61 protein-coding genes (2 of these 61 cut by a window edge) are annotated in these 54,680 nt (G+C 61.7%); 21 read left to right on the top strand and 40 right to left on the bottom strand.

Going from position 1 to position 54,680, the window contains the following annotated elements; genetic code table 11:
- Positions 1–86 carry the 5' end (the start) of an aminopeptidase gene (locus AC1DJO_RS13250; RefSeq protein ID WP_477971003.1) on the bottom strand. The gene continues 1,165 nt to the left of window position 1, outside the view, so only the first 86 of its 1,251 coding nucleotides appear in the window; it begins with the start codon at positions 84–86; its stop codon lies off the left edge, out of view.
- A 98-nt stretch (positions 87–184) separates the two neighbouring features.
- Complete coding sequence (locus AC1DJO_RS13245) at positions 185–862, bottom strand: glutathione S-transferase family protein (RefSeq protein WP_477971001.1); 678 nt, start codon at positions 860–862, stop codon at positions 185–187.
- A gap of 74 nt (positions 863–936) precedes the next feature.
- Between AC1DJO_RS13245 and AC1DJO_RS13240 the strand changes: the two genes are divergently transcribed.
- Positions 937–1,380 carry a MarR family winged helix-turn-helix transcriptional regulator gene (locus AC1DJO_RS13240; protein ID WP_477970999.1) on the top strand — a complete coding sequence of 148 codons (444 nt, stop codon included), beginning with the start codon at positions 937–939 and terminating at the stop codon, positions 1,378–1,380.
- Here the strand turns inward: AC1DJO_RS13240 and ybaK are convergent.
- From ybaK to AC1DJO_RS13220, 4 genes are all read right to left on the bottom strand, one after another.
- Positions 1,377–1,850 (bottom strand): Cys-tRNA(Pro) deacylase, encoded by a 474-nt coding sequence (ybaK, locus tag AC1DJO_RS13235; RefSeq protein WP_477970997.1) that lies wholly within the window; start codon positions 1,848–1,850, stop codon positions 1,377–1,379. The genes AC1DJO_RS13240 and ybaK overlap by 4 nt on opposite strands.
- A gap of 2 nt (positions 1,851–1,852) precedes the next feature.
- Positions 1,853–2,203 (bottom strand): ArsC family reductase, encoded by a 351-nt coding sequence (locus AC1DJO_RS13230; protein ID WP_477970995.1) that lies wholly within the window; start codon positions 2,201–2,203, stop codon positions 1,853–1,855.
- A 2-nt stretch (positions 2,204–2,205) separates the two neighbouring features.
- Positions 2,206–3,264, bottom strand: a complete 1,059-nt coding sequence (locus AC1DJO_RS13225; protein WP_477970993.1) for a succinylglutamate desuccinylase/aspartoacylase family protein — start codon at positions 3,262–3,264, stop codon at positions 2,206–2,208.
- Positions 3,265–3,341: 77 nt separating this feature from the next.
- On the bottom strand, positions 3,342–3,815 hold the full coding sequence (locus AC1DJO_RS13220; RefSeq protein ID WP_477970991.1) for a 2'-5' RNA ligase family protein: 474 nt from the start codon (positions 3,813–3,815) through the stop codon (positions 3,342–3,344).
- A gap of 327 nt (positions 3,816–4,142) precedes the next feature.
- Between AC1DJO_RS13220 and AC1DJO_RS13215 the strand changes: the two genes are divergently transcribed.
- On the top strand, positions 4,143–4,706 hold the full coding sequence (locus AC1DJO_RS13215; protein ID WP_477970989.1) for a methylated-DNA--[protein]-cysteine S-methyltransferase: 564 nt from the start codon (positions 4,143–4,145) through the stop codon (positions 4,704–4,706).
- A gap of 16 nt (positions 4,707–4,722) precedes the next feature.
- On the opposite strand, the gene guaA is transcribed toward AC1DJO_RS13215, so the two are convergent.
- The 13 genes from guaA to AC1DJO_RS13150 form a co-directional block, all read right to left on the bottom strand.
- Positions 4,723–6,285, bottom strand: a complete 1,563-nt coding sequence (gene guaA, locus AC1DJO_RS13210) for a glutamine-hydrolyzing GMP synthase (RefSeq protein ID WP_477970987.1) — start codon at positions 6,283–6,285, stop codon at positions 4,723–4,725.
- Positions 6,286–6,379: 94 nt separating this feature from the next.
- Positions 6,380–7,018, bottom strand: a complete 639-nt coding sequence (locus AC1DJO_RS13205) for a 5'-methylthioadenosine/S-adenosylhomocysteine nucleosidase (protein ID WP_112385166.1) — start codon at positions 7,016–7,018, stop codon at positions 6,380–6,382.
- Positions 7,015–7,464, bottom strand: a complete 450-nt coding sequence (locus tag AC1DJO_RS13200) for a PaaI family thioesterase (RefSeq protein WP_112385167.1) — start codon at positions 7,462–7,464, stop codon at positions 7,015–7,017. Before AC1DJO_RS13200 ends, AC1DJO_RS13205 begins: the two co-directional genes overlap by 4 nt.
- Positions 7,465–7,532: 68 nt before the next feature.
- Positions 7,533–7,985: a TspO/MBR family protein gene (locus AC1DJO_RS13195; RefSeq protein WP_112514170.1), complete on the bottom strand. Its 453-nt coding sequence runs from the start codon at positions 7,983–7,985 to the stop codon at positions 7,533–7,535.
- 9 nt (positions 7,986–7,994) lie between these two features.
- On the bottom strand, positions 7,995–9,119 hold the full coding sequence (locus tag AC1DJO_RS13190; protein WP_477970984.1) for a DUF1513 domain-containing protein: 1,125 nt from the start codon (positions 9,117–9,119) through the stop codon (positions 7,995–7,997).
- 5 nt (positions 9,120–9,124) lie between these two features.
- A complete protein-coding gene (locus tag AC1DJO_RS13185) occupies positions 9,125–10,219 on the bottom strand; it encodes an imelysin family protein (protein ID WP_477970982.1) in 1,095 nt (364 codons plus the stop codon).
- On the bottom strand, positions 10,219–11,775 hold the full coding sequence (locus AC1DJO_RS13180; protein WP_477971266.1) for a di-heme oxidoreductase family protein: 1,557 nt from the start codon (positions 11,773–11,775) through the stop codon (positions 10,219–10,221). The genes AC1DJO_RS13185 and AC1DJO_RS13180 overlap by 1 nt, the downstream gene beginning before the upstream one ends.
- A 214-nt stretch (positions 11,776–11,989) precedes the next feature.
- Complete coding sequence (locus AC1DJO_RS13175; RefSeq protein ID WP_477970980.1) at positions 11,990–13,267, bottom strand: imelysin family protein; 1,278 nt, start codon at positions 13,265–13,267, stop codon at positions 11,990–11,992.
- A 176-nt stretch (positions 13,268–13,443) separates the two neighbouring features.
- Positions 13,444–14,733, bottom strand: coding sequence for an RsmB/NOP family class I SAM-dependent RNA methyltransferase (locus AC1DJO_RS13170; protein WP_477970978.1), 1,290 nt, complete (start codon positions 14,731–14,733; stop codon positions 13,444–13,446).
- Between the two features lie 140 nt (positions 14,734–14,873).
- Positions 14,874–15,242, bottom strand: a complete 369-nt coding sequence (locus tag AC1DJO_RS13165; RefSeq protein WP_112385173.1) for a septal ring lytic transglycosylase RlpA family protein — start codon at positions 15,240–15,242, stop codon at positions 14,874–14,876.
- 399 nt (positions 15,243–15,641) lie between these two features.
- Positions 15,642–16,514 (bottom strand): SDR family oxidoreductase, encoded by an 873-nt coding sequence (locus tag AC1DJO_RS13160; RefSeq protein ID WP_477970976.1) that lies wholly within the window; start codon positions 16,512–16,514, stop codon positions 15,642–15,644.
- On the bottom strand, positions 16,514–17,671 hold the full coding sequence (gene queG, locus AC1DJO_RS13155) for a tRNA epoxyqueuosine(34) reductase QueG (RefSeq protein WP_477970974.1): 1,158 nt from the start codon (positions 17,669–17,671) through the stop codon (positions 16,514–16,516). The genes AC1DJO_RS13160 and queG overlap by 1 nt, the downstream gene beginning before the upstream one ends.
- Before the next feature lie 12 nt (positions 17,672–17,683).
- A complete protein-coding gene (locus tag AC1DJO_RS13150; protein ID WP_112385176.1) occupies positions 17,684–18,376 on the bottom strand; it encodes a glutathione S-transferase family protein in 693 nt (230 codons plus the stop codon).
- A 269-nt stretch (positions 18,377–18,645) separates the two neighbouring features.
- Between AC1DJO_RS13150 and AC1DJO_RS13145 the strand changes: the two genes are divergently transcribed.
- On the top strand, positions 18,646–19,443 hold the full coding sequence (locus tag AC1DJO_RS13145) for an undecaprenyl-diphosphate phosphatase (protein ID WP_112538370.1): 798 nt from the start codon (positions 18,646–18,648) through the stop codon (positions 19,441–19,443).
- 122 nt (positions 19,444–19,565) lie between these two features.
- Here the strand turns inward: AC1DJO_RS13145 and AC1DJO_RS13140 are convergent, their stop codons facing one another.
- The 7 genes from AC1DJO_RS13140 to dnaN all read right to left on the bottom strand — a co-directional run bounded on the left by AC1DJO_RS13140 (position 19,566) and on the right by dnaN (position 24,516).
- The gene (locus AC1DJO_RS13140; RefSeq protein ID WP_148194260.1) at positions 19,566–19,862 is read right to left on the bottom strand and encodes a hypothetical protein; all 297 of its coding nucleotides are present in this window, start codon (positions 19,860–19,862) and stop codon (positions 19,566–19,568) included.
- Between the two features lie 141 nt (positions 19,863–20,003).
- Positions 20,004–20,984 carry a complex I NDUFA9 subunit family protein gene (locus AC1DJO_RS13135; RefSeq protein WP_477970972.1) on the bottom strand — a complete coding sequence of 327 codons (981 nt, stop codon included), beginning with the start codon at positions 20,982–20,984 and terminating at the stop codon, positions 20,004–20,006.
- 112 nt (positions 20,985–21,096) lie between these two features.
- Complete coding sequence (locus tag AC1DJO_RS13130) at positions 21,097–21,384, bottom strand: DUF1330 domain-containing protein (RefSeq protein ID WP_112514160.1); 288 nt, start codon at positions 21,382–21,384, stop codon at positions 21,097–21,099.
- A gap of 23 nt (positions 21,385–21,407) precedes the next feature.
- Positions 21,408–22,103 carry an orotidine-5'-phosphate decarboxylase gene (gene pyrF / locus AC1DJO_RS13125; protein WP_310293404.1) on the bottom strand — a complete coding sequence of 232 codons (696 nt, stop codon included), beginning with the start codon at positions 22,101–22,103 and terminating at the stop codon, positions 21,408–21,410.
- Positions 22,100–22,690 (bottom strand): histidine phosphatase family protein, encoded by a 591-nt coding sequence (locus AC1DJO_RS13120; RefSeq protein ID WP_477970970.1) that lies wholly within the window; start codon positions 22,688–22,690, stop codon positions 22,100–22,102. The genes pyrF and AC1DJO_RS13120 overlap by 4 nt, the downstream gene beginning before the upstream one ends.
- Positions 22,690–23,283: a phospholipid N-methyltransferase PmtA gene (gene pmtA, locus AC1DJO_RS13115; RefSeq protein WP_112538374.1), complete on the bottom strand. Its 594-nt coding sequence runs from the start codon at positions 23,281–23,283 to the stop codon at positions 22,690–22,692. The genes AC1DJO_RS13120 and pmtA overlap by 1 nt, the downstream gene beginning before the upstream one ends.
- A 114-nt stretch (positions 23,284–23,397) precedes the next feature.
- Positions 23,398–24,516: a DNA polymerase III subunit beta gene (gene dnaN, locus AC1DJO_RS13110; RefSeq protein ID WP_112385183.1), complete on the bottom strand. Its 1,119-nt coding sequence runs from the start codon at positions 24,514–24,516 to the stop codon at positions 23,398–23,400.
- A 95-nt stretch (positions 24,517–24,611) separates the two neighbouring features.
- Here dnaN and AC1DJO_RS13105 point away from each other — a divergent pair, with 95 nt between their 5' ends.
- The 10 genes from AC1DJO_RS13105 (at position 24,612) to AC1DJO_RS13060 (ending at position 33,760) form a co-directional block, all read left to right on the top strand.
- Positions 24,612–24,770, top strand: a complete 159-nt coding sequence (locus tag AC1DJO_RS13105) for a hypothetical protein (RefSeq protein ID WP_162698717.1) — start codon at positions 24,612–24,614, stop codon at positions 24,768–24,770.
- A complete protein-coding gene (gene rsmI, locus AC1DJO_RS13100) occupies positions 24,763–25,680 on the top strand; it encodes a 16S rRNA (cytidine(1402)-2'-O)-methyltransferase (protein ID WP_112538375.1) in 918 nt (305 codons plus the stop codon). Before AC1DJO_RS13105 ends, rsmI begins: the two co-directional genes overlap by 8 nt.
- Entirely contained in the window at positions 25,670–26,038 is a 369-nt protein-coding gene (locus AC1DJO_RS13095) for a YraN family protein (protein ID WP_112514158.1), read from the top strand. Before rsmI ends, AC1DJO_RS13095 begins: the two co-directional genes overlap by 11 nt.
- A 125-nt stretch (positions 26,039–26,163) precedes the next feature.
- The gene (gene ugpB, locus AC1DJO_RS13090; RefSeq protein ID WP_112385186.1) at positions 26,164–27,489 is read left to right on the top strand and encodes a sn-glycerol-3-phosphate ABC transporter substrate-binding protein UgpB; all 1,326 of its coding nucleotides are present in this window, start codon (positions 26,164–26,166) and stop codon (positions 27,487–27,489) included.
- Positions 27,490–27,552: 63 nt separating this feature from the next.
- The gene (gene ugpA, locus AC1DJO_RS13085) at positions 27,553–28,437 is read left to right on the top strand and encodes a sn-glycerol-3-phosphate ABC transporter permease UgpA (RefSeq protein ID WP_477970968.1); all 885 of its coding nucleotides are present in this window, start codon (positions 27,553–27,555) and stop codon (positions 28,435–28,437) included.
- A 10-nt stretch (positions 28,438–28,447) separates the two neighbouring features.
- On the top strand, positions 28,448–29,296 hold the full coding sequence (gene ugpE / locus AC1DJO_RS13080; RefSeq protein ID WP_477970966.1) for a sn-glycerol-3-phosphate ABC transporter permease UgpE: 849 nt from the start codon (positions 28,448–28,450) through the stop codon (positions 29,294–29,296).
- A 2-nt stretch (positions 29,297–29,298) separates the two neighbouring features.
- The gene (locus tag AC1DJO_RS13075) at positions 29,299–30,402 is read left to right on the top strand and encodes a sn-glycerol-3-phosphate import ATP-binding protein UgpC (RefSeq protein ID WP_477970964.1); all 1,104 of its coding nucleotides are present in this window, start codon (positions 29,299–29,301) and stop codon (positions 30,400–30,402) included.
- Positions 30,403–30,502: 100 nt separating this feature from the next.
- Positions 30,503–31,006, top strand: a complete 504-nt coding sequence (locus AC1DJO_RS13070) for a cupin domain-containing protein (RefSeq protein ID WP_112385190.1) — start codon at positions 30,503–30,505, stop codon at positions 31,004–31,006.
- Positions 31,007–31,102: 96 nt separating this feature from the next.
- Positions 31,103–32,050: a glutathione synthase gene (gshB, locus tag AC1DJO_RS13065; RefSeq protein WP_477970962.1), complete on the top strand. Its 948-nt coding sequence runs from the start codon at positions 31,103–31,105 to the stop codon at positions 32,048–32,050.
- A gap of 177 nt (positions 32,051–32,227) precedes the next feature.
- Positions 32,228–33,760, top strand: coding sequence for a YifB family Mg chelatase-like AAA ATPase (locus AC1DJO_RS13060; protein ID WP_477970960.1), 1,533 nt, complete (start codon positions 32,228–32,230; stop codon positions 33,758–33,760).
- Between the two features lie 146 nt (positions 33,761–33,906).
- Here AC1DJO_RS13060 and cysK read toward each other — a convergent pair whose 3' ends face one another.
- Both cysK and AC1DJO_RS13050 read right to left on the bottom strand, forming a co-directional pair.
- The gene (cysK, locus tag AC1DJO_RS13055; protein ID WP_477970958.1) at positions 33,907–34,869 is read right to left on the bottom strand and encodes a cysteine synthase A; all 963 of its coding nucleotides are present in this window, start codon (positions 34,867–34,869) and stop codon (positions 33,907–33,909) included.
- A 133-nt stretch (positions 34,870–35,002) separates the two neighbouring features.
- Entirely contained in the window at positions 35,003–35,620 is a 618-nt protein-coding gene (locus AC1DJO_RS13050) for a LysE family translocator (protein WP_477970956.1), read from the bottom strand.
- A gap of 83 nt (positions 35,621–35,703) precedes the next feature.
- Between AC1DJO_RS13050 and AC1DJO_RS13045 the strand changes: the two genes are divergently transcribed.
- Complete coding sequence (locus AC1DJO_RS13045) at positions 35,704–36,261, top strand: cysteine hydrolase family protein (RefSeq protein ID WP_477970954.1); 558 nt, start codon at positions 35,704–35,706, stop codon at positions 36,259–36,261.
- On the opposite strand, the gene AC1DJO_RS13040 is transcribed toward AC1DJO_RS13045, so the two are convergent.
- Entirely contained in the window at positions 36,251–37,147 is an 897-nt protein-coding gene (locus tag AC1DJO_RS13040) for a DMT family transporter (RefSeq protein WP_477970952.1), read from the bottom strand. The genes AC1DJO_RS13045 and AC1DJO_RS13040 overlap by 11 nt on opposite strands.
- 112 nt (positions 37,148–37,259) lie before the next feature.
- Here AC1DJO_RS13040 and AC1DJO_RS13035 point away from each other — a divergent pair, with 112 nt between their 5' ends.
- Positions 37,260–37,709, top strand: coding sequence for an Lrp/AsnC family transcriptional regulator (locus AC1DJO_RS13035; protein ID WP_477970950.1), 450 nt, complete (start codon positions 37,260–37,262; stop codon positions 37,707–37,709).
- On the opposite strand, the gene AC1DJO_RS13030 is transcribed toward AC1DJO_RS13035, so the two are convergent.
- Complete coding sequence (locus AC1DJO_RS13030) at positions 37,710–38,606, bottom strand: GNAT family N-acetyltransferase (RefSeq protein ID WP_477970948.1); 897 nt, start codon at positions 38,604–38,606, stop codon at positions 37,710–37,712.
- Complete coding sequence (gene dut, locus AC1DJO_RS13025) at positions 38,603–39,073, bottom strand: dUTP diphosphatase (RefSeq protein ID WP_112514148.1); 471 nt, start codon at positions 39,071–39,073, stop codon at positions 38,603–38,605. Before dut ends, AC1DJO_RS13030 begins: the two co-directional genes overlap by 4 nt.
- Before the next feature lie 91 nt (positions 39,074–39,164).
- Here dut and AC1DJO_RS13020 point away from each other — a divergent pair, with 91 nt between their 5' ends.
- The 4 genes from AC1DJO_RS13020 (at position 39,165) to AC1DJO_RS13005 (ending at position 43,546) form a co-directional block, all read left to right on the top strand.
- Entirely contained in the window at positions 39,165–40,745 is a 1,581-nt protein-coding gene (locus AC1DJO_RS13020; protein WP_477970946.1) for a peptide chain release factor 3, read from the top strand.
- An 87-nt stretch (positions 40,746–40,832) separates the two neighbouring features.
- Complete coding sequence (locus tag AC1DJO_RS13015; RefSeq protein WP_477970944.1) at positions 40,833–41,363, top strand: transporter suffix domain-containing protein; 531 nt, start codon at positions 40,833–40,835, stop codon at positions 41,361–41,363.
- A gap of 31 nt (positions 41,364–41,394) precedes the next feature.
- On the top strand, positions 41,395–42,504 hold the full coding sequence (locus AC1DJO_RS13010) for an HlyD family secretion protein (protein WP_477970942.1): 1,110 nt from the start codon (positions 41,395–41,397) through the stop codon (positions 42,502–42,504).
- 55 nt (positions 42,505–42,559) lie between these two features.
- Positions 42,560–43,546, top strand: coding sequence for a DUF2955 domain-containing protein (locus AC1DJO_RS13005; RefSeq protein WP_477970940.1), 987 nt, complete (start codon positions 42,560–42,562; stop codon positions 43,544–43,546).
- 10 nt (positions 43,547–43,556) lie between these two features.
- Here AC1DJO_RS13005 and betC read toward each other — a convergent pair whose 3' ends face one another.
- Positions 43,557–45,071 (bottom strand): choline-sulfatase, encoded by a 1,515-nt coding sequence (gene betC / locus AC1DJO_RS13000; RefSeq protein ID WP_477970938.1) that lies wholly within the window; start codon positions 45,069–45,071, stop codon positions 43,557–43,559.
- 147 nt (positions 45,072–45,218) lie between these two features.
- On the opposite strand from betC, the gene AC1DJO_RS12995 reads away from it, so the two are divergent.
- On the top strand, positions 45,219–46,121 hold the full coding sequence (locus tag AC1DJO_RS12995; protein WP_477970936.1) for a choline sulfate utilization transcriptional regulator: 903 nt from the start codon (positions 45,219–45,221) through the stop codon (positions 46,119–46,121).
- Between the two features lie 3 nt (positions 46,122–46,124).
- Here the strand turns inward: AC1DJO_RS12995 and otsA are convergent, their stop codons facing one another.
- From otsA to AC1DJO_RS12965, 6 genes are all read right to left on the bottom strand, one after another.
- Positions 46,125–47,498, bottom strand: coding sequence for an alpha,alpha-trehalose-phosphate synthase (UDP-forming) (otsA, locus tag AC1DJO_RS12990; RefSeq protein ID WP_477970934.1), 1,374 nt, complete (start codon positions 47,496–47,498; stop codon positions 46,125–46,127).
- A gap of 44 nt (positions 47,499–47,542) precedes the next feature.
- Positions 47,543–48,340 (bottom strand): trehalose-phosphatase, encoded by a 798-nt coding sequence (gene otsB, locus AC1DJO_RS12985; RefSeq protein WP_477970932.1) that lies wholly within the window; start codon positions 48,338–48,340, stop codon positions 47,543–47,545.
- Between the two features lie 55 nt (positions 48,341–48,395).
- Positions 48,396–49,871, bottom strand: a complete 1,476-nt coding sequence (locus AC1DJO_RS12980) for a S10 family peptidase (RefSeq protein ID WP_477971263.1) — start codon at positions 49,869–49,871, stop codon at positions 48,396–48,398.
- A gap of 163 nt (positions 49,872–50,034) precedes the next feature.
- Complete coding sequence (locus AC1DJO_RS12975; protein ID WP_477970930.1) at positions 50,035–51,324, bottom strand: CynX/NimT family MFS transporter; 1,290 nt, start codon at positions 51,322–51,324, stop codon at positions 50,035–50,037.
- A complete protein-coding gene (locus AC1DJO_RS12970; protein WP_112538630.1) occupies positions 51,321–51,998 on the bottom strand; it encodes a FadR/GntR family transcriptional regulator in 678 nt (225 codons plus the stop codon). Before AC1DJO_RS12970 ends, AC1DJO_RS12975 begins: the two co-directional genes overlap by 4 nt.
- A 359-nt stretch (positions 51,999–52,357) precedes the next feature.
- Positions 52,358–52,531 carry a hypothetical protein gene (locus AC1DJO_RS12965; protein ID WP_477970928.1) on the bottom strand — a complete coding sequence of 58 codons (174 nt, stop codon included), beginning with the start codon at positions 52,529–52,531 and terminating at the stop codon, positions 52,358–52,360.
- 58 nt (positions 52,532–52,589) lie between these two features.
- Between AC1DJO_RS12965 and AC1DJO_RS12960 the strand changes: the two genes are divergently transcribed.
- Positions 52,590–53,399, top strand: coding sequence for a class II glutamine amidotransferase (locus tag AC1DJO_RS12960; RefSeq protein ID WP_477970926.1), 810 nt, complete (start codon positions 52,590–52,592; stop codon positions 53,397–53,399).
- Here AC1DJO_RS12960 and coaBC read toward each other — a convergent pair.
- Both coaBC and AC1DJO_RS12950 read right to left on the bottom strand, forming a co-directional pair.
- Positions 53,386–54,597, bottom strand: a complete 1,212-nt coding sequence (coaBC, locus tag AC1DJO_RS12955) for a bifunctional phosphopantothenoylcysteine decarboxylase/phosphopantothenate--cysteine ligase CoaBC (RefSeq protein WP_477970925.1) — start codon at positions 54,595–54,597, stop codon at positions 53,386–53,388. The two genes, AC1DJO_RS12960 and coaBC, sit on opposite strands and share 14 nt — an antisense overlap.
- A 71-nt stretch (positions 54,598–54,668) precedes the next feature.
- Positions 54,669–54,680, bottom strand: partial view of a DMT family transporter gene (locus tag AC1DJO_RS12950; RefSeq protein WP_477970923.1) — the end only. It continues 912 nt past the right edge of the window; 12 of the gene's 924 nt are visible here — the last part of the coding sequence; its start codon lies beyond the right edge, outside the window; its stop codon occupies positions 54,669–54,671.

Genomic DNA, 54,680 nt, shown 5'->3' with positions numbered 1-54,680 from the left:
AGCTGCAGGCCCACCTTCACCGCGACCTCGGCAAGCTTATCCAGCTTGACCGGGTCGATCGAATGGTTCTGGGGCATGAAGTTCATGGTCGGGACCTCCTGATAAATTGCAGGCAGCAGACTTAGACCCGTTTGCGGCGAAAATGAAGCTCGATGCATCGAATTCGCCGCTTGAGAATGTGGCCCTAGGCAGCCGTTTGCCGAAGCAGTGCCGACTGATGCTTTTCAAGAAATGCCATCAACCTTTCCGGATAATCGGGTGCGGCCGCCGCGCGCACGCTGGGGCGTTTCGCAAGTTCGCTACGCCATGCCTGCACCTTTGGCAGCCCGTTGAAGATATTGCTTTCGCCGAGCGTATCGAAAACGTCGAAATACCGGAAAATCGGCGCGAAGACGGCATCGACCAGGCTGAAATTATCGCCAGCGAAAAACGGGCCGGCCGAGAGCTCCGCCTCGATGGTTTTGAATTTCCCGGCAATCACCTTGCGCTTATCTTCCAGCTGCCGTGCATCGCTTGTCGTCTCATAGGTCCAGAGATCGGAGAGGATGGACGAGCCGAACTCCATCCAGCCGCGATGCCGTGCCCGCAGCAACGCATCGCCAGGATGCAGTCTCGGTCCCGGCTGTGTTTCGTCCAGATACTCGCAGATTGCCGCGCTCTCGAAGAGCGCTGTCTGTTCGCCATCGTCCTCGATGAGCAGCAGCGGAACCTTGCCGAGCGGCGAGATCTTCGAAAACCACTCGGGCTTGTTGTCGAGGTCGATGACAACACGCTCGAAGGGGACGCCCTTTTCGCCGAGCGCGATCGCGGCGCGCTGCACGTAAGGGCAGAGATGGTGCGAGATGAGGGTCAGCTTCTGCATCGGTATCTCCATTATAGATGCAATTGCATATAAATACGCTTGCGGCATTCGTCAAGATAGATGTAATTGCATGCATGTCGGAGAAGACCACCCCATCCGATGCCGCCACCGAAGCGTGGATCGGTATCATGCGTGCGCAGCAGAAGTTGCTTCTGGCAATCGAGGCCGATCTGAAACAGGCGGGCATGCCGCCGCTCGGCTGGTACGATGTCTTGTGGGAACTGGTCCGCGCGCCGGATGGCCGTTTGCGGCCCTTCGAGATCGAAGAGCGCACGCTGTTGGCGCAATACAATCTCTCGCGCCTGATCGACCGGCTCGAACGTGAGGGGCTGGTCGGCCGCGAGACATTTGCGGAGGATGGCCGTGGGCGATGGGTGGTCGTGACCGATGCGGGCCGGACGCTTCGCGAGCGGATGTGGGTCGTTTATTCGAAGGCGATCGAAAGGCATGTCGGCTCGAAGCTCGACGATGCGTCCGCAAAAGCGCTCGCAGACCTTTTGAAGAACCTGTCGGCCTAGGCGATCAGCGATGCCGCCTTTGCGTTCAGCGCCTTGAGCGCATCTCCAGGCGCGAGCCTCACCTGCAGTCCGCGCTGCCCGCCGTTCATATAGACCAGGGCTTCTGTAAGTGCTGCTTCCTCAAGGGCCGTCGGCACAAGCTTCTTCTGGCCGAAGGGGCTGATGCCGCCAACATGATAGCCGGTCAGCCGTTCGGCGTCGGCAGGCTTCATCATGTTCGCGGACTTGCCGCCAAACGCTGCGGCCAGCTTCTTCATGCTCACTTCACGGTCGGATGGAACGACGACGCAGACCGCTTTGCCATCGACTTCGGCCATCAGTGTCTTCAGAACCCGGTGCGGCTCCTCGCCGAGCGCGTCCGCCGCCTGCAGGCCGACGCGTTCGGCGTTCGGATCGTAGTCATAGGTATGGACCGTGAATTCGACGCCCGATCTGGCAAGGACCTGCGTGGCACGCGTCGTCTTCGACATGATCACTTTCCGAATTCGGCAGCGTAGAGATCAGGCTTGAAACCGACAAGCAGCTTGCCGTCATGCTCCAGCACCGGGCGCTTGATCATCGAAGGCTGCTCCAGCATCAGCGCGATCGCTTTGTCGCGCGTCAGGTTCTCGCGATCGGCATCAGGCAGCTTACGGAAGGTCGTTCCTGCACGGTTCAGCACCGTTTCCCATCCGGCCTTGCGGACCCAGTCTTCCAGATGTGCCCGGTCGATGCCCGAGGCCTTATAATCGTGGAAGTCGTAGCCCGCCCCATTCTCCTCGAGCCAGGTGCGGGCCTTCTTCATCGTGTCGCAGTTCTTGATGCCGTAAATCGTCGTTGCCATCGTCAGTCTTCCAGCGTTCCGGCCTTGCGCAGCGCCGTGCTTGGCTCGCCGCAGGCAATCTTCATCAGGTCTGCGCGCCGCCGCACCAGCCGGTCGGACGTGCGCGTCACGATCAAGCCTGCCTGCGGGGCACGGATCTCCGTCTCGCCATCGACCATGCCCGGCCGCGTGACGATGGTTGCCAAAAGATCGCCGGCAGCGACCGTCTCGCCGATGTCGCGGTGGAAAAGAAGGGTGCCGGCAACCGGCGTGCGGATCATCTCGATATTGTCGAGCGGCACGGCAGGTCCGGTAAAAGCACCGAGAGGGGCGCTGTCCCTGACCGCCCCGCGGGCGGCGAGGAAGGCGAAGACGCCATCGGCGTCAGCGCTTGCCATGTCAGGATAGACGTCGCGGCGGCCGCGAAGCTCCACCGTTACGGAGAGCTTGCCGGGCAAGCGGCTGCGCTTCTCGCCGGGCACCTCGTATTTCCAGGCAAAGCCGACGGCCTCTTCGAAAGCCGAGCTTTCGCCATCCGAAAGCAGCACCGCATCCATCGACAGAGCACTGGCCAGATCGGCGGCCTCAGGCCAGAAGGCCTCGTCGATATAGGCATATTGCAGTGATTCATCGTCGCAATGCAGGTCGAGCACCAGATCGGCGCCGAGTGCCATGTGGATCAGCTGCCGCTTGAGACGATCCGTAGCCGGATACCGGTCCAGATCCTCGACCAGCGTATCGCGATCGCGCAGCGAAATCAGCGGGAAGTCGCGATTGAAGTTGGTGCGCGATCCGAGATCGAAACGTCCCTGCAGCTCGCCGAAGTGCGATTGCGCCGCGCCGATCGGGTTGGCCTGCGGAACGATGGTAATGTCGCTGGCGATCCTTCCGGCATCTTCGGCAGCTCTGAGCTTCCGGCAGAGGAAATGCAGCAGTGCCGTTCCCGGTAGCTCGTTGGCATGCAGCGCCGCCTGAATGTAGATCCGCGGCGCGTGCGGGTCGCTGCCCTTGAAATGCAGCACCGGCAGGCGCCATTCGATGCCCGGCGTATCGCCAGGAATGATGATCTCGGTCGTATCCATGTCAGCACTCCGCAAAATCTGCTGGCAGCAGCTTTAAGCAACTCCGCCGTACCGGCGCAAGCGTCAATAGGGGCGCCTCATCCAAGCAACGGCCATTCTTCGATATCCACATGCCGGCCTTCGCCGACGAGGCTGTTGACCAGCACGAAAGACTTCGCCGTCCAAACGATCGGTTCCGAAAGGATCGTTTCGGGTACGCTGCGGTAGTCATAGAGCAGCGTCATATGCGGCTCGAGCTTCGGCTGGACCCGGACGCTGACGCCGCGGTTGAGCAGTGACAGGGCGAGCTGCGCATGCAACGAGAGAACCTCCTGTCGCCCTTCGCCTGCCCGCAGAACTAGTGCCGGCTTGCCTTGGCGAAAACTCACGGCGCGCCGGAAGGTGAGCTTGAAGGGGCGCATTCTGACGGCGGCGGCGGCCGCCAGACCATCGAACAGCATGCTCGGCGGGATCGCATCCCATTCCCCGAGATGGCAGAGCGAGACGTGGAGCAGGCGCTTGGGTTTCGGCTTCTCCCGCAGACCGAAACGCCGCCGCAGATCACCCGCCATGCGCCTCGTTTGCTCCGCTGCCCGCTCGTCGGGGCGCAGCGCGAAGTAGACATTGCAAGGCTTTCGATCCGCTCCACCGTGACCCGGCGCCGCGGGGTCAGGCGCACGGCCAAATGAAAATTCCGTCTGGTTCTGAGCAACCATCTCCAACCGGCAAGCGCCGCCTCCTCTTGAAGGACCAGAGGCTAACAACAAGGGCAGGAATTGACAAGAACAAAAAGAGAACAAATAATCGAAGCGTTGAGATTGCGTTGGTGGGCAAGAATCGGGTTGAAGGCCGGACGCAGGCATACGATCTTTGGGGCAGTCAATCATGGAGGTTGCGTCATGAACGAGGCAACGCATCACTACTGCATCTTCGAGACCACAGGCGGCTTTTGCGGCATAGCCTGGAATGCCGCCGGCATCGTTCGCTTCCAGCTGCCGCCAAAGGCTGAAAGTTCGACCGAACAGTTGCTGCTGAAGCGACTGTCATCAGGTCTTCGCGCCAATCCGCCGGCCGCGGTCGCGGCGACGATCGAGTCCGTCAAACGCTACTTCGCCGGGGAGACCGTGGACTTCTCAGATGTTGCGGTGGATCTGTCCAATCAGGACGAGTTCTTCCGGGAAATCTATGCCGCCGCCCGCCGCGTCGGCTGGGGCAGGACGACGACCTACGGCACGCTCGCAAGGGAACTTGGCCGCGGCCCGGAAGCCGCCCGCGACGTCGGCCAGGCCATGGCCAAGAACCCGGTCGCCCTGATCATCCCCTGCCACCGCGTCCTCGCCGCCGGCGGCAAGCTCGGCGGCTTCTCAGCACCTGGCGGGTCTAATTCGAAGGCTAAGATGCTGGAACTCGAAGGCGTCAACCTGGGCCCGCCCGAGCCGGCCCAGCAGTCGCTGGGGTTTTAGGCAGCGGGAGTGAAGGTCACTCCCACTCAATCGTACCAGGTGGCTTGCTCGTCACATCATACACGACGCGATTGATGCCGCGGACTTCGTTGATAATGCGGGTGGCGGCGCGGCCGAGGAATTCCATGTCGTAGTGGTAGAAATCCGCCGTCATGCCGTCGACCGAGGTCACGGCGCGGAGCGCGCAGACGAATTCGTAGGTGCGGCCGTCGCCCATGACGCCGACGGTCTGGACCGGCAGCAGTACCGCGAAAGCCTGCCAGATCGCGTCGTAGAGACCGGCCTTGCGGATTTCGTCGAGATAGATGGCGTCGGCTTCGCGCAGGATCTCCAGCTTTTCGCGGGTGATGCCGCCCGGGCAGCGGATCGCTAGGCCCGGACCCGGGAACGGGTGGCGGCCGATGAAGCTATCCGGCAGGCCGAGCTCCTTGCCGAGCACGCGCACTTCGTCCTTGAAGAGTTCACGCAGCGGCTCGACGAGCTGCATATTCATGCGCTCGGGCAGGCCGCCGACGTTGTGGTGCGACTTGATCGTCACCGACGGGCCGCCGGTGAAGGAGACGCTTTCGATGACATCAGGATAGAGCGTGCCCTGGCCGAGGAAATCGGCGCCGCCGAGCTTCCTTGCCTCTTCCTCGAAGGTCTCGATGAACAGGCGCCCGATGATCTTGCGCTTCGTCTCGGGATCGGAAACGCCCTCGAGCTCGCCGATGAACTTGTCGGACGCGTCGACGTGGATCAGGTGCAGATTATAGTGTTCGCGGAACATGGCGACGACATTCGCCGCCTCGTCCTTGCGCATCAGGCCGTGGTCGACGAGCACGCACGTCAGCTTGTCGCCGATCGCTTCGTGGATCAACAGGGCCGCAACGGAGCTGTCGACGCCGCCGGAGAGGGCGCAGAGCACACGCTTGTCGCCGACCTGCTCGCGGATCGTATCGACGGCCTTCTGGCGGTAGGCCGACATCGACCAATCGCCCTTGATGCCGGCGATGTTGTGAATGAAGTTGCCGATCAGCTTGGCGCCATCGGGTGTGTGCACCACTTCCGGATGGAACTGCACGCCGTAATATTTGCGCTTCTCGTCGGCGATGAAGGCATAAGGCGCGTTCGGCGAGGTTGCCACGACCTTGAAGCCCTCGGGCAGCGCGGTAACGCGGTCGCCATGGCTCATCCAGACCTGGTGGCGCGAACCCTTCGACCAGAGGCCTTCGAACAGCTTGCTGTCTTCATCGACCTCAAGAAAGGCGCGGCCGAATTCGCGGTGATGGCCGCTTTCGACCTTGCCGCCGAGCTGCATGCACATCGTCTGCTGGCCGTAGCAGATGCCGAAGACCGGAAGACCGCTGTCGAAGATGATCTGCGGTGCGCGGGGCGATCCTTCATCGACCGTCGAGGCCGGGCTGCCGGACAGGATCACGGCTTTTGGCTGAAGGCGCCTGAAGCCCTCTTCGGCGGACTGGAAGGGAACGATCTCGCAATAGACGCCCGCTTCGCGCACACGGCGCGCGATCAGCTGGGTTACCTGGCTGCCGAAATCGACGATGAGAACGCTGTCGGGATGTGCTGTCTGGGTCATGGCGAGCCTTTAATGAATAGCACCCGGTCTTGCAATGCGGGAAATCACGGCCTGGCCGATTTTATTGTCCCGATTGTCCCTGCCTGCAAGGCTTTCAGAACCAGAAGACACCGTCCTCGAGCGCCGTAAAGAGGCTGTCCACGGCATAGGAAAGCTTGCGGTCGATGACGTGCAGATATTCGGTCCAGCCGGAAATATGCTGCAATTCCTCGATGCCGTCGGAAATGCCGCGCAAGCCGATCAGCGGCAGGTTATATCCCTGGCAGGCCCGCAGGATCGCGAACGTTTCCATATCGACCATGTCGGCGTCGATCGTCTGATAGGCGGCACCCGAGATGACGTTGCCGCCGGTCGACAGCGTCGCCTCGGGAATGCCGGGGATGCGCAGCGGCAGGTCGAGCGTCGCAGGAAGATCGAGAAACGGCGTCTTGCCCTTCTCGAAACCGAGCGGCGAGGCATCCATGTCGCGATAAGCGACCGAGGAAACCTGGTAGACTTCCGTCTGCTCCAGCTTGGCAGAGCCTGCGGATCCCAGCGAGACGACGAGTTGCGGGAGATCGTCGGCGGCATCCAGCCGCGTCAGCGTCTTGGTCATCGCCACAGCTGCTTCGACAGGACCGATACCGGTCATCAACGGCTCGAAGCGGGACTTGAGGAATGGACCGTATTCCGCCTCCGCTGCCATCACGAACAGGATCGACTTTCCGGCGACGGATTTCAGTTCGAACTTCATCCGGTAATTCCCTCTCTTCCCCGCACGACCATCATCGTGCCTGTCATCGATGCGATCAGCTTGGCCGGACCGTCGCCGATCGCGTAGCCGCGCCCGTCTGCGACGATGATGTTGCTGCCCGGCTTGGTGATCTCTCCCCGGAAGAGGAAGCGATCACCGCGGCCTGGCGACATCAGGTTCACCTTGAATTCGATTGTGAGGATCGAGGCATCGGCATCGATCATGGTATAGGCGGCGAAACCGCAGGCGCTGTCGAGCGCGGCGGAGATGATGCCCGCGTGCAGAATGCCGTGCTGCTGTGTCAGTTTCACGTCGAACGGCAGTTCGATCTCGACGACGCCGTGTTCCACGCGCGTCAGTTCCGCTCCGATCGTCTCCATCGCCGCCTGACGCGAAAAGCTCTGCCTTATCCGTTCGCGGAAATCACCGTTGTTACCGACGCTCATGCCTTGTCCCCTTCGAGCCGCGAAAGTGGCACGGCGCGCCGGATTCGACAAGGATGCCAAGGGGTAAATCAGTTCAGGTAGGCAATCGAGGCGTTGAGAATTGTCGCAAAGCCGACCCATGCGGCGTAGGGCAGGAAAAGGGTGGCGGATATCCGGTCCGAGGACCAGCGATTGGCAATGAATGCAAGCACCAGCCCGAGCAGGATAACGATGACCACCAGCGCTGCCTTCGGCATCTCGGCACCAAAGAAGAATGGCGACCAGAGGAAGTTGAAGACCATCTGCCCGGCCCAGATCAGCATGGCTGCCGAGAGGTGGCCGCGCAGCCAGGTCCGCGCGCCGGCAATGCCGATCAGCACGTAGAGGATCGACCACACAGGGCCAAAGATCCAGTTCGGCGGATTGAAGACCGGCTTGGCCAGCGACTGATACCATTCGCCGGGAAGATTGTTGGTGCCGATCAGCAGGCCGCCTCCAAGGGAGACGGCAATGAAGACGATATAGGTGAGCGCTTTGTTCATGCTGCGGAATTAGGGCCGTACGGCCCGCGGTCCAGCGATGTCAGGCGCCTTTGCTCGCTGAATTCGGACGATGTGTTGATCCCATGCCACATCGCTCTGGGTCGACAGGAATTCACCCTCGTAGGAAGACACCGCAAACCCGTGTTCCGCGGGCGCGATACCTGCCGCATCCGGCAGCGCATCTTCTGCAACCATCCGCCCCGTGCGCCCATCGATGGTGACCGAAACACCCTTCGGCGAGGTGATGCCGATCAGCCGGTCGCCGCGGTTGACGGCAATGGCGCCGACATAGCTGCCGAGCCGCCGCGTCGTCTCTTCGGGCAGGTCGATGAGGGTGAGATCCTCGCCCTTGGAGAAGTGGCCGACCAGTGGCGGAAGATCGCGCCGCGACCCTTCGTACTGGCAGGCAAACCAGACGCGGCCATCCGCATCGAGATCGACATGCCGGGTCGAAACCTGTGCCCATTGCGGCGGCAAGGTGCGCCGCTCGATGAGCGCGCCCGATGCCGCGTCGATCAGCGCCAGAGACGGCTGCATATTGTCGAGATTGAGCTTGGTGCGGCCAAAATCCGGATGCGTCTCGATGCCGCCATTGGCAATGATCAGCATCTTGCCGTCATCGGAAACGGTCATGTCGTGCGGGCCGACGCCATAGGTTTCGTACTCGCCGATCCGGGCGAAGCGGTTGGTCGCGTCGTAAAGTCCGATCATGCCGCGATTGGCGTCGAAGTCGTTCTCGCTGGCATAGAGGATGCGGCCATCAGGCGAGAAAGCGCCGTGACCGTAGAAATGGCGTCCCTCGAGCGAGGTGATGACAACGGGCTCGCCCTTGTTCCAGGGGTCGAAGATCATCGCATAGGTGCCGGGACGGCGGGCAAAGGCCACGGTTCTACCGGTCGCCTTGCTGAAGGCCATGCCATGCGCACGGGCAGGCAAGGCCACCTGGTCGACGATCTCTCCGCGCTCGGTGACCGTCGCCACGGCGAAAGAGCCGTCAGCTGCCCGGATGCCCGAGGCGTAGACAGTGTCGGCGCGCTCGAGCGCAAACAGGCTGCGCGGCCGTAGCGCTGCAAGAAACGTCACGCCTGCAGCCTTCATGAAGCCACGGCGATCCATTGCAGCACTGCGCCACATCGGTATCAGTCCCCGTCGGAGAAGGAGAAACCGGCCGAAAGGCCGACCGCACCACCGAAATCGTCGCTGATCCGGGTGATCAGGTCGCGGCTGGTCGCCAGAAACGCATCGAGCTTGGCCTTCTCGGCATCGCTGGTCGCGACGTCGATGTCAGGGTTGAGCTTCGGCACGGTGTCGAGCAGCGTCTTGAAATTGGCGTCGATCGCATCGGCGATAGGCTTCTTGTCGGCGGGCAGCAGCTCGGCCATGCCGGCCTTCTGCCAGAGCGTGCGCAGCCCCTCGATATTGGCAGTCATCGACTTCCAGGTGTTCTTGGAGCGCCAGTAGATCGCCATGCGCGGGCGCGGTGCCGTGTCCTTGCCCTTGTAGAACTGCTCCAGCCGCTGGTCGCGCACCGTCTCGGCGCCATGAACGAGGATGCCGAGCAGTGCTGTAACGGCCTCCTTGTTGTCCATGAAGTCTTCGCTCTCAGGGCCTGGATGCTTCCAGCTCGCCTGCACGCCATCCGGCTTTTCCCAGGCGGCGACGACTTCGCCGGCCTCGCGCTGGATGTTGCCGGCAACGGCTGCGCCATACTGGCAGCGGAAGCCGTTCTTCTGCTTGATCAGGTCTTCAGAGCCGTTTCCGTAGAGCACGTATTCCAGCGCCGTCAGGCCCTGTAGTGCAACGCTCTTGCCGGCGATCGCATCGACGGTCGTATCCTTCGGGTCGGCCTTGGCAATCAGCGTCTGCACCTGCTTCAGGCCGACGCCCTTGCGATCGGGGAAGAACAGGATGTGCTCGAAGAGGTTGTCGTGAATGACCGGTCCCGTCTGGACGATCTCGATATTCGACCAGTAGCGGATCGTATCGTCGAAGGTTGACTTCGCCTTGTCGAGCGTCTGCTGCGTGCCGTCGGCGCAAAGGTCTTTCATCACCGTCGTCAGCCGGGCCGCTGACTGCTGCATGTTGCGGTAGCCGGGACGTATCACCTCGTCGACGGCCCGGGCCATCACCTGCGGCACGGCATCTTCGTTGAGACCTGAGGGAGGCGCTGCCGTCTGGGCGGCTGCCTGGCCGGCAAGGGCAAGCGAAAGAACGAGAGGCTGCCAAAGGCGCATTACAGGGACTCCAGGAATCTGATCAGGGCCTCTCTATCGTCTTTCGGCAGAGAGGAGAATGCGTTGCGGGCTTTTTCTGCTTCGCCGCCATGCCAGAGGATCGCTTCGGTGAGGTTCCTGGCGCGGCCATCATGCAGGAAAAAGCTGTGTCCGCTGACAGTCCGGGTCAGTCCTATACCCCATAGCGGCGCGGTGCGCCATTCACGTCCGCTTGCAAGCCCGACCTGCTGCCCGTCGGCCAGTCCATCGCCCATGTCATGCAGCAGAAAATCGGAATAGGGCCAGATCAGCTGAAAAGATTGAGCTTTTTCAGTCGTGTCGCGGCGGGTGACGAATTTCGGAATGTGGCAGGAAATGCAGCCGGACTGATAAAATAGCTGCTTGCCGCGCAGCGTATCCGGAAAGCTCGCCTTGCGGCGGGCGGGTACGGCGAGATTGGCGGAGTAGAAGGTCACGAGGTCGAGCACTGGCCCGGGCGCCTCCTCGTTGCCGAGCCGCTTCTGAACGCCCGTCGGCATCTTGCGGCATTTGGTCTCGGCATCCGTGCAGTCGCCATAGGCATCCGGCCGGTCGGGGGTTGAGATGCCGATATCGTTGGAGAAAGCGTCGGCGCTCTGGTCGCGCACCGTGGCGTTCTGCGCTTTCCAGCCGAAGCGGCCGAGCGCGATGTCGCCGGTGCGGTGATCGCGCACGATCGCCGCCTTGCCGGAGATTCCATCGCCATCTCGGTCGTCAGGATCGGCATGCGCCAGGATATCTGCCGCAGGGATCGCTTCGATGAGGCCAAGCCCGATCATTGCCGGTGCGACGCGCGGCGAAATTGTCGTCGCCGGATCTAGCGGCCCATAGGCGGGACCGGTCACCGAATATTCGGGCGTACGCAGCATGACGGTTTCGCCGCCCGCCAGCATCACGCTTCTTTCGGTATAGCGGATCGCCATCTTGCCTTCGGCGGCAAGGCCAGGAACTGCGAGGTCCTGCAGCTGATGCCCGTAGACCCGATCGGGAAGATTCACCGTTTCGGCATCGGCGATCGCCTTTTCTTCCGCTGATGTCTTTGGTGGCCGCGCCAGCCGCAGGACCATCGACGTTGCGCTGGCACCGCCCTCCGGCGGCTTGCCGCGCCCATCATTGACGTGGCAGCTCATGCAGGAGCGTGCGTTGAAAAGCGGGCCGAGCCCATCGGAAGCCTGGGTCGAGGATGGCGCGGATACCCAGAGCTTCTTGAACAGCGCATTGCCGAGCCTGAAGTTCTGCTCTTCCTCGAAGGGAATGTTGGCGGAGATATGCGAGAAACTGTCTTCGGTGACGGGATCGATTGATGTCGCTGCCCCGGCCTGCATCGCCTCGTAAGGCTCGGCTTTGGAGAAGTCCAAGGTCGGGCGCGTCACGTCTGCTACCCGCTTCATGTCGGCATCGGAAAGATCGGTCCTCTTCACCGGCAGATCGAAATTGGCGGCGAGGGCGACCGGAGCGGCCGACATAAGGGCAAGCGCGGCGATGCGGGAAATCAGTTTGGATCTGCTGGCAAGGTGCTTTTGTTGCTGGCTAGCAATCCCAGCGCCCTCATTCCTGTGCTTGTCACAGGAATCCAGTGCGCCCAAGTCCTTGGGCGCGGGAAAATGCTCTTTGGCCAAGTCATTCACGGCGCAGACGCGCCGTGGCTGGATTCCTGTGACAAGCACAGGAATGAGGAAGTGGTTGAGCTAGGGGTACGCGGCATTTCGGAGTTCGGGCCGCCCTGTTTCAGGACGGCCCGCCTTTATCTGCTTACTTGAAGACAGCGTTAGGATTATCCAGGCTGTCCGAACCTTCAAGCTCGACCTTGCCGAGATCGAGTGCGGCAATAACGCGCTGGATCGACTTGGTCTGATCGACGAGGCCGTCGATGGCGGCCTGAACGGTCGCGTTGCCTTCCTTGTTGCCCTCGGCAATCATCTGGTCGTATTTCTCGACCGTCTCGCCGCGCTTGGCCATGGCGTGCATGGCGTCGAGCGTGGTCTTCAGCTTGCCTTCGACTTCCTTGTCGAGCTTCTTGTCTTTCGCAGCCACGAGGTCGTGAAGCGACGGGCCGGTCATCTTCTTGCCGTCGACGCGGGTGTAGTCACCCATGTAGGCAGCGGCGATACCGATCGCATCATTGAGGTGCGAGTTGTAGGTGTTGTCAGAGAAGCAATCGTGTTCTTCTTCCGGATCGTGCAGCAGCAGACCGAGCTTCATGCGCTCGCCGGCAAGCTCGCCGTAGGAGAGCGAACCCATGCCGGTAAGGATGGCGGTGAGGCCAGCCTTGGCATTTTCCTCGACATGCTTGGTGGCAGCGCCATTCGGAGCCCAGTTGTCGGTCATTTCCTGCAGGTCGGAGACCAGCAGGGTGGAGGCCGACTTCAGGTACTCGGCGCGGCGGTCGCAATTACCGTGCGTGCAATTCTTCAGGTCGTAGTCGCTGGCAGGACGTTCGCCGGCACCCGGTCCGGTGCCGTGCAGATCCTGGCCCCAGAGCAGGAATTCGATGGCGTGGTAGCCGGTCGCAACGTTCGCTTCGACGCCGCCTGCTTCAGCCAGCGTGCCGGAGAGGAACTCAGGCGTCAGCTTGGATGCGTCGACATCCTTGCCGTTGATCTTGATCGTCTTGTTGGCGATGACGTTGGCAACGTAGAGCGAGTTCTCGTCGCTTTCGGTGCCGTAGGAGGCGTCGACATAGTCGATCAGGCCTTCGTCGAGCGGCCAGGCGTTCACCTTGCCTTCCCAATCGTCAACGATCGGGTTGCCGAAGCGGTAGACTTCCGTCTGCTGATAGGGAACGCGTGCCTTGATCCAGGCGTCGCGGGCAGCCTTCAGCGTCTCGTCGGTCGGCGCCTTCAGGAAGGCGTCGATCGCTGCATCGAGCGACTTGGCCGTGTTCAGCGAGTCTTCGTATTTCGCATGCGCGACTTCGGTATAATATTTGACGACTTCGGCAGCCTTCGGGGCGGCTGCGAGAGCCGGAGCGGCGGATAGGGGGGCTACCGCCAGCGCCAGTGCTGCGCAGACATTCTTGTTGAGCTTCATGGTCCTCTCCTTGACGGATATCCGTCTGAAATGCCCAAGTCTCATCGCCCAAAAGCAAACTGGTGTCAAACACTCTAGTTTGGAATGGTTTTAAGGATCGCAAGTGCTAAAACGTCCGCGTTTCAAAAACGCGTCAAGCGGTGGCGTGGATATCTCGCGACGGTGCCGAAAGCGCCCTACGCCTTGCGCTGCATCCGGCAGAAGAAGAAGCCGTCGGTATCGGTCGATGCCGGCGTCAGCGTGATCGTCTGCTGGTCGGAGGAGCGCGGTTGCGGCGCTGCCGCACCGAACAGGTATTTCCAGGCCGGCAGGGCGCTGGCGATCGAGAATTCCGGGTTATCCGCGGTGAACTTGCGGACCTGTTCCTCGTTCTCCTGCGGCAGCACCGAGCAGGTCACGTAGATCAGTTCGCCGCCCGGCCGCACGAAGGCGCTGGCCTGGGTCAGCGCGTCCTGCTGCTGGCTCGTGCGCTCGTCGAGATTCTTGGCCGTCAGCCGCCACTTGGTGTCTGGGCGGCGGCGCCAGGTGCCGGTGCCGGTGCAGGGCGCATCGACCAGAACCTTGTCGCAGCGGTCCTTGAGACTTGCGAGCGCTCTCGCGTCGTCATGAACCTGGACATTGCGCGTTCCCGCCCGCTTCAGCCGCTCGATGATCGGCGCAAGGCGCTTGCGATCGGCGTCATAAGCGTGGACCTGACCCTTGTTATGCATGGCTGCCGACATGGCGAGCGTCTTGCCGCCACCGCCGGCGCAATAATCGAGAACCTGCTCGCCATCCTTCGGCAGCACCAGATCGGCAACGATCTGCGAACCCTCGTCCTGAACTTCGAACCAGCCTTTTTGGAACGAAAGCTCTGCCGTGACGTTTGGAAGTCTTGAGGCACCTTCGCCGGCCGGTATGCGCATGCCGTAGCGGGCGATCTTGGCATCCTGCGCGCCTGCGCGTTCCAGCGCCTTTACGGCCTTCTCGCGGCTGGCCTTCAAGATATTGGCGCGCAGGTCGAGTGTCGGGCGGGCGGCAAGCGCCTGGGCCTCGGCAAGCCAGCTGCCGCCGAAGGCAGTCTCGAAGGACGGCTGCACCCATTCGGGTATGTCGCCCTGTATATGCGCGGGAGCAGACGAAAGGTCGCGGCTTGCGAAAGCGGCGGCTGCCGCATCCGGCAGTTCCGGCGGCGCAAATTTGTCGCCGGAAAGTTCGGCAGCGAGGCTCTCCTGTGTAAAGCCCCACTGACGCAGCATCACCGCATAGGCAATCGCCAGCGGGCTGTCGTCATCCATCAGGAAAGCATGCGAGAGCCGCATGCGCAGCGCGTCATAGACGATGTTGCCGATCGCGGCGCGGTCGCCAGATCCGGCAAAGCGGTGCGCCAGGCCCCAGTCCTTGAGAGCGTCGGCGACAGGTCTCTTTCGCTGCTCGATGTCAGCCAGAACCGAAATCGCCCCTTCGAGGCGGCCGCCCAAACGCATTCACAAGTCTCCTGTTGCCAACGGCTTGTGAACGATCCGCGGGAAAGAAGACGGATGCAGCGGATAATTCACAAGTCTCAAGCGCGTGGTAAACGCGATTGACGGCAAGAGCAAGCGCCTCGGCGCAAGCAGATGGACGCCTAGCGGGAGGCGACGACTTCGTAGCAGACCTTGGCGGTGCCGGAGCTGACCATGCCGATGTTCTGAGCGGCGGCACGGGAGAGATCGAGGACGCGGCCGCGAATGAAGGGGCCACGGTCATTGACGCGAACGATGACCGTACGGCCATTGTTGCGGTTGGTGACCTTCAGCTTGGTACCGAACTTCAGCGAGCGATGTGCAGCAGTCAGTGTGGCGGGGTTCATGCGTTCGCCGGAAGCTGTTTTGGAGTGCAGTGCGTACCACGAAGCACCACCACATCCGGCTGCAGCAAATCCTTCGGCAGGAAGGATGAAAGAACAGGCTGCAATCGCCGCGGCAGTGATTAGAGAACGGCTGGTTTTCCTCAAAACGGAGTATCCCTCAACTATTGAACTTGCGCCTTGGGGGCGGTGAGGGCTTGAATCCGCTCAAAAGTGGCGAAAAAGTGCCACGCRCAATCACGGAATGTTACAGTCTGTAATATTCGTGATTCCCGGCGGATTAAGGTCAATAAAGTCTTGCTGCGGCATTCATGGAAAAAAGACAATAGAATCAGGTAAAATTAGAACAATTTTTCCGAGGGCTGAGTCCACTCACGGAATGTTACGGTGATCACAAAAATAATTTTGCTAGACCGCCATATTTGTTGCCGTATTTGCGCAAATTTAGAGGCCGTTAACCATAAATGGGCGCGAAATTTTGATTGCTAAAATTCGGAAGTAGGAATTTTCTGCTCTTTGAGGGGTTAGATCGCTAGCTCGGAAGTGTTAGATTTTCCATCGCCCGTCCTGCCACATCTGGGCGAGCGACATGGGATAGTTCGGGAAGGCGAAAGCAAAACCGGCGGCTTTCAGCTTGGCGTTCGAAACCCGCTTGTTCTCCCCGTAGAAGGAACGGGCCATCGGCGTCAGTTCGGCGGTCTCGAAGGCCTGTTCGGCAGGCGGCTCGACACCCATCAGGTGGGCCGCCTTGACGATCACATCCTGCGGCGGGCCTGGCAGATCGTCGGTGACATTATAGATGCCACCGAGTTTTCTCTGCGAAAGAAACAGGGCCGAACCGCCGATATCCTCGACACGGATCCGGTTGAAGACCTGATCTTTCTTGACCAGCCGCCGCGCCGTGCCGCGCTCGAGATTGACGAAGGCGTTGCGTCCCGGCCCATAGATCCCGGAGAGGCGGAGGATGGCAGCCGGTACATTCAGTGCTGTGCCGAGGTCGCTCCAGGCCTGCTCCGCCTCCAGCCGCTCCTTGGACCGGCCCGACACCGGCACGCAGATGGTCTTCTCGTCGACCCAGGCACCCCTGTGATCTCCATAGACGCCGACCGTCGAAAGATAACCGATCCATTGCAGCTGCGGCATCAGTGTCCGGAGGGATGATCCGGCAATATTGACGAGGGGATCGCCGCTTTCGCGTGGCGCGATCGATTGCACGAGATGCGTTGCCCCATGCATCGCCGCCATCAGCTCCGGGCTCAAGCTCTCGCCGTCGAAGATATGGCCGTCGATCCCAGCGGCGCGTAGCTGATCCAGCTTGTCGCGGCTGCGGGTCGTGCCGCCGACGCTGGCACCCGCTGCGGCAAATGCCTTGGCAATCGCCATCCCCGAAAAGCCACATCCGAAGATCATCAGCTTCATCACAATACTCCCGCCAGCCGCCACTCGTTCAGGACGTCGCCGTCCTCTTCGGTTTGCCTTTCTGCCGCAAACGACTGGAATTCGCCAGCGTCCATCAACCGCGAAAGGGCCCACACCGCCATTCCGCGCACATCAGGCGAGGGATCGCGGCTGAGGCGGCAGCAGAGATCGATCAATTGCCGCTGGCCGGAATTGCCGGCGGCGATCAGGACGTTGCGGATAAAGCGGTTGCGGCCGATCCGCTTGACGGGCGAGCCGCTGAAGAACGTCCGGAAGCCTGGATCGTCGAGCGTCAGCAGAAAGACAATCTCCGGTTCCTTCAGGTCTTCGCGGGCCTGCAACTTCATCTCGGAGGCAGACGCCGCAAACTTGTTCCAGGGACAGGCGGCCAGGCAATCGTCGCAGCCATAGATGCGGTTGCCGATCATCGGCCGGAATTCAGGGGCGATCGGCCCCTTGTGCTCGATCGTCAGGTAGGAGATGCAGCGCCGCGCATCGATCTGATAGGGGGCGGGAAAGGCATTGGTCGGACAGGCGTCGAGGCAGGCGCGGCATGAGCCGCAATGATCGCTCTCCGCCGCGTCGATATCGAGGTCGGCGGTGGTGAACATCGAGCCGAGAAACAGCCAGGAGCCATGCGCCCGGCTGACGAGGTTGGTGTGCTTGCCCTGCCAGCCCAGCCCGGCAGCGGCAGCCAGCGGCTTTTCCATGACGGGCGCGGTGTCGACGAAGACTTTCACATCGGCTCCGGCACGTGCGGCAAAGCGCGTGGCGATTTCCTTCAGGCGGCCCTTGATGACATCATGATAGTCGCGATTGCGGGCGTAGACCGAGATTGCCGCCTTATCGGGCTTCTCGAGAATGCTGCGCGGATCCTCTTCCGGGCCGTAATTCAGTCCGAAGACCACGACGGACCGGACATCGCTCCAGAGCGTGCGGGGATCGCCACGCCGCTCCTGCGTCTCGGCCATCCATTCCATCGTTCCGTGCCGTCCGGCATCAATGAATTCACCGAGCCGTGCCTTGGCTTCAGGAATGGAGTCCGGCCGGGTCACGCGACAGAGCTCGAAGCCGAGGCTTGCTGCCTCGGCGCGCACGAAAGCGGTCAGGCTCTCGCGCTTCTTTCGCTCTTTATCCTGCTCTGATCGTGCGGGCATCAAGAGCCCCCGTCAGAAATCCAGGTCGGCGTAATGGGAAACCGGCGTCAGGCCGCGAACCCGCTCGTTGAGCATCGGGCGGAAGGATGGGCGCGACTTGATGCGCTGGTACCAATCCTTGACGACAGGCGTTTCCGCCCAGTCGATCTCGCCGAGGTAATCGAGGATCGAGATCGATGCCGCCGCGGCCAGATCCGCATAGCTCATGCGCTCGCCCGCCAGCCACTGGCGCGAGCCGGCAAGCCAGGTCACATATTTCAGATGCTGGCGGATGTTGCTGCGCGCGGTGCGCAGCATCTTGGAGTCAGGCGCGCCGCCGCCTTGCTCCGCTGTCATCTGCAGCTTGTAGACCCGCTCGCGCGCCAGCGGGCGCGTCACGTCGGTTTCCATCTTCAGCATGAACCATTCGACGAGGCGGCGGATTTCGGCGCGCTGAAACGGGTCTTCCGCCAGAAGCCGGCGGTCACGCTTGAGGACGCCGTGCGTTTCGTCGAGATATTCGGAGATGACCATGGCGCCGCAGAGTGCGCGCATGCTGTCGTCGACATAGACCGGCAGCGTCCCGGCGGGGTTCAACGCCAGGAAATCACGGCGCTTGTCCCAGGTCTGCTCTTCCACGAGATCGACCTGATAGCCGTATTCTGCAAGCACCAGCCGGATAAACCGGGAGGCGGTCGACATGGGGTGATGATAAAGTACTGGCATTATGGGTTTTCGGTCCGCCCGCGTTTCGGCGACATTGTGTCCTTCTCAAACTCCTAACAATTAGAGTTTAAGAAAGATATAGGATTGGATGGCGGCTTCAACTGCGAAGCAGGGTTACAGCCGCTTCTAAGTGCGGCCAATGATGGGTTTTTCATGATCTCCCGAAAGATCCGGCCTTTTTCCGCCATCCTGATGACCAATGAGTTGCCCGCCGCCGACGCTTGCCCGGTCCTGATTCGGCGGCCAGGAATTTTAACCGGAGACCATAGATGGATTATATAAACGCGATCATCCTGGGTATCATCGAGGGGATAACGGAGTTCCTGCCGATCTCCAGTACCGGCCACCTGATCATTGCAGAGCAGTGGCTTGGCGCCCGGTCCGACACGTTTAATATCGTCATTCAAGCTGGCGCCATTCTGGCCGTCACCATCATTTATTGGCGCCGCCTCGTGGATCTGGTCGTCGGCTGGCGGGAACCCAAGAACCGCCGCTATGCCTCCAGGCTTATCGTCGCCTTCCTGATCACCGCCGTGCTCGGCCTGATCGTCAAGAAGCTCGGCTTCGAGCTGCCGGAACATGCCACACCAATCGCCTGGGCGCTGATTATCGGCGGCTTCTGGATGATCTTTGCCGAATGGGCCGCCGCCAAGAAGCCGCCCTACAAGGACATCACCTGGATGGTTGCCATTCTGGTCGGTATTGCTCAGGTCGTCGCCGGAATTTTTCCGGGCACCTCGCGCTCCGGCGCAACGATCTTCGTTGCCATGCTGGCCGGAACGGCCAATCGCGCCGCGGCAACGGAATTCGCCTTCCTCGTCGGCATTCCGACCATGTACGCGGCCAGTGCCTATCAGCTGTTCAAGACCGTGAAGGATGGCGGCGCGGCGAACGAAGATTGGACCGCGCTCGGCATTGCCTTCGTGGTGTCAACCATCGTTGCCTTCATCGCCGTCAAATGGCTGCTCTCCTATATCCAGAGCAACCGCTTCACCGTCTTCGCGATCTACCGCATCATTCTCGGCGCCGTGCTGCTCGGCATGGCCTATGCCGGCATCATTGCCTGAGCCTCAACGAAAAACAGCCCCTTGCCGGCAGGCAGGGGGCTGAAACCAATTCAGACAATTTTGAAAATCGTTGCTTTCCGCCAAGCGGGCTGTTCAACGCAGCCGCGCGGAAAAGCTCCCACTTATTGGGGAATGCTTGCCGTAGAGCAGGGGTCGACACCGTAAGCCGGCGCACAGCCATCCTTCACAGCCGCGACCGAGCCGGGCGCGATGAAGGAGCCGGCCAGGATAACCAGTGCCGCACACGCAAAGAGAAGCGCGATTGACTTGCCCATCGGTATAAAGCCTTTCAAATCGATTGAACGCGCCTGCCAAGCCTCGTGAGCCGCTAGTTGCGCGCCGGGTGTGTAGTCAGTGGAATGGCAAATAGCAATAAATGTTCCTGCTAAATGTGACGTTAATTTCACTAATTTTTTCATGCGGCTTTTATGCAACGCCAATCCTGTTCGCAGGCCACAAAAACACGCGAAACTTGCGCCAGATTTGAGCTTTCGCCCAAAATAGAAACGCCGCCTGTGGAAATCCGCAGGCGGCGTTTCGGTTAATTCTAATGGGACGAATCAGGCGGCCTTGCCGGTGCCCGTGTACTGTCCATGCGGACGGTAATGCACCAGGTAGGACGGCAGAACCGAGGTCGCCATCGTCGGCGTGACGCCGAGGCCCTTCAGCGTGCGCTCTTCCTTCTCCGCTTTCGGCGAAACGACATTGTCATACTTCAGCAGGCGAACCTGATCGGGCGTGATCGGCGGTGAAACGAAGGGGATCAGCGATGCGATGCTGCCGATCAGCGAGGCGATACCTGCCGGCATCGATACCAGTGGATTCTTGCGCGCCGTCACCTTCAGCATGGTCTCGAGACATTCACGGAAGCTGAGGACTTCAGGACCGCCGAGTTCGTAGATCTTGCCCGTGAGAGCCTTGCCGTCGGCAGCGCGAGCGACGGCTTCGGCAACGTCCTCGACGTAGACAGGTTGCAGCTTGGTCTTGCCGCCGCTGATGACAGGCAGAACCGGCGAGAAACGGGCCATATCAGCAAACTTGTTGAAGAAGCTGTCCTCGGGTCCGAAAACGATCGACGGGCGGAAGATCACCGCGTCCTTCTTGATCGACAGCACCGCCGTCTCGGCGCGGCCCTTGCTGCGAGCATAGCTCGATTCCGACTTCTCGTCGGCGCCGATTGCCGAAATGTGGATCAGACGAGCCTTGGCATTCTTCGCTGCTTCGGCAACGGCGCGCGCACCGAAATCCTGCACCGCGTCAAAGGTGTTGCGGCCGGTCTCGAAAAGAATGCCGACGCAGTTGATCACACAGTCGGAGCCTTCGACGGCGCGCTCGACCGACTGGCGGTAGCGCAGATTGGCCTGCACGAAGGAAATCTGGCCGACATTGCCGAGCGGCTGCAGGAAACCTGCGAGATCGGGGCGGCGCACCGCGACCCGGATGCGGTATCCACGCTTGGCAAGCGCGCGAACCACGTGCCTGCCGACGAAGCCGGAGCCTCCGAACACGGTGACGAGCGGCGGCAGGTTGGCAAGTGTCATGGCAGGTTCCTCGAAAGGCTTGGGAGAGAGTGGTTGTTGGCTCCCGTATTAGCCCAATCCAGACGCGACGGAAAGGCCCATCGCGCCGCAGTTTCGCATCTGCGAAGACGCCTCAGATTCCCTCGACGACCACCATTTCGGCATCCGCGACTTCCTGGCGGATTTTGGCGGCGATCTGGTATTCCGGCGAGTTGTAGCAATCAACGGCTGCCTGCATCGACGGGAACTCGATCACGACATTGCGCGCCCGCGCCTTGCCCTCGAGCTCGGTGATCGCACCGCCGCGGGCGAGGAAGTTGGCGCCGTATTTCTCGAAGGCCGGTTTTGCGGCCGCGACATAGTCCTTGTAGCGCTCGGCGTCACGAACATCGACGCGCGCGATCCAGTAACCCTTAGCCATGATCTTCCTCTCCCTCTCTTTGCTTAACGGAGCGCTGCGTCCATCTCGGCCAGGATCGCGCGGGCGGCGTCCTTCGGATCCGGCGCCTTGACGATCGGGCGGGCGACGACAAGGTGGCTGGAGCCCGCTTTCAAGGCGTCTGCCGGTGTCATCACGCGCTTTTGGTCGCCCTTGTCGCTGCCGGCCGGGCGGATGCCCGGGGTAACGATCGCCATGTTAGGGCCAACGATCTTGCGGACGGCTGACGATTCCTCGGCCGAGCAGACGATGCCGCCCATGCCGGCGGCGAGCGCCTGTTCGGCACGGCGCAACACCAGGGTGTGCGGATCATATTCGTAACCGGCCGCTGTCAGATCCTGCTCGTCCATCGAGGTCAGCACCGTAACGCCGAGCAGGCAAAGATCGGAGCCTTTTGCGGCCTCGACGGCCGCCTTCATCGCCTTCGGATAGGCGTGCAGCGTCAGCATCGACATGCCCATCTTGACGATGTTCTCGACACCCGATGCGATCGTGTTGTCGATGTCGAGAAGCTTCATGTCGAGGAAGATCTTCTTGCCGCTCTGGGCAAGTTCGCGGGCAAATTCCAGCCCGCCAGCAAAGACCAGCTGATAGCCGATCTTGTAGTAGAGAATGTCGTCGCCGAGCGTTGAAACGATCTTTTCCGCTTCGCCCAGTGTCGGAACATCGAGCCCGACGATCAACCGTTCGCGTGCGTTCATCGCATCCACCCCTGCCAGCTTTCAATGGGCGTCCAGTCGCATGATAAGCGCCGGTCTGCAAGGGAGAAAGCGTAGAGATTGCCGCCTCCGCCCGGCTGGTCGCAGTCGCGCCCAATCGGCTTTGCTTCCAGGTGGCATTTCAGCAGTGTTCCGACGCCGCCATGCCCGATGAAGGCGATCGGCTCGTCCGTATTGTGCGACGACAGGATGCGCTCGACGGCGGAAACGATGCGGGCCTGCGCATCGATAGCTCGCTCCCAGCCTTTGAAGCTGAGGTCTGGATTGGCAAAGAACCAGTTGGCGGCTTTTTCGAATTCTGGAGGCGGCAGAAATCCGGTCGCCGACCGGTCGTTCTCATGCATGCCATGGACGATCTCAACACCGATCCCGGCGGCTTCGGCCAGAATCTCTGCTGTTTCGATCGCCTTGGTTTCATCACTTGAAATGATCCGGCGAAGCCTTTTCGTCCAGTCGCTCGCGGCCGCCTGCCGGGTGCGAGCCACTCCTGTTTCCGACAGACCCCATTGCGGAACGGGGACATCGGGATCGATCCTGACCTGTGGGTGAGTGATATAGAGCGCGAACATCAGCCCCGGCGGTAGATCCAGAGCTGAGCCGGGGGGATGTTGCGGACGATGAAGTCGAAATGCTGGATGTGATAGCGATCCGGCCGCGCGATGATCGGCGAGACGGCCCCATAGGAAATCTGGACGACGGGCCGGCCAGCCGGAACGCGGTCGAGAAGACTTTCCAGCAATGCGCTGCGGGCCTGCATCGGAAAGTTCAGCAATGGCACGGCGGACACCACGGAATCGAACATCTGTCCCTTCAGTGCGCCGAGCGTCTTGTCGAGATCGAAAGCGTCGCCGTTGATGAAGTGGACGCCCGGATAGAGGCGAACGAGGTGCTCGTAGAAATCCGTCGAATATTCGATTGCGACAAGCTTTTCTGGCTTAACGCCGCGGCCGAGGATCGCCTTTGTGATCGCGCCCGTTCCCGGTCCAAGCTCAAGCACCGGCAGGCCGGAATTGATATTGATGACGCTTGCCATCTTCTTGGCGGTAATCGAGGAGGTGGGGACGATGGAGCCGACAGTCTTCGGCCCCTGCATCATTCCCTTGAAGAAACGGATTTCCTCATCGAACTTTTTGCCGAGCCGTTCTTTCAGCCGCAACGCCATGCCGTCCTCCTCGTCAAGCAACAAACTGCTGGCTATCTAATTGCAATCATCCGGCAGTAAAACAAGACCAAACGTCGCAATCTGAAAACTTTGCCCGCCAAATGCGACGCGCGTTTACACGCGCATCGGCATCAGAACGTAGAGAGCATCATCGCCAGCCGTGTCGCGAATGAGCGTTGGCGAACCGGCATCGGCAAGCAGGAAGATCGCCTGATCGCCGGAAAGCTGCGCCGTGATATCCAGCAGGTATTTGGCGTTGAAGCCGATCTCCATCGAATCCGTGTCGTAGCCGACGGCCACTTCTTCCGTCGCGCTGCCAGAATCCGGATTGTTGACCGTCAGCAGTAGCTGCCCGTCGGAAAGCGCCAGCTTCACGGCGCGGCCGCGCTCGGACGAAATCGTCGAGACGCGGTCGACGGCCTGGGCGAAAGTGGTGCAATCGACGCGCATTTCCTTGTCGTTGCCGGTTGGAATGACGCGCTGGTAATCCGGGAATGTGCCATCGATCAGCTTCGATGTCATGACGATCGAGCCGATGCTGAGGCGGATCTTGGCGTCGGAAACTTCAACGGTAACAAGCGCATCCGGGCTATCGACCAGCTTCTGCAACTCGCCGACGGTCTTGCGCGGAATGATGATGCCGGGCATGCCCTCGGAGCCCGAAGGCGCCTTCACGTCGGCGCGGGCGAGACGGTGGCCGTCGGTCGCAACGGCGCGCAGCTTCAGGTCGCCTTCGCTTTCGATCGTGTGGAAGAAGATGCCGTTCAGGTAATAGCGGGTCTCTTCGGTGGAGATCGCAAACTGGGTGCGATCGATCAGCATCTTGAGATCCGTTGCCTTCAGCTTGAAGGAATGGGTGAAGGTGCCGGCGGTCAGATCCGGGAAGTCGGATTGCGGCAGGCACTGCAGCGAGAACTTCGAGCGGCCGGACTGGACGGTCATCGAACCGCCATCCGTCGATGTCGCAAGCAGAACTTCCGAACCGTCAGGCAGCTTGCGGACGATGTCGTAAAGAAGATGGGCAGGAACGGTGGTCGCACCGGCCTGTTCGACATTGGCGGGCGTCGCTTCGGTGACTTCGAGATCGAGGTCGGTCGCCTTCATGTCGAGATTCTGGCCGTCGGCACGCAGCAGGATGTTGGACAGGATCGGGATCGTGTTCCGTCGTTCGACGACGCGGTGAACGTGGTTCAGCGACTTCAGGAGGTTGGAACGCTCAATCGTAATACGCATGGGATGCTACCGCTTTCGACCGTGACTGTCCGGGCGCGCGAGCGCGCCAGAAAAATGCCTTTCCGGCTCCATGGCCGGAGGAGTGGACGGGCAAAATGGCAGAACTTTGCCGGGCATTGCAAGGGGTGCAAGGCTTTGCAGGCCTGCAAAGGCGCATTTACCCAATGATCCTCACAGAAATCCGAACCCTTGCCGCGAACGAAGCCTGCGCGCATAAAGAGCCGACGCCAGAGAGGGCCTTTGAAATTGAGTAATGAAGAGACGGCGGGCGAGGGCGGCAAGCATCGCACCTACCGCCTGCATAATGTCAGCATCCCCGCCCGCCCGCTCGAAGCGGCGCTGTATCTGGTCGCAACGCCGATCGGCAATCTCGGCGATATCACGCTTCGCGCGCTGGAAACGCTGGCGGGAGCCGATGTGCTCGCCTGCGAGGATACGCGTGTGACGCGCGTGCTTCTCGATCGCTACGGCATCCAGAATCGGCCCTTTTCCTATCACGAATACAATGCCGACGAGGCCGGTCCGCGTCTGATGCAGGCGATCGAGGCCGGAAAATCGGTTGCGCTGGTCTCGGATGCCGGAACACCGCTGGTCTCCGATCCGGGCTACCGTCTGGCGCAGACAGCCATCGAGACCGGCTACAAGGTTGTTCCGATCCCGGGTGCTTCGGCCCCGCTGGCGGCCCTCGTCGGTTCCGGTCTGCCAAACGAAGCCTTTCTTTTCGCCGGTTTTCTGCCGGTCAAGGACAAGGCGCGCCGCGACCGGCTGGGCGAATTCGCAACCACGCCGGCAACGCTGCTGTTTTTCGAGTCCCCGCATCGCATCGGCGCGACGCTGGCGGCTGCGGCCGATGTGCTGGGCGGTGAACGCCTTGCCTCGGTTTGCCGCGAACTGACCAAGACCTATGAGGAATTCCGCCGTGGCACGCTCGCGGAACTTGCTGCCCACTACGCCGAGAACGACAATGTGAAGGGCGAGATCGTCCTCGTCGTGGCACCGGCCGCCGAGAAGCCGGCCGATGCTGCCGATGTCGATGCGATCCTTGCCGATCTCTCGGGCACGATGCCGACAGCCAAGGCGGCAGCCGAGGCCGCAAAGCTGACGGGTCTGCCCCGCAAGGAGCTTTATCAGCGCTTGCTGGAGATGAAGGCGGATGAGCGGTAGCGGCCCTCGCGCGGACAGGCAGAAGGCGCTGCGCCGGGGCCGGTTCTCGGAATACGCGGCCGCACTGTTTCTTATCCTGAAGGGCTACCGCATCGCCGCCTTCCGCTATCGCACCAAGCTCGGCGAGATCGATATCATCGCCCGCAAGGGCGATCTCGCCATTTTCGTCGAGGTCAAAGCGCGGCGTGACGAGCGCGGCGCGGTGGACGCTGTTTCTTATGCGGCTCAGAAACGCATCCGTGATGCCAGCGACCTCTGGCTTGCCCGCCAGCCAGCCAATCACCTGCTATCGCAGCGTTACGACATCGTGGCCGTGTTGCCCGGCCGCTTGCCCCGGCATTTCCCGAATGCCTTCTAGCGGCATTGCATAGGCGTGCAGGCAGGCAGGCTTTGTAATTTTTCTGTCATGCAAATGTAAAGGAGGCGTCACGTAAGGCCTCTATTGGCTTCCTCACCCCAACAATTGGTGGAGAGGATTTATCCATGTTCAAGACGTTTTCTCTGGCCGCTGCCGCGGTCGTATTGTCTTCGTCGGCATCGTTCGCCGCAACCGAGATCACCTGGTGGCACGCCATGGGTGGCGAACTCGGCCAGAAGCTCGAGCAGATCGTTCAGAAGTTCAACGACAGCCAGACCGAATATCACGTGACCCCGGTTTTCAAGGGCACCTATCCTGAGACCCTGACTGCCGCTATCGCCGCTTTCCGCGCAGGTCAGCAGCCGGCTATCGTTCAGGTCTTCGAAGTCGGTACCGGCACGATGATGGCCGCCAAGGGCGCCGTCTATCCGGTCTACAAACTGATGGCTGACGAGGGCGAGCCCTGGGATCCGTCGAAGTTCATCGCGCCGGTCGTTGGTTACTATTCGGACCCGGAAGGCAACATCCTTTCCTTCCCGTTCAACTCCTCGACGCCGATCCTGTATTACAACAAGGACGTCTTCAAGAAGGCTGGCCTCGATCCGGAAGTTGCCCCGAAGACCTATGCCGAACTGGCTGAGTTCTCGAAGAAGATCGTTGACTCCGGCGCCGCCAAGTGCGGCTTCACCATTACCTATGCTGCGACCTGGCTCGGCCTCGAAAACTTCTCGGCCATCCACGATCTGCCCTACGGCACGCTGCAGAACGGCTTTGGCGGCACCAAGGCCGAGCTGAGCTTCAACGGCCCGAACCAGGCTCGTCTCTGGAGCGATTTGAAGAAGTGGCAGGATGCCGGTTACTTCCAGTACGGTGGTCCGGGCGGCGGCCCCGATGCAGCGCCTAAGTTCTACTCGCAGGAATGCGCCATCTACATGGGCTCCTCGGGCTCGCGCGCTGGCGTGATCAACAACGCCAAGGCCTTCCAGGTCGGCTTCTCGACACTGCCCTACTACGACGACGTCACCAAGGATCCGAAGAACTCGATCATCGGCGGCGCAACGCTCTGGACGCTGAACGGCCAGAAGCCGGAAGTCTACAAGGGTGTCGCCAAGTTCTACACCTACCTCAGCCAGCCGGAAGTTCAGGCTGATTGGCACCAGTTCTCGGGCTACCTGCCGATCACCAACGCTGCCTACGATCTCGGTAAGTCGCAGGGTTACTACGACAAGAACCCCGGCTCCGACGTCGGCCTGAAGCAGATCCTGCGCGGCACGCCGTCTGAAAACTCCAAGGGCGTTCGTTTCGGCAACCTGACCCAGATCCGCGACGTTATCGACCAGCAGTTCGAAACCGTGCTGTCGGGCAAGCAGACCGCCCAGCAGGCGCTCGACGAAGCCGTCAAGGAAGGCAACGCCATCCTGCGCGAATTCGAAGCCGCCAACTCGAACTAAGCTTTCGAAGCAGAAGCTGAGCCCTCCCCAGTCCGGGGAGGGCCTTTCCATATCGGGCGAGCCATGCAGACAAAGCGCACAATCTTCTCGAACCGCGTCCTGCCATATTTTCTTCTGGCGCCGCAGCTCGCAGTCACCCTGGTCTTCTTCATCTGGCCGGCCTTTCAGGCCTTCCGGCAGTCCTTCCTGCGCGAAGACCCCTTCGGCATGAAGACCACCTTTGTCTGGTTCGCCAATTATACCAAGCTCTTCGGCAGCACCGACTATATGAACGCGCTGTGGGTGACGCTGATCTTCTCGGTCTCCGTCACCGTTCTGTCGATGGGTCTGTCACTGCTCTTTGCTGTCTGCGTCAATCGCGTTCTGAAGAGCGGCCGCATCTATACGACGCTGCTCGTCTGGCCCTATGCCGTGGCGCCTGCCGCTGCCGGCCTGCTCTGGTGGTTCATGTTCAACCCCAGCATCGGCATCCTGCCCTATATCCTTCGCCAGTTCGGCTATGACTGGAACCACCGCCTCGACGGCAATGACGCGATGATCCTCGTCGTCATCGCCTCGGCCTGGAAGCAGATTTCCTACAATTTCCTGTTCTTCATCGCAGGCCTGCAATCCGTCCCGCAGTCCGTCATCGAGGCTGCATCGATCGATGGCGCCGGACCGTTCAAACGGTTCTGGACGGTGGTCTTCCCGCTGATCTCACCGACCACCTTCTTCCTGGCGGTCATCAACGTCACCTATGCGCTGTTCGACACCTTCCCGATCGTCGATTCCACGACGTCAGGCGGCCCGTCGCAATCGACGAATACGCTCGTCTACAAGGTCTATGCCGACGGTTTCGTCGGCCTGAACCTTGGCCCTTCGGCGGCGCAGTCGGTGGTGCTGATGCTCATCGTTGTCGCCCTGACCGTCATCCAGTTCCGCTGGATCGAGAAAAAAGTCCAGTATTGAGGCCCGTGCGATGATCGAGAACCGTCCCTTTCTGAACTTTTTGACACATTTCATCCTGATCGTCGGCGTCGTCACGGTGGTCTTCCCCGTCTACCTCGCCTTCATCGCCGCCACCCATGGCCCGACCGACTTCATGAGCGGCCTCATGCCACTGCTTCCCGGCGATCAGCTGATCACCAATTTCGACCAGCTGCTCAGCGCCGGGAATTCTGTGGCCGGTGCGCCGCCTTTCGCGCTGATGCTGGCAAACAGCCTGCTGATGGCTGTCATGATCGCGGTCGGCAAGATCGCCATCTCGATCATCTCCGCCTTTGCCATCGTCTATTTCCGCTTTCCGCTGCGCATGGTGGCCTTCTGGATCATCTTCCTGACGCTGATGCTGCCGGTCGAGGTCCGCATCCTGCCGACCTACAAGGTGGTCGCCGATCTCGGCATGCTGAATTCCTATCCGGGCCTCGTCATCCCGCTGATCGCCTCGGCGACCGCGACCTTCCTGTTCCGCCAGTTCTTCCTGACCATCCCGGAAGAGCTGATGGAGGCGGCCCGAGTCGATGGCGCAGGCGCCATGAAATTCTTTCGGGATATCCTGCTGCCGCTGTCGCGCACCAATATCGCGGCGCTGTTCATCATCCTCTTCATCTATGGCTGGAACCAGTATCTCTGGCCGATGCTGATCACCACCGATCCCGGCTATTACACCGCGGTCATGGGCATCAAGCGCTTGGCTTCGGTACTGGACGGCGACACCCAATGGAACCTCGTGATGGCAGGCGTCATCCTCGCCGCCCTGCCGCCGGTTCTCATCATCATCGTCATGCAGCGCCTTTTCGTCAAAGGCCTGGTCGAAACGGAGAAATGACAATGGCCTCTATCGATGTAGAAGGCGTCGGCAAGATCTATCAGGGCGGCGTCAAGGCCGTCTCGGGTGTCGGCATCAACATCAGGGACGGCGAGTTCATCGTCCTCGTCGGCCCGTCCGGCTGCGGCAAGTCCACACTGCTGCGCATGATCGCCGGCCTGGAGAGCATTTCCGAGGGACAGGTGAAGATCGGCAACCGCGTCGTCAATAATGTCGAGCCGGCCGATCGCGACATCGCTATGGTATTTCAGAACTATGCGCTTTACCCGCATATGTCCGTCCGCCAGAACCTCGAATACGGTCTGAAGAACCGCAAGACGCCTCGGGCGGAGATCGACGCCCGCGTGGCCGAAGCCGCCCGCATGCTGCAGATCGAGCAATATCTGGAGCGCAAGCCGAAGGCTCTCTCGGGCGGTCAGCGCCAGCGCGTCGCCATGGGCCGCGCCATCGTTCGCAAGCCTGCCGTCTTCCTCTTCGACGAGCCGCTGTCAAACCTCGATGCCAAGCTGCGCGTCTCGATGCGTGGCGAGATCAAGCGTCTGCAGCGCCGTCTCGGCACCACCTCGATCTATGTCACCCACGACCAGCTGGAAGCGATGACGCTGGCGGACCGCCTCGTCGTCCTGAATGGCGGCGAGATCGAACAGATCGGCGCGCCGCTCGACGTCTACCACACCCCGGCCTCCACCTTCGTCGCCAGCTTCATCGGCTCACCGGCCATGAACCTCCTGAAGGCCGAACTGCATGGCGACAAGCTGGCAATCGGCCCTAGCCTGATCGACCTCGCAGGCAACGCTCCGGCCTCCGGCCCTGTTACCATCGGCATGCGTGCTGAGGACCTGCGTCTCGCGCACCCGGACGAATATGCCATGCCGCTCGCCGTCGAATATGTCGAGGAACTGGGCTCGCAGCGCCTCGTCCACGGTATGCTCGGCGATCAGCAGCTGACTGCGGTCGTCTCGCCGGAAACGCCGATCGCCAGTGAAATGCGCTTCGTCATCTCTCCCGAAAAGCTTCACTTCTTCGCAGCCGATAGCGGCAAGCGGATCGGTGCCGGCGTCGCGGCCAGCACAAGCGCGCTGGTCGTCGCCGAGCCAGTCCACTAGGCTTCGTCAGGATCCGTTAAAATTTTAGCGGCTGCTTGAACGCCTCTCTTACGACTTGTCTGTTATTCCGCGAACATTGGGGTAGCAAACGGGGTGTTTCATGGCCTGGAAGCTTATGCTTGCAAGTGCGGTCGCAATGGCTGCGCGCACGGTGCCGTATGCTGTAGCGATGCCGCGCGGCAAATCCTTCATCGCGCATTCGAGCGACCATCTGCCGATGAAGTCGACGCCGATCAATCCGGACTGGGTGGTCAGCGGTGACCCGCAGGCCCGCACCGCAGAGCACTCGCGCGGCCATGACGAAGCCTCCCTGACGGCGATCTGGGATTGTACGGCAGGCGAGTTCCGCTGGTTCTTCGGCTGGGACGAGACGGTGATGATAATCGAAGGCGAGGTCCATATCACCGCCGAAGACGGCACCGAGCGCACACTCCGCGCCGGCGACGTCGCCTTCTTTGCCGGCGGCACCTGGGCCAGCTGGCGGGTCGATAATTACGTCCGCAAGGTTGCCTTTCTGCGCAAGCCTTTCCCGAAGCCGGTGGCGCTCGCCTACCGCCTCCGCAACATGCTGCGCAACACCGGACAGCAGGGCCTCGCGGCCTGAAGAAACCTTGATCGCGATATCACGAAGCCATTGATTGGCCGTTGCGTTCAGCCGTCTTGCGACCTACATCTGTCCGGCATTCAGTGAGGGACGGAAATGGCCAAGATCAAGAACGTAGCGGTCCAGATGGACCATGTTTCGGGCATCAACATCGCAGGCGATTCCACCTTCGCCATGAGCCTTGAGGCGCAGACCCGGGGCTACAAGCTCTTTCACTACACGCCTGATCGGCTGAGTTTCCGCGATGGTCAGGTCTTCGCCTCTGTCGAGCCGATGATCCTTCGCGACGTCAAGGGCGACCATTTCAAGCTCGGCGCGCCCGAGCGCATCGATCTCTCGACCATGGATGTCGTCCTGCTGCGTCAGGATCCGCCCTTCGACATGGCCTATATCACCTCGACGCATCTGCTCGAGCGCATCCACCCGAAGACGCTCGTCGTCAACGATCCGGCGTGGGTCCGCAATTCGCCGGAAAAGATCTTCGTCACCGAGTTCGCCGATCTGATGCCGAAGACGCTGATCACCAAGGATGCCACCGAAATCCGCCGCTTCCGCGATGAAATGGGCGATATCATCCTCAAGCCGCTCTACGGCAATGGCGGCGCCGGTGTCTTCCATTCGACCAAGGACGACCGCAATCTCTCCTCGCTGCTCGAAATGTTCGGCCAGCTGTTCCGCGAGCCTTTCATCGCCCAGCAATACCTGCCCGATGTGCGCAAGGGCGACAAGCGGATCATCCTTGTCGATGGCGAGCCTGTCGGTGCGATCAACCGTGTTCCGGCCGAGCATGACAGCCGCTCCAACATGCATGTCGGCGGCCGCGCCGAGGCGACCGAGCTGACGGCGCGCGAGAAGGAAATCTGCAAGCGCATCGGCCCGGCTCTGAAGGAGCGCGGCTTCCTGCTCGTCGGCATCGACGTCATCGGTGACTACATGACGGAGATCAACGTCACCTCTCCGACCGGATTGCGCGAGGTCGCAAAGTTCGGTGGCGCCGATATTGCCAGCCTTCTCTGGGATGCCATCGAGCGCAAGCGTACCTAAAACGGGTGTTTTGTTCTCATTTTGATGAGCCGATACAACCCGCTGCAACCTGAACGCAGCGGGTGCGGGAATCTGTTCGTTTATTGTTCTTGTTTTATTCTGTTTTCCATGCCAGATTGCAATTGACGGCCATGATGGGTCGTAAAACGCGATGTAGTTGGTTGCGGGGGCAGGGGCATGGTCGCGCGCGTCAGTACGGTTGCATTTCAGGGCATTGAAGGTGTGCCGGTCGAAGTCCAGGTGATGGTCGCTCCGGGCAAGGTCGGCATGCAGATCGTCGGTCTTCCCGACAAGGCCGTAGCGGAAAGCCGCGAGCGGGTTCAGGCGGCCCTTCATGCGTCGGGGCTGGCGCTTCCGGCCAAGCGGGTCACCGTCAATCTGGCACCTGCCGATCTTCCGAAGGAAGGCTCGCATTTCGATCTGCCGATCGCGCTCGGCCTGATGGCGGCGCTCGGCGCCATTCCCGGCGATGCGCTCGCGGATTATGTCGTGCTTGGTGAACTCAATCTGGATGGCACGATTGCCCCGGTTGCCGGCGCGCTTCCGGCGGCGATCGGAGCCAATGGCCTTGGTAAAGGCCTGATCTGCCCGGCCGACAGCGGCCCGGAAGCGGCCTGGGCCGGGACCGGCCTTGATATACTGGCGCCGAGAAGCCTGATCGCTCTCGCCAATCATTTCCGCGGCACGCAGGTTCTGTCGCGCCCCGAGCCGTCGATCCGCGCCAACGCTGCCAACCTGCCTGATCTTGCTGATATCAAAGGACAGGAGAGCGCTAAGCGCGCCCTAGAGGTCGCCGCTGCCGGAAATCATAATTTGCTGATGGTTGGGCCTCCCGGCTCGGGCAAATCGATGCTCGCAGCGCGGCTGCCATCGATTCTACCGCCGCTTTCGGCTGCCGAGCTTCTCGAAGTGTCGATGATCCACTCGATCGCCGGGCAGCTCTCCGGCGGCAAGCTGTCCGATCGGCGTCCATTCCGTACCCCGCATCACTCGGCAACCATGGCCGCGATGGTCGGCGGCGGTTTGCGGGCAAGGCCCGGCGAGGCGTCGCTTGCCCATCATGGCGTGCTCTTTCTCGATGAGTTTCCGGAATTCTCGCCGCAGGCGCTCGATGCATTGCGTCAGCCGCTGGAGACCGGCGAATGCATCATCGCCCGCGCCAATCACCGGGTCTCCTATCCGGCCAGTATCCAGCTGGTCGCCGCCATGAACCCCTGCCGCTGCGGCATGGCCGGAGAGCCCGGCCACAGCTGCGCCCGCGGTCCTCGCTGCCAGTCCGACTATCAGGGGCGGATTTCCGGCCCGTTGATGGATCGGATCGATATCCGCATCGACGTGCCGGCTGTGGCCGCGACCGACCTGATCCGGCCGATGCCGGCTGAAGCGAGCAGCGCGGTGGCGGCCCGCGTTGCGCGGGCGCGAGACTTGCAGGCCGACCGGTTCATCGCTGCGGGCCTCGGCGGCATCGTCACCAACGCGCGCTGCTCGACGGCGCTCATCGAGAAATACGCCGAACCGGATGCCGGCGGCTTGCAGCTGTTGCGGGATGCGGCCGAGAAGATGCGCTTCTCCGCCCGCGGCTATCATCGCGTTCTGAAAGTCGCGCGCACGCTCGCCGATCTCGATGGAAAGACAACGGTTGGCCGTATCCATCTGGCTGAAGCGATCTCCTATCGGATCGCGGGCGAGCGGCTGACGGCTGCAGCATGAGAGGGAAGCGAATAGTGAGAAGCGAATAGCGAATAGAAAAAGAAAAGCTTGCTGAGCACCTAGGGCCGAGCAAGCTTCGCTATTCGCTATTCGCTATTCGCTATTCGCTATTCGCTATTCGCTATTCGCTATTCGCTATTCGCTGATCAGCTCCCGAGCCCATCAAATAGCGCCGTCGAAAGATAGCGCTCGGCAAAGGACGGGATGATCACCACGATGGTCTTGCCGGCATTTTCCTCGCGGCTACCGACCTTGATGGCGGCGGCAAGTGCCGCACCGGACGAGATGCCGACCGGCACGCCCTCGAGCCTGGCAACCAGACGGGCGGTTTCCATGGCCAATGCGCTGTTGACGGTAACGACCTCGTCATAGATCTTGGTGTCGAGAATGGCGGGCGCAAAGCCGGCGCCGATGCCCTGGATCTTGTGCGGGCCGGGTTGACCGCCGGAGAGAACCGGCGATTCTTCCGGCTCGACGGCGATCACCTTGATGCCGGGCTTCTTCGACTTCAGCACCTGTCCGGCGCCGGTAATCGTGCCACCGGTGCCGATGCCGGAAACGAAAATGTCGACGGCGCCGTCGGTATCGTTCCAGATTTCCTCGGCCGTCGTCTTGCGATGGATTTCAGGGTTGGCCGGGTTTTCGAACTGCTGCGGAATGATCGCGTCAGGCAGCGTCGAAGCCAGTTCCTCGGCCTTGGCGATCGCGCCCTTCATCCCCTTCGGTCCCTCGGTCAGCACCAGTTCGGCGCCAAGCAGCGCCAGCATCTTGCGGCGCTCGACGGACATGGTTTCCGGCATCGTCAGGATCAGCTTGTAGCCCTTGGCGGCGGCGGCGAAGGCCAGAGCGATGCCGGTGTTGCCGGAGGTCGGCTCGATCAGCGTCGTCTTGCCGGGCGAGATCTTGCCCTGCGCTTCCAGGCTCTCGATCATCGCCACGCCGATACGGTCTTTAACCGAGGCGATCGGGTTGAAGAACTCGAGCTTTGCCAGCAGGTTGGCCTTCACGCCCTTTTCCTTGGCAAGCTTGTCGAGGCGCACGATCGGCGTATCGCCGATGGTTTCGGTGATCGACGAGTAGATGCGGCCGCGGCCCGGTTTCTTCGACATGAGTGCTCTCCCTTGAAGTGTGTTGCGCAGAGAATAGGGTCAAAGCGGGCATCAGACCAGACCGGCCTCACGCGCAGGAGTGGCAAGCCAGAGAAAAAATCCTTTGAAAACCGCCGTTTGACGGATGAATTTTTCAGGCCGCGCGGGTGGCGATAAAGGCTGCGGTGCCCGCCAGAATGCCGGCCGCCGTCCGGTTCAGGGCCTGCAATGCGCGCGGCTGCTTCAGCATGCTGCGGGCACGGGTTGCCAGCAGCATATAGGGGATCAGCACCGTGAGCAGGACGATGAAGGTCGCGGCCAGCAGCAGGCGATATTCGCGCAGGCCGATGGTATGGATATCGATCAGCGTCGGCACCAATGCCACATAGAAGAGCATCGTTTTCGGATTGCCGAGGGTTACGAGCAGGCCCGAAAGAAAAGACATGCCCATGCTGCTCGATTTGCGCGCTGAGATATCCTGCGGCAGAAGCCCCGATGTCCAGAGCTTGTAGGCGATGTAGCAGAGATAGATCACGCCAGCGAACTTGATTACCAGGAAGATCTCGGTGAAGGTCTGCGCCACGAAGGCGAGGCCGAGGATGACCGCCGTCAGATAGGTCATGTCACCCAGCACCAGGCCGAGACCCATGAAGAAGGTCTCGCGGAAGTTCGAGCCCAGCGCCCGCGCCACGATCGCCGTGATACCCGGTCCCGGAATGGCTGCTGCAATGAACAGTGCGCCGCTATAGGCAATGAGCGCTGCAATCGTCATTTGTCTCTCCCTGATTGCCGCCTATTTACGTCCGTGCGAAATGGCTTTCAAGCGACTTCGAAAATGACGTCACGGGGGATGAAATGTCCAAGGCCTTGCTGCTGATCGATGTCCAGAATGCCGTGCTGGAAGGCATGGGTGCGAAAGAGCGTGCACCGGCGATCCAGGAAGCCTACGATGCGGTGACCAGGCGGCTCGCAGCCGTGCTCGCAAAAGCGCGATCGGAAGCTGTCCCTGTTATCATCGTCCAGCATGACGAAGCCGAAGGCGATCCGATTGCCAAGGGTAGCAAGGGCTGGGAAATCAGGGCGGAAGTGGTGCCTGCGCCCGGCGAGCTGCTGATCAACAAGCAGGCTTGCGATGCCTTCTTCGAGACGCCGCTGGAAGCCGAGCTGCGCAGGCGCGGCATCACCCATCTCGTCATCGGCGGCTGCGTCACGCCCTTCTGCATCGACACGTCGGTTCGCCGCGCCGTCTCCCTCGGCTTCGATGTGACGTTGATCGCCGACGGTCACATGAGCGGCGATATCGGCGCACTCGGCTTCGAGCAGATCATCGCACATCACAACATGGTTCTGTGGGGATTCGGCGCCGGCTCTCACGGCGTCGGATTGTCAAAGGCCGCTGAGGTCAGCTTCTGACCGCGCGCAGAAAGCGCCCAGGCGTCCAGCCGAGATTCATGCCCGCAGCGGCAAGCAGAATGATCGCCGCTCCCACTACCTGCAGAGGCTGTAGCGCGTGGCCGAAGGCGATGCGATCAACTGCGATTGCGATAATCGGATAGATGAAGGACAGCGCACCGGTGAGATGGGTCGGCAGCTTCTGGATCGCGCCATAGAGCAGCACATACATCAGCCCGGTATGGACGACACCCATGGTCACCAGCAGCGACCAAGTCCCCGCCGCCGTAGGCATGGCGGAAAAATCGGCAAAGGGCGCCAGCATCAGAATGCCGGTCGAAACCTGGATGAGGGCGATCAGATGCGGTGGCGTGCCTTTCAGCCATTTGGCTGCCAGCGCCGCCAGCGCGTAGAAGAAGGCGGCTCCGAGCGCCAGCGCGATTCCCATGCCGTAGCTGCCGCTGATCGGGCCGCTATCCGGCTTGGCCTCGACGATCGTCAGCATGCCCGCGAAGGCGAGCCCGAGCCAGAACAGCTTCGTGCCGGTGATCTTCTCGCCGAGAAAGGCCGCCCCCAGCGCCAGCAGCATGAAGGGCTGGGTATTGTAGACCGTGGTGGCGATCGAGATCGACGCATGCGAATAGGACGCAAAAAGCATCAGCCAGTTCAGCACGATGGCGATGCCACCGAAAACGGCGATGCCGAAGCTCTTCAGCGACAGCAGGCGAGGATTCAGAAGCCCGAGCACCGCGCAGATGACAAGCAGGCTAATGGCCCCGAACAGGCAACGCCAGAAAACGACATTGTCAACCGGCTGCCCTGACATGATAACAAACCAGCCGATGCTGCCCGAAATCAGCATTGCCGCCGTCATTTCCGCGCTTCCCCGTCTGATCTCGCTCTGCATCGCAACTCTCCCGTGATGGAGGCGCAGATTATTGCGCAACCGCTGCCGTCTCTATATCTTGCGAAGCAGAACGGAAGCGTTCTGCCTAATAATTTTAGGTGAAAGGAGTTTTGTGACTAATTACGACAGAATCGACGAAACGGACCAGAAGCTGCTGGATGCACTCGCCGTCAATGCACGCCTTTCGCTGAAGGAACTCGCCCAAGCCGCCGGCATGTCTTCACCGAGTGCCGCCGAGCGCCTGCGCCGGCTGGAGGAGCGCGGCATCATCAGGGCTTTCACCATCGATATCGATCCGGCGGCACTCGGCTATCCGCTGCAGGCGATCGTCCGCGTCCGCCCGTTGCCGGGGCAGCTGCATATCGTCGAGAAGCTGATCCAGGAAACCCCTGAATTCATCGAATGCGACAAGGTGACGGGCGACGACTGCTTCATCGCCCGCCTCGTCGTGCGCTCGATGGGAGAGCTCGATGGCATCCTCGACAAGATTGCGGAGCGCGCCGAAACCAACACGTCGATGATCAAGTCGTCGCCGGTCAAGCGCCGACTGCCGCCGGTTTGATCAGAAATCCGCCATCGGCGAGAGCATGGCAGGGCCCTGCAGATCGAGGCCGTCCAGTCCGCGGATCATGAAATGCGTCCCGTACGAAGAAGACGGCAGCGGCGCGCCGTTCCAGCCAAGCTTATCGGGCCTGAACAGGATTTCGGCGCGTGAAGGCTTGATGCCGAGCCCGCCAAGAATGGCAGCGAGGGAAGGGATCGAGGACGCGAGCACATCGAGCAGAATAAAGCGCTCGCCATCGAGCTTCCAGGCAATGACCGCATTGAGCTTCTCGATGAACGTCAGCCGCACATCGGGACCGAGTTGCGTATTGATCAGAAACATCGCCGGACTGCTGATGACGGCCAGCGTGTCGGACACCGGCTCCCGCCGCGCCAGCAAATCCTGGAGCAAGGCGAGGTCAGCGGCGACCCGGGGATCGAGCGTCCTTGCGTCAGCGGCGCCATCCGGTTTCGGCGCATCACTCCCGAAGCTGTGCATCGGTAATGTCTGGAAGCCGTAGGGCTCATAGAGCGCCGGCTTGTCCGTATAGAGCACGATCGCCTCGAAGACGTGGTCCGAGCACCAGTCGAGCGCCTTCTTCGTCACATCTCGATAAAGGCCACGACCGCGCCAGGGCGGCCTTACTGCGCCGGATTGCAGGCCGGCTGCATTGATCCGGCGGCCGTTGACGATGATAGGCATGGCGAAGGCCGAGAGATTGGCGGCCAGCGTCCCGTCTTCGGCAAACCAGCCAAACGGCATGCTCGATGGATCAGGACCACCGAGCTCCATCAGGGGGCCGATATCGATGCCGAATGTGTCGTGGAGAAGCGAAACCAGCGCCCGCCAGGCGGCGTGGTCCGCAACGTAATCCTGCCGGAAGGTCAGACCTGTTGTGTCAGGCGCTGCGCTCATACGCCGGTGGAGCCGAAACCACCGGCGCCGCGTGCGGTTGTGCTCGTCTCGGTGATCTCGGCAACGCGCACCTGGGTGACCGGCGCAATGACCATCTGGGCGATCCGCATGCCGCGGCTGATCTCGAAAGGCTCCTCGCCGAGATTGATCAGCAGTACCTTCACCTCGCCGCGGTAATCGCTGTCGATGGTGCCTGGTGTGTTGAGGCAGGTGATGCCGTTCTTGAAGGCGAGGCCGGAGCGCGGGCGGATCTGCGCCTCGAAACCCTCGGGCACCTCGAAGATGAAGCCCGTCGGAACGAGGGCACGCTTGCCCGGCGCCAGCACCAGCGGTGCGCCGTTATCGACAGCGGCGCGCAGGTCCATCCCGGCAGCCCCTGAGGTTTCGTAGGAGGGCAGGTCCAGCCCTTCGCCATTGGCGAGGCGGACGAGATTGAGCTTCGGGCGGAGGTCGTTTTGAATGTCCATGCGGGCATTAGTTTGCGTCCGGCCGCCGAAGGTCAATTGCAATGCCCGGCCTAAATCGCTAGATAGCCCGCAATTCCACAGGATTCACATGATGGCCGAAACACTCGCCGAGGCGGTCTCCCGCCGCCGCACATTCGCTATTATCGCGCACCCGGACGCGGGCAAGACGACGCTGACCGAAAAACTGCTGCTATTCGGCGGCGCCATTCAGCTCGCCGGCGAAGTCAAGGCGAAGAAGGACCGCATCCAGACGCGTTCCGACTGGATGAAAATCGAGCGCGAGCGCGGCATTTCGGTCGTCACTTCGGTGATGACCTTCGAATATGCCGACAAGGTCTTCAACATTCTCGATACGCCCGGTCACGAAGACTTCGCCGACGATACCTACCGCACCCTTACGGCGGTGGATGCCGCCATCATGGTCATCGATGCCGCCAAGGGCATTGAGCCACGGACGCTGAAGCTCTTCGAAGTCTGCCGCATGCGCGACATCCCGATCATCACCTTCATCAACAAGATGGACCGTGAAAGCCGCGATGTCTTCGAAATTCTCGATGAGGTCGAGGAAAAGCTGGCACTGGATACCGCCCCGGTCACTTGGCCGATCGGCCGCTCGAAGAGCTTCTGCGGCACTTACCACCTCGCCGCAAACCGGGCGCGCGGATCGGACAAGGAAGATGCGATCGTGGTCAATGGCCCGCAGGCCGTGGCCGATCGCCTTCCGGAAAACGAACGCGCGGCTTTCATCGACGAGGTCGACCTCGCCAAGGAGGCGTGCCGCCCCTTTGATCGCCAGGCATTTCTAGAAGGCCATATGACGCCGGTCTTTTTCGGTTCGGCGCTGCGCAATCTGGGTGTGCGCGATCTGATCAACGCGCTTGCCGATTTTGCGCCGCCGCCGCGTGACCAGGTGGCCGATATACGTACCGTTCATGCCAACGAAGACAAGATGACCGCCTTCGTCTTCAAGATCCAGGCGAACATGGACCCGAACCACCGCGACCGCATCGCCTTCGCCCGCATCTGCTCCGGCAAGCTGGAACGCGGCATGAAGGCGCGTCTCGCCCGCACCGGCAAACAGCTCGGCCTCACCGCGCCGCAGTTCTTCTTCGCCTCGCAGCGCCAGCTGGCCGATACCGCCTATGCCGGCGATGTCGTCGGCATTCCGAACCACGGCACGCTGCGCATCGGCGACACGCTGACCGAGGGCGAACCGCTGGTCTTTCAGGGCGTACCGAACTTCTCGCCGGAAATCCTCCGCCGCGTTCGTCTCGAGGATGCGATGAAGGCGAAGAAATTGAAGGAAGCCCTGCAGCAGATGGCCGAAGAGGGCGTCGTGCAGCTGTTTTCGCCCGAGGATGGCTCGCCTGCGATCGTCGGCGTCGTCGGCGCTCTGCAGCTCGACGTTTTGAAGGAGCGCCTGCAGCAGGAATATGGCTTGCCGGTTTCCTTCGAAATGTCGCGCTTCTCGGTCTGCCGCTGGGTCTCGTCGGAGCAGGCCGCCGATCTTGACAAGTTCCTGACCGTCAAGCGCGGCGATATCGCCCGCGATCTCGATGGCGATCCGGTTTTCCTGGCGCAGGACAGCTTTTCGCTGCGTTACGAAGCCGAGCGTTTCCCGGCAATCAAGATGGATGCCATCAAGGAATATCACGTCGCCAAGGCGGCGTGATCTCGCCGAAATGCTGGGATGACTGCGCAATCATACTAATGTACATTAGATATTCGTAAATCGTTCATCCATGGGGGGCTGGCGAACGTGAGCACGAATATCGAGCTGGAGAATGTGCCTGCGAGTGGCGGCTGGCGTTTCAAATGTGGCATGGCGCTCTTTGCGCTGATGTTGCTGCTGGTCGTTGCAATCCCGGTTCTGGCGATGTCCGGAATGCCGCCTGCGCGCGTCGCGGCGCTGACGGGCGCCATCTTCGTCGGCAACAAGATCATCCTTGTCGTAATGATCGCCGTGATGGGCAAGGCCGGCTTCCAGGAATTGAAGCGGACGCTCGGCGGCTATCTGCCATCGCTGAAAGACGAGATCGTCAGTCCAGTGCGCCATGTTATTGGCCTCGTGATGTTCTGCCTGCCGCTCGTTTCCGCGCTGTTCGAACCCTATGTCGATAACATCTGGCCGGATTTTCGCCCGAACCGCTGGGAATTTCAGCTGCTCGGCGATCTCATGCTGATTGCCAGTATCTTCGTTCTCGGCGGCAATTTCTGGGGCAAGATCCGCGCCCTGTTTGTCCGGACCGCCCGCGCGGTAAACACCGCTGAAAACGTCCAGGCCAGCTGATCATTCTCGCAGAGATTTCGGGAGGGGGCGAATGGATCAGCAGGACAACAGAGCTGTGCAGGACGTTGCCGCGCCGGTGAGTGCGCGAAACCCGTTGCGCCGGGCCGCGATTTGCGTCCTCGTGTTTCTTGTCCTCGCCTTCGCGGTTTCCGTTTTCATGGAGCGCCGGACGCCAATAACGGCGCAGGCGACGGTCAACGCCTATGTGGTCGGCATCGCGCCTGAAGTTTCCGGCCGGGTGGTGGATGTAGCGGTTTCCGACAACAGCCCGGTCACCAAGGGTCAGATGCTGTTTCGCATCGATCCGCAGCAATACGAACTGGCGCTGGCGCAAGCAGAGGCGCAGCTCGCCAAGGTCGGCCAGTCGATCGGCGCCTCCATCGCCGCGCTCGATGGCGCCCAGGCGAAAGTCGTCGAAGCGCGCGCCGTACGCGACAACGCGCTGGAACAGGCCAACCGTTCGGAGGCCTTGCTGAAACGCGGGGTGATCGCGCAGACACGGGCGGACCAGGCGCGGACCACGCTTCAGCAGGCGCAGGCGGGAGCAGCTGCGGCTGATGCAGAACTTGCGAGTGCCGAGAAAGAGCTCGGACCGGCCGGCCAGGATAACCCGCAGCTACAGGACGCTCTTGCAGCGCTGGAGCGGGCCAGGCTCGATCTGCTCCGCACTACCGTGCTCGCGCCCGCCGATGGCGTCGTCACCAATCTTCAGCTGTCCGTCGGTGGCTTTGTCAACACCGGACAGAGCGCCGTCACCTTCATCGATGCAGGCACGATCTGGATAGCGGCCAACTTCAAGGAGAACAGCCTCGAGAACGTCGCAAGCGGCAACAAGGCGGAAATCCTGTTCGATGCGCTGCCCGGAAAGCTGTTTCCTGCTCATGTCGAAAGCGTCGGTTTCGGTGTCGCTCAGGGCAATGTCGATCCGAATACGGGCCTGCCGAAAGTATCGGATCAGAGCGGCTGGATCCGCACGCCGCAAAGCTTCCCCGTGCGGCTCATTCTCGATGGCGAGCGGCCGAAGGGTATTCGCTACGGCGCTCAGGCGAATGTGGTGATTTATACCGGAGACAATCCGGTGACCAACGCGCTGGGCGCATTGTGGATGCGCATCATCTCGGTTCTGACCTATGTCAGCTGACGCCGTATCGGGTCATCGCTGGTGGCATTCGCCTGAGGCTTCGCAAGGTCTTCGCGTGGCATTCGCCGCCACGCTCTCGTTTATCTGGTCCATTGCCGTTGGAGACGTTATCCCGTTTCTCGGCGCGCTCTTCGCCGTCCAGTTCTTGCTGACGGATCGCACGCCGATGCCATTCGGCAAGGCACTCGGCATGGCGTTGATTGTGACGCTCACAGGGCTCGGCTTGCAAATGTTCCTGGCGGTCACCGCCGATCATCCGCCGGTGATCCTCACCTTCCTTGGCGCGGTCTATTTCCTTTGCTTTCTCGCGCAGGCAACGGGAAGGGCGGGCGCGCTTCCGTTCATGATCCTCGTCGTGGCCGTCATGCTGCCGCTTCTGACGTTGCTGCACTACGACCTCGGCAGTTCGGTTCTCGCGCTGCTGGTGGGGGGCATCGTCGAGGGTATCGTTTGGGGCTGGGCAGCGCACGCCGCCTTTCCCCACCGCGGACTGACTGGCGGCGGTCAGCCGCCCGCTATTCATCACCAGAGACCGATACCCCGGGCGCTGGCAAGCGGAGCGATATTGCTGGGCGCTGTCGCCATCTGCCTGACAAATGATCGCTTCGCCACAGCGCTGGTCATACCGATTACCGTAGCGTCGATGCTGATGCAGCTGGATGTCCTTGCGGGCGCAAGAGCGGCCTTCGGCCTAATCCTTGTCAACATATTCGGTGGCGCTGCGGCGAGTGTGGTCTTTGGTTTCGTCACACTGCGGCACTCGCTGTTTTTTATGTTCCTCAGCATTCTCGCGGTAAGTCTGATACTCGCTGGCCGTGCGGTGTTGCCGCGGCCTTCCGCCAAGGTGTTTGCAGGTGCATTGACGATATTCCTCGTGGTGCTGGGATCGGGAATATCGCCGCTGCCCGGTACGGCGGCGGAAACATTCGCCACGCGCATCGGCTATATCATTCTCGCGACGCTCTACAGTCTGTTCATGGCCGCCTTGCTTTGGCCGGCCGAACGCCGGGTGGCCGCGGCTCTGCCGAAGGCACTGCAATAGGCCGGAAGAATCACTCTCCGCGCGGATACCTCTGGCTCTCTTCAAGAATGTTGAGGTCCATGTGGTTGCGCATGTAGCGCTCCGATGCCTTCTGCAGCGGCTGATAGTCCCAAGGGTAATAGGCGCCGTTGCGCAGTGCTTCATAGACCACCCAGCGGCGGGCCTGGCTTTCACGCACGGCTGCGTCGAAGGTTTCAAGATTCCAGCGGGCATCGGCTTGCGCCTTCAGAGACGCCAGGACTTCAGCATAGTCAGGGTTCTCAGCGAGATTGTTCAGCTCGTGTGGATCGGCGTCAAGATCGTACAGCATCGCCGGATCCTTGACGCAAAGCGAAAGCTTGAAGCGGCCGTCGCGGATGCCGACAAGCGGGGCAATCGACCCTTCCGCAGCATACTCCATTGGTACCGGGCTGCGGCCGCCAGTTCCAGTTGCCAGCGGCGCCAGATCCACGCCGTCGGTCCATTTCTTCAGCGACGAGATGTCGAGGCCGGCGAGACCAGCGAGCGTCGGTGTGACGTCGAGCGTCGAAACCGGGCGATCGATCTTGGCCGGGGTCCAGCCGGGCGCCGCGATCATCAACGGCACGCGGGCAGAGCCATCAAAGAAGCACATCTTGAACCACAGGCCGCGGTCGCCCAGCATGTCGCCATGGTCCGATACGAAGAGGATGATGGTGTTGTCTGCCATCCGGCTGCGATCAAGCACGCCGAGGATCTCGCCGATCTTCTCGTCGACATAGGAGATATTGGCGAAGTAACCCTGCCGTGCGCGGCGGATCTGCTCGGGCGTGATATCGAACGCCTTGTAGTCGCAGGCTTCGAGCAGGCGCTGCGAATGCGGATCGAGTTCCTCGAAAGGCAGAGGCGCAACGGCCGGGTTGAGCGCCGGGCAATCCTCGTAGAGATCCCAGAACTTGCGCCGGGCGACATAGGGGTCGTGCGGATGCGTGAAGCTGACGGTCAGGCACCAGGGCCGGTCGTCCTGGCGGCGTGACAGGTCGTAAAGCTTGCGGGTCGCGTTGTAGGCGACCTCGTCATCGTATTCCATCTGGTTGGTGATTTCGGCGACGCCCGCGCCGGTGACCGAGCCGAGATTGTGATACCACCAGTCGATGCGTTCGCCGGGCTTGGTATAGTCGGGCGTCCAGCCGAAGTCCGCCGGATAGATATCGGTCGTCAGCCGTTCCTCGAAACCGTGAAGCTGGTCCGGGCCGACGAAATGCATCTTGCCGGATAGCGCAGTCTGGTAACCGGCGGCCCGCAGGTGATGGGCGTAAGTCGGAATATCGGAGGCGAATTCGGCGGCGTTGTCATAGACGCGCGTCCGGCTCGGCAGCTGGCCGGACATGAAGGAGGCGCGCGCCGGGGCGCAGAGCGGGCTCGCCGTATAAGTATTGGCGAAGCGTACCGAGCGCTGGGCCAGCGCCTTCAGATGCGGCGCATGCAGGAAATCGGCAGGGCCATCTGGAAACAGCGTGCCGTTGAACTGGTCGACCATGAGGATGAGAATATTCGGGCGCGCCATGCTGTCATGTCCTAATGATGTGGAGCAGGGTCAAGCGCGGTCTTCGAAGGCCGTTGCGCTCCGCCTGCTATTCGAGCATTTTATTCAACAACGGCTCACGACCCTTGTGAAGCTGAAATTTTTCGATGCTTGCCAAAAGGATTTTTTATGGCTGAGCGGCCGGTGGATCTCGGATGGCTTCGCATTCTCGCGGAGATCGGTAGGCTCGGTAATCTGTCGTCGGCGGCTCGCGCCCTCGGGCTGACGCAGCCGGCCGTCAGCTACCAGATCCGCCGCCTCGAAGAGCAGATGAAAGTCAGCCTGCTGCAGCGGCGTCATCGTGGCGTCGAATTGACGGCTGAGGGCCGCAGGCTCTTCGATGTCGCCGCCCGCACCGTGGGAGACGTGGACGCGCTTGCGCGCAGTTTTCGCAACGAGGCGGAGCGATCGACGGTGCGGTTGCGCACCGATTATGCCTTCTCGTCGCTCTGGCTGATTCCGCGCATGCATGGCTTCCGCCAGCTCTACCCCGGCATGGATATCCAGATCGTCGCCACCCAATTCGTCGAACAGGGCGCACCGGACGCAAGCGACGCCGCGATCGTCTTCGGAAGCCGGCGCGAGCTTGGCGGGCATGGCATCTTGCTGCTGCCGGAAAAAGTCGTGCCGGTCTGCTCGCCGGGTTTTGCCGAGCGGCACGGTCCGCTCGGGACGCCGGAGTGCCTCTCCGCTGCGCGCCTTCTGCATCTGGATACCCGCGGGACGCCGCCCTGGTTCGACTGGACGAGCTATCTTGACGAGTTCGCCATCAGCCGCAATGCCGCTGCCGCGCCCGGCGAGATCAGCTTCAACACCTATTCGCTGGTGGTGCAGGCCGCTGTCGGCGAACAGGGTGTTGCGATCGGCTGGATGGGGCTGGTCGATTCGCTGCTGGCATCCGGCATCCTTGTCGCGGCCGGCCCGATGGTCGAGGCCTCGGACCGCGGTTACTGGCTGGTGCCGCCGAAAGAGATGACGGAGGAGACCGGCAGGCTTATCGCGTGGCTGCAATCCGAAGTCGCGACCGCGTGAAACCTAAGGCGCCAGATCCGTCAAAAAATCCCTGCACCATCGAGACACGTCGAATTCGAGGAGCTGATCCATCATCAATTTCCAGCGTTCCTGCCGCTCTTCCAGCGGCATGCTGAGTGCGCGCGCCAGCGCGTTGGCTGTGCCCTCGATGTCATAGGGGTTGACCAGCAGCGCGCCTTTCAGCTGGCGGGCAGCGCCGGCAAAGCGGGAAAGCACCAGAACACCGGGATCCTCCGGATCCTGCGCCGCCACATATTCCTTGGCGACGAGATTCATGCCGTCGCGCAGCGGCGTCACCAGACCGGCTTTGCCGAGCCGATAGAGGCCGGCGAGAATGGGGCGTCCGACCGAACGGTTGATGTAGCGGATCGGCACCCAATCGACGGAGCCGAGAGCGCCGTTCACCCGCCCGGCCTGCTCGGCGACCGTCCGCTGCATCGCCTCGTATTCCGGCACCTCGGAGCGCGATTTCGGCGTGATCTGAAGATAGGTCACGTGGCCCTGCTGGGCCGGGTTTGTCAGGATGAAATGCTCGAAAGCGTCGATGCGCTGCGTCAGTCCCTTGGAATAGTCGAGGCGATCGACGCCGATGATCAGGCTGCGGCCCTCGATGCTTTCGCGTGCTTTCCTGACCATGCTGTGGGTTGCCGATTTGCGAGCGAATTCGGCAAAGGCTGCCGTCTCGATGCCGATCGAATAGGCGCCGCCCTTGAAGGTCCGCCCATGCGAACTGAAGCGGCCATCGCCCAGCTCGTCGCCAATGCCTTCGCGGCGCAGGCAGCCCGCAAAATTCTCGAGGTCATGGTCGGTCTGGAAGCCGACGAGATCGTAATGCGAAAGGCCGCGCATGATTTCTTCGTGGACAGGCATGGTGAACAGCACATCCGCCGGCGGCCAGGGGATGTGAAGGAAGAAGCCGATCTTGTTTTTTAACCCCATCTGCCGCAGCTCGGCTGCCAGCGGAATCAGATGATAGTCATGCACCCAGATGACGTCATCGGGCTTGATCAGCGGCGCAAGCCGGTGGGCGAAGAAGCGGTTGACGCGAAAATAGCCCGCCATCTCCTTGCGGCCGTACTCCGCGAGGTCCAGCCTGTAGTGACAGATTGGCCAGAGCACGCGGTTGGCGAAGCCGTGGTAATATTCCTCGACATCGGTATCGGTGAGATCGGTCAGCGCGTAGGTGATATTGCCCTGCTGGATTTCCTTCAGCTTTTCCGGCTCCTGCGCGCCGCTGGAATTCCCCGACCAGCCCATCCAGATGCCGCCGCGCTCTTCGAGCGCTGCCTTAAGGGCAACCGCAAGCCCACCGGCGGGCGCAATGCCGCCCTTCTCGGGAACGGGGACGCGATTGGAAACGACGACGAGACGGCTCATGAAAGGGTCCTTTTCTCAGGAAATGTCTTAGATGCTGAAATGGTTCACGCCGCCAGCCGGGCGATGACATCGCGCACGGCATCAGCGGAGGGGAAGGAGGCCGTCGCCTCGCTGGCGGGAGAAAGCGGGCCGACGCGGATCGACAAGCCACCAAGCCGGTTGACGGCACGGAACATCGCCTCGTCGGTCACGTCGTCGCCGATAGCGATGGCGCGCCGTCCTTCGAAGGGCGGCTGCGCAAGAAAGGCTTCGACGGCATGTCCCTTGTCGGCGCTGGAGGGACGGATTTCGATCACCATCTTGCCATGCTGGATGTGCCAGCCGGGCCCGGCACGGTCGAGCGCCTGCTGCATCAGCGGCTCCAGATCGATTTCCCGCTCCGGCGCCTGACGGTAATGCGCGGCGACCGCCGCACCCTTGTCCTCGATAAGGATGCCCGGCCAGCCGGCCGTCTGGGCGGCGAGATCAGCCTTCACGGCGTCGAAGGCCGCGGTTGCCGCGGCGGTCGTGAGCGTTCCATCGGCATCGCGGCGTTCGGCACCGTGCAACCCGGCAATCGGAAAGCTGAGCGGTGCAAATAGGCGGTCCGCGTAGGCAAGGCCGCGGCCCGTGACCAGCGCCAGCGCGCCGCCAAGTTTTTGCGAGAGAGCGTCGAGCTGGCGCGGGAGACCGGTGGGGACTTCGATGCCGTCAGGCGTATCTGCGAGATCGAGCAAGGTGCCGTCGATATCGAGAAAGAGCGCCCATTCGTGCGGCGCTCCGGCGAGTGCGGCATGCATGGACTCCTCGCCTGAAGCCGCATCCGGCTCCGCGATAACAAGCGGCTGCTTTTGGTAGGACATGGGGTCTATCTAGGTCAGTGCTGCACTGCGGCAACCCTCATGCGCCAACCGGAGCCTAGTCCGCGGGCTGCGCTGTGCCGCTCTGCGCGTAGAATGCCTTCGCATCGGCCGTAAAGGCAGCCCGCTGTTCGGCATTCGTGTAGAACATGTGGCCGCCGCGATAGACATCCAGCTTGACGCGGTCTTTAACGAGACTTTGCGGCAAGTGATCGACGACATAGCGGCTGACGCCATAGGGCGTGACAAGATCGCTGTAGCCATGCGCGATCAGCAGATGGAAGGACGGGTTTGACGCCAGCAACTGGCGTATATCGCCGGTTATACTGGCCTGCAGCCGCGATCCGCCGCCGCGTCCGCCCCATTCCCATTGACGGCTGATATCGCTGTCGAGCAGCGAATAGGTCATCTCCGTCTTGAAGCCGAGTTCGTTGCGGGCATAGCCGGAAAACGCACCGCCATAGGCGCGGGTGAACCCGTCGAGGATGGCGTCGTCACCGCGGTCATAGTCGGATTCCGGATAGGGATCGGGAGATGCGAAAGCCGCATCATAGGGGCTCATCACCTCACCGGCGGGTTTGCCGGAATGCTTGGCATAGGCGTCACCCAGAAAGCCGCGGTTGCGGGTGACGACATCCTCCGGGATGCCGGTTATCGCCGATATCTTGCCGTAAAAGGCCTTTGCCGTGTCGCCGGTTGGCTCCGGACCGGCAAGCGTCGTCAGATAATCGCCGAGCGCGAATTTTTCCGCCTCGCGCTGCGCATCCTCCGAAAAGGCGCCGCGGCGGTCCATGTCGGCGGCTGCGAGCGAGGGGAGCTCCAGAGCGGCACCCAACGCGAACTCGTCGGCATTGAACATCAACTGCGCCTCGATGAGCGGGGAGAGCATGACGGCGCCCGAAACGATGATGCCCTGGTTCTGCTGCAAGGCTCCCGCGACCCGTGCGGCGCGGAAACCGCCATAACTTTCGCCGAGCAGATATTTCGGCGAATTAGAGCGGTTGTTGTGGGCAACGTAAAGCGCGATCGCCTTGGCGATGCTCTGCGCGTCCGAGCCTACGTTGTAATAATCCTTGGCATCGTCGGCCTTCGCCGTCCGGCTCCAGCCGGTGCCGATCGGATCGATCAGCACAAGATCGGTAAAGTCGAGCCAGCTCTGCGGATTGTCGGTGAGCCTGGCATTGGCGCCGTCGCGCGCCTGCGGCCCAAAATCGAGGATGCGCGGGCCGACGAGGCCGAGATGGAGAAAGGCGGACGCTGCCCCGGGTCCACCGTTGAACGCAAAGGTGATTGGGCGATTTGTACCCGCATTCTTGGCGATATAGGCCGTATAGAAGATCGCGCCCGTCTGGTTGCCGTCCTGGCCGAAGAGATCGAGTGTTCCCGCGGTTGCCGTATAGTCTAGCTTGCGGCCGCCGATCGTCGCTTCGTGCTCGGTCACAGCATCGCCGGGCAACAGCTTCAGCACGCCGGGGCGTTCCTGGGACAATGCCGGTGCGGCGGCAAGGGATGCGGCGAGCGCGATCGTCAGCATGAGAGAGCGAAGCGGCAAATGATCTCCTCCGGCGGATTGGTCCAGCCCGGAGCTAACCTACCATTGCCTGCCGCGGAGGCTCATCAAGACATGGTGATCCCAGGGTGAGCGCAGCTCATCCCTCAGGTGAGCGCAGCTGATCCGCCAAGTAGCAAAGGTCTGCCTAAGGCGTCTCGATCGTCCTTGCGTTGACATGCAGCGCCCGCCCGGCGTTCCAGCCGTTGATCGCAGCACCGAGGCCAAGGATGACGAACAGCACCGCGCACCAGGCGAAGCTGCCCGTCCAGCTGCGGATCATGCCGACGACAAGCGGGCCGATGGCGGCAAGCAGGTAGCCTACGCATTGCGCCATGCCGGAAAGATGGGCCGCGACATGGGAATCGCGCGAGCGAAGCACGATGGCGGTCATCGCTACGGCTATCAGCCCGCCCTGGCCGATGCCCTGCAGCGCCGCCCAGAACCAGACGGTCCAGAGAGGCGCAAACAGCAGGCCGAGCAGCGCAACGACGGCGATGATGCAGAGCGAAGCGTTGATGACGCGCTGATCCTTACCGCGCACGGCAATCTGCGGCGCAACCAGACATGCCGCGGCCTGAACCATGACCGACATGGAAACGATCGCTCCGGCGGTCACGCCGTCGAGGCCGCGTTCGCGGAGAATCGGCACCAGCCAGCCGAAGACGCAGTAGGCAAGAGCCGATTGCAGCCCCATGAAAAGCGTCACCTGCCAGGCGAGCCTGTCGCGCCAGAGACCTTCGACACGGAAGCCGCTGCGCTTGGCGGTGTTCTTGGTGCGCAGCACCTRTGGAAGCCAGATCAGTCCAACGGCAAGCGCCGGAGCGGCCCAGATGGCAAGCGCACCGGAAAGGGAGCCGCCCAGCATATGCTCGGCCGGCAGCGTCAGCCCGGCGGCGCTGGCTGCACCCGCGCAGAGCGCCATGGTGTAGCAACCTGTCATCAGCGCGGCACGGTCCGCAAAGTCGCGCTTCACCAGTCCCGGCAGCAGCACGTTGCCGACGGCGATGCAGCCACCGGCAAGGGCAGTTCCCAGAAACAGCAGCGGTATCGAGTTCAGCCCGCGCATCGCCGTTCCAAGCGCCAGCAGGAAGATGACGCCGAGAAGTGTCCGCTCCGAGCCGATGCGCTGGGCAAGCCGTGGTGCGAGTGGCGAAAAGGCGCCGAGGCAGACGACCGGCAGGGTGGTGAGCAGGCTGGCGCCGAGTGCCGAAAGACCGAGGCCGGAGCGGATTTCGGGAAGCAGCGCCGAAGCGCTGGAAAAGACCGGCCGGAGATTGAAGGCAATCAGCACCAGACTCACGCCAAGCAATATGCGGGCTGTTGCGGAAAGTTTCGCAGGTGGCTGAACCGGCGGCACGCTGTCTGCTTCGGCATCGATCAGTTGCTCGCCGGACGCATCGAAAGCATGCGCGGCATCGGCGTGAGGGGTATTCATGAAAGCAGCATCCGGTCCAGTGCGGCGATGACGGGGGCCATGAAACGGCGAACCGCCGCATCCGCCCGTTCGGGATCGCCTGTTTCGATGGCATCGACGATATCGGCATGCGCCTGCATATCCGGCTCCGGCACGTCCTGGCCGAGCGTCGCCTCGATGGTCTCGGCGATCGATGCGGAGAAGAAATCGTATATTTCGATCATCGCGCGGTTTTGCGATGCGGCGATAACCGCCTGATGAAAAGCCAGATCGCGCCTGATGAAGGCAGCCTTGTCGCCGCCCTCGTAGTTGCCGCGCTTTTCGAGCAGCGCCCGCAATCCGGCGATAATCTCTGGCGTCTGCCTGAGGCTCGCCAGACGCGCAGCCTCGACATCCAGCGCGCAACGCGCCTCGAACTGGTCGCGCAGGCTTGAGCGTCTCGCCATGGTGAGCGGCCGGCTGGCGTCGGCTGTCGACAGCACGTAGGTGCCGGACCCCTGTCTCGTCTCAAGATATCCCTGTGACGCCAGGACGCGGACCGCCTCGCGCACGGTCCCGCGGCTCACGGACAGCATGCTGCAGAGGGCAGCCTCGTTCGGCAGCTTTTCGCCCACGGCCCAGCGCTTGGCGACGATTTCGCTGCGGATCGCTTCGATTGCTGTATCGGCGAGATTGGTCTTGCTCAGAGGCTGCATCGGCATACTCATAAAGTCATCAGATGACTTTATGAGTATGCCCGGTGGCTGATGAGGTCAAATGGATTCTGCCGGACGTGAAAAAGGGCCGCTTTCGCGACCCTTTCCATGAGTTTGGCCTTGAACTGGCCGGACCGTCAAAGCGATCCTAGGAAGGTAGGCTTTAGAGCGAGGGCTGCCCCGCTTTCGTCACCACTTCCATGCCTGCTACAAAGACCGAAATCTCATTAGACATTGGATCACCTTCCTTTCATTTCGTTGAACACACCTTGAAGGTAGGCCGATTCGCCGTCGATGCAAGAAAAAATCGGCAGCCCGGCCGAAGTGGTGAGATGGCGCGGGTTTTTCCCCGCTACGTCTCAAAGGTGTTTTCCAAGAATAATCAGCGTGATGCCACCACGCTTATTGGTCTCACCGTTCACGCTGAAATGCTGGCGGCTACGCAATGTGATCGCCGGCCTTGCCAACAATCCGTCACAAATGCTTGCCAGCTCTACAACCCTTAAGTTTTTATTCACCACGTCGCCCGACAATCGGGCCTCGTGTTTTCGGGCATTCCTGCTGCAGAGACGGCGGGCTGGAGCAAAGAGCATGTGTCGTTGGGCAGCCTATCGCGGAGACCCCCTCTATCTGGAGGAGCTGGTGTCGTCGCCTGCCCATTCGCTGATCGAACAATCGCATTGCGCCACCCGCGCCAAGACCGCCACCAACGGCGATGGCTTCGGCATTGCCTGGTATGGCGATCGCTCGGAGCCGGGGCGCTACCGCGATATTCTTCCGGCCTGGGCCGATTGCAATCTGAAGAGCCTGGCGCGCCAGATCCGCTCACCGCTGTTCCTCGCCCATGTGCGCGCCGCGACCGGCGGCGGTACGCGCCGCGACAATTGCCACCCTTTCACCCACGAAAACTGGTCGTTCATGCACAATGGCCAGATTGGTGGCTTCGAGCGGCTGCGCCGGCCGATGGAAGCGATGCTCGATGACGAACTCTTCCACGCCAGAAGCGGCACGACGGATTCGGAGCTGATGTTTCTGCTCGCCATGCAGTTCGGCCTCCGTCAGGCGCCGGTCGCCGCCATGTCGGAGATGGTGAGCTTTGTCGAAGGACTGGCCGAAAACATTCTCGGTGACGCCCATCTCCGCTTCACCGCCGCCTTTTCCGATGGCGCATCGCTCTACGGCATCCGCTATGCGACGGACCGCAAGGCGCCAACCCTTTACGCATCGCCGATGCGCATGGGTCATTGCCTGGTATCCGAGCCGCTGAACGACGACGTCGATGCCTGGATGGAAATACCGGATGGCAGCGCCGTCACCGTCAACGAGGCTGGAATCACGATTACACCATTCCAGCCCGAACGGCGGGTGGAAATAGCAGCAAGCCTGGCTATCCCTGCCTGAGCCGTTCGGCGATCAGGGCAGCAAGCTTTTCCGCCACATCTTCTTTCGCCATATCAGGCCATTGGTCGATGCCTGCGCGGCTGATGAGCTTCACACTATTACGCGTCCCGCCCATGATGCCGGTCGCCGGAGACACGTCGTTGGCGACGATCATGTCGGCACCCTTGCGCTCCAGTTTGGTCTTGGCATTGCTCTCGACATCCTGCGTTTCGGCTGCAAAACCGACGACGATCTTCGGCCGCATCGTATGATGGCCGACGGTTTTCAGGATGTCCGGGTTCTCGGTCAGCGCCAGCGTCGGGATGGATTCGCCGGGATGCTTCTTGATCTTCTGGTCGGCGGCCGAGGCCACCCGCCAGTCGGCAACGGCGGCTACCATCACAGCGATATCGGCAGGCAGCGCTGCCAGCACGGCGTCGCGCATCTCTTCGGCCCGCTCGACATGGATGGTCTTCACGCCAGAAGGGTCTGGGATCGTCACCGGTCCCGAAACCAGCGTCACATCGGCGCCGAGTTTGGCAAGTGCGGCCGCGATCGCATGCCCCTGGCGCCCGGATGAGCGGTTGGCGATGTAACGGACCGGGTCGATCGGCTCGTGGGTCGGGCCTGACGTGACCACAGCCTTTCGTCCGGCAAGCGGCTTCGGTCCGCCGTCCAGAAGCGCCTCGGCTGCGGCGACGATTTCCAGCGGCTCCGCCATTCGGCCGACACCGGCCTCGCGGCTCTCGGCCATCTCGCCGGCCATCGGCCCGATCATGCGGATGCCGTCGGCAATAAGGGTCGCGACGTTGCGCCGGGTGGCCGGATGCGCCCACATCCTCGGGTTCATCGCAGGCGCGGCAAGCACCGGCTTGTCGGTCGCAAGCAACACGGTCGAGGCAAGATCGTCGGCCAGCCCATTCGCCATCTTCGCCAGCAGATCGGCGGTCGCCGGCGCGATCAGCACCAGATCGCAATCGCGCGCCAGGCGGATATGTCCGACGTCCTGTTCGTCCTGCCGGGAAAAGAGATCGGTGAAGACATGATCGGCAGCAAGCGCGCCGACGGCAAGCGGCGTCACGAATTCCTGCGCGCCTGATGTCATGACCGGGCGCACCGATGCGCCGCGTTCACGCAGCCTGCGGATCAGGTCGAGGCTCTTATAGGCCGCGATGCCACCCGAGATGATAAGCAGGATGCGTTTGCCGCTGAGAGCCATGGCCTTTACCCGTCGTCCTATTGGTCGAACGAGCCTAAGCCTTTGGCGAATAACATGCAATGCGCGGCTGGTTAGTGGGCCTG

This window comes from Rhizobium sp. 05N430 (assembly GCF_056396985.1).
Note: the sequence above shows the minus strand (reverse complement) of the source record. Positions and strands in the feature narration are given on the sequence as shown.

Bases quoted from the DNA above. Each gene is read 5' to 3' on its own strand.
- AC1DJO_RS13245 (WP_477971001.1), bottom strand. From the start codon at position 862: ATGCAGAAGCTGACCCTCATCTCGCACCATCTCTGCCCTTACGTGCAG.
- AC1DJO_RS13240 (WP_477970999.1), top strand. From the start codon at position 937: ATGTCGGAGAAGACCACCCCATCCGATGCCGCCACCGAAGCGTGGATC.
- ybaK (WP_477970997.1), bottom strand. From the start codon at position 1,850: ATGTCGAAGACGACGCGTGCCACGCAGGTCCTTGCCAGATCGGGCGTC.
- AC1DJO_RS13230 (WP_477970995.1), bottom strand. From the start codon at position 2,203: ATGGCAACGACGATTTACGGCATCAAGAACTGCGACACGATGAAGAAG.
- AC1DJO_RS13225 (WP_477970993.1), bottom strand. From the start codon at position 3,264: ATGGATACGACCGAGATCATCATTCCTGGCGATACGCCGGGCATCGAA.
- AC1DJO_RS13220 (WP_477970991.1), bottom strand. From the start codon at position 3,815: ATGGCGGGTGATCTGCGGCGGCGTTTCGGTCTGCGGGAGAAGCCGAAA.
- AC1DJO_RS13215 (WP_477970989.1), top strand. From the start codon at position 4,143: ATGAACGAGGCAACGCATCACTACTGCATCTTCGAGACCACAGGCGGC.
- guaA (WP_477970987.1), bottom strand. From the start codon at position 6,285: ATGACCCAGACAGCACATCCCGACAGCGTTCTCATCGTCGATTTCGGC.
- AC1DJO_RS13205 (WP_112385166.1), bottom strand. From the start codon at position 7,018: ATGAAGTTCGAACTGAAATCCGTCGCCGGAAAGTCGATCCTGTTCGTG.
- AC1DJO_RS13200 (WP_112385167.1), bottom strand. From the start codon at position 7,464: ATGAGCGTCGGTAACAACGGTGATTTCCGCGAACGGATAAGGCAGAGC.
- AC1DJO_RS13195 (WP_112514170.1), bottom strand. From the start codon at position 7,985: ATGAACAAAGCGCTCACCTATATCGTCTTCATTGCCGTCTCCCTTGGA.
- AC1DJO_RS13190 (WP_477970984.1), bottom strand. From the start codon at position 9,119: ATGTGGCGCAGTGCTGCAATGGATCGCCGTGGCTTCATGAAGGCTGCA.
- AC1DJO_RS13185 (WP_477970982.1), bottom strand. From the start codon at position 10,219: ATGCGCCTTTGGCAGCCTCTCGTTCTTTCGCTTGCCCTTGCCGGCCAG.
- AC1DJO_RS13175 (WP_477970980.1), bottom strand. From the start codon at position 13,267: ATGAAGCTCAACAAGAATGTCTGCGCAGCACTGGCGCTGGCGGTAGCC.
- AC1DJO_RS13170 (WP_477970978.1), bottom strand. From the start codon at position 14,733: ATGCGTTTGGGCGGCCGCCTCGAAGGGGCGATTTCGGTTCTGGCTGAC.
- AC1DJO_RS13160 (WP_477970976.1), bottom strand. From the start codon at position 16,514: ATGAAGCTGATGATCTTCGGATGTGGCTTTTCGGGGATGGCGATTGCC.
- queG (WP_477970974.1), bottom strand. From the start codon at position 17,671: ATGCCCGCACGATCAGAGCAGGATAAAGAGCGAAAGAAGCGCGAGAGC.
- AC1DJO_RS13150 (WP_112385176.1), bottom strand. From the start codon at position 18,376: ATGCCAGTACTTTATCATCACCCCATGTCGACCGCCTCCCGGTTTATC.
- AC1DJO_RS13145 (WP_112538370.1), top strand. From the start codon at position 18,646: ATGGATTATATAAACGCGATCATCCTGGGTATCATCGAGGGGATAACG.
- AC1DJO_RS13140 (WP_148194260.1), bottom strand. From the start codon at position 19,862: ATGAAAAAATTAGTGAAATTAACGTCACATTTAGCAGGAACATTTATT.
- AC1DJO_RS13135 (WP_477970972.1), bottom strand. From the start codon at position 20,984: ATGACACTTGCCAACCTGCCGCCGCTCGTCACCGTGTTCGGAGGCTCC.
- AC1DJO_RS13130 (WP_112514160.1), bottom strand. From the start codon at position 21,384: ATGGCTAAGGGTTACTGGATCGCGCGCGTCGATGTTCGTGACGCCGAG.
- pyrF (WP_310293404.1), bottom strand. From the start codon at position 22,103: ATGAACGCACGCGAACGGTTGATCGTCGGGCTCGATGTTCCGACACTG.
- AC1DJO_RS13120 (WP_477970970.1), bottom strand. From the start codon at position 22,690: ATGTTCGCGCTCTATATCACTCACCCACAGGTCAGGATCGATCCCGAT.
- pmtA (WP_112538374.1), bottom strand. From the start codon at position 23,283: ATGGCGTTGCGGCTGAAAGAACGGCTCGGCAAAAAGTTCGATGAGGAA.
- dnaN (WP_112385183.1), bottom strand. From the start codon at position 24,516: ATGCGTATTACGATTGAGCGTTCCAACCTCCTGAAGTCGCTGAACCAC.
- AC1DJO_RS13105 (WP_162698717.1), top strand. From the start codon at position 24,612: ATGGCAGAACTTTGCCGGGCATTGCAAGGGGTGCAAGGCTTTGCAGGC.
- AC1DJO_RS13095 (WP_112514158.1), top strand. From the start codon at position 25,670: ATGAGCGGTAGCGGCCCTCGCGCGGACAGGCAGAAGGCGCTGCGCCGG.
- ugpB (WP_112385186.1), top strand. From the start codon at position 26,164: ATGTTCAAGACGTTTTCTCTGGCCGCTGCCGCGGTCGTATTGTCTTCG.
- ugpA (WP_477970968.1), top strand. From the start codon at position 27,553: ATGCAGACAAAGCGCACAATCTTCTCGAACCGCGTCCTGCCATATTTT.
- ugpE (WP_477970966.1), top strand. From the start codon at position 28,448: ATGATCGAGAACCGTCCCTTTCTGAACTTTTTGACACATTTCATCCTG.
- AC1DJO_RS13075 (WP_477970964.1), top strand. From the start codon at position 29,299: ATGGCCTCTATCGATGTAGAAGGCGTCGGCAAGATCTATCAGGGCGGC.
- AC1DJO_RS13070 (WP_112385190.1), top strand. From the start codon at position 30,503: ATGGCCTGGAAGCTTATGCTTGCAAGTGCGGTCGCAATGGCTGCGCGC.
- gshB (WP_477970962.1), top strand. From the start codon at position 31,103: ATGGCCAAGATCAAGAACGTAGCGGTCCAGATGGACCATGTTTCGGGC.
- AC1DJO_RS13060 (WP_477970960.1), top strand. From the start codon at position 32,228: ATGGTCGCGCGCGTCAGTACGGTTGCATTTCAGGGCATTGAAGGTGTG.
- cysK (WP_477970958.1), bottom strand. From the start codon at position 34,869: ATGTCGAAGAAACCGGGCCGCGGCCGCATCTACTCGTCGATCACCGAA.
- AC1DJO_RS13050 (WP_477970956.1), bottom strand. From the start codon at position 35,620: ATGACGATTGCAGCGCTCATTGCCTATAGCGGCGCACTGTTCATTGCA.
- AC1DJO_RS13045 (WP_477970954.1), top strand. From the start codon at position 35,704: ATGTCCAAGGCCTTGCTGCTGATCGATGTCCAGAATGCCGTGCTGGAA.
- AC1DJO_RS13040 (WP_477970952.1), bottom strand. From the start codon at position 37,147: ATGCAGAGCGAGATCAGACGGGGAAGCGCGGAAATGACGGCGGCAATG.
- AC1DJO_RS13030 (WP_477970948.1), bottom strand. From the start codon at position 38,606: ATGAGCGCAGCGCCTGACACAACAGGTCTGACCTTCCGGCAGGATTAC.
- dut (WP_112514148.1), bottom strand. From the start codon at position 39,073: ATGGACATTCAAAACGACCTCCGCCCGAAGCTCAATCTCGTCCGCCTC.
- AC1DJO_RS13020 (WP_477970946.1), top strand. From the start codon at position 39,165: ATGGCCGAAACACTCGCCGAGGCGGTCTCCCGCCGCCGCACATTCGCT.
- AC1DJO_RS13010 (WP_477970942.1), top strand. From the start codon at position 41,395: ATGGATCAGCAGGACAACAGAGCTGTGCAGGACGTTGCCGCGCCGGTG.
- betC (WP_477970938.1), bottom strand. From the start codon at position 45,071: ATGGCGCGCCCGAATATTCTCATCCTCATGGTCGACCAGTTCAACGGC.
- AC1DJO_RS12995 (WP_477970936.1), top strand. From the start codon at position 45,219: ATGGCTGAGCGGCCGGTGGATCTCGGATGGCTTCGCATTCTCGCGGAG.
- otsA (WP_477970934.1), bottom strand. From the start codon at position 47,498: ATGAGCCGTCTCGTCGTCGTTTCCAATCGCGTCCCCGTTCCCGAGAAG.
- otsB (WP_477970932.1), bottom strand. From the start codon at position 48,340: ATGTCCTACCAAAAGCAGCCGCTTGTTATCGCGGAGCCGGATGCGGCT.
- AC1DJO_RS12980 (WP_477971263.1), bottom strand. From the start codon at position 49,871: ATGCTGACGATCGCGCTCGCCGCATCCCTTGCCGCCGCACCGGCATTG.
- AC1DJO_RS12970 (WP_112538630.1), bottom strand. From the start codon at position 51,998: ATGCAGCCTCTGAGCAAGACCAATCTCGCCGATACAGCAATCGAAGCG.
- AC1DJO_RS12960 (WP_477970926.1), top strand. From the start codon at position 52,590: ATGTGTCGTTGGGCAGCCTATCGCGGAGACCCCCTCTATCTGGAGGAG.
- coaBC (WP_477970925.1), bottom strand. From the start codon at position 54,597: ATGGCTCTCAGCGGCAAACGCATCCTGCTTATCATCTCGGGTGGCATC.